49 protein-coding genes (1 of these 49 running past the window's edge) are annotated in these 49,294 nt (G+C 51.6%); 23 read left to right on the top strand and 26 right to left on the bottom strand.

Annotated features, from left to right (window positions below; genetic code table 11):
- Positions 1 to 69: 69 nt before the first annotated feature.
- From TDIS_RS03490 to fbp, 14 genes are all read right to left on the bottom strand, one after another.
- Positions 70 to 3,162: an efflux RND transporter permease subunit gene (locus tag TDIS_RS03490; protein ID WP_068669341.1), complete on the bottom strand. Its 3,093-nt coding sequence runs from the start codon at positions 3,160 to 3,162 to the stop codon at positions 70 to 72.
- Between the two features lie 22 nt (positions 3,163 to 3,184).
- Positions 3,185 to 4,342 (bottom strand): efflux RND transporter periplasmic adaptor subunit, encoded by a 1,158-nt coding sequence (locus TDIS_RS03485; protein WP_068669339.1) that lies wholly within the window; start codon positions 4,340 to 4,342, stop codon positions 3,185 to 3,187.
- A gap of 12 nt (positions 4,343 to 4,354) precedes the next feature.
- Positions 4,355 to 5,608 carry a TolC family protein gene (locus tag TDIS_RS03480; protein ID WP_068669337.1) on the bottom strand — a complete coding sequence of 418 codons (1,254 nt, stop codon included), beginning with the start codon at positions 5,606 to 5,608 and terminating at the stop codon, positions 4,355 to 4,357.
- A 66-nt stretch (positions 5,609 to 5,674) separates the two neighbouring features.
- Positions 5,675 to 6,016, bottom strand: coding sequence for a hypothetical protein (locus tag TDIS_RS03475; RefSeq protein ID WP_068669336.1), 342 nt, complete (start codon positions 6,014 to 6,016; stop codon positions 5,675 to 5,677).
- Positions 6,017 to 6,086: 70 nt separating this feature from the next.
- A complete protein-coding gene (locus tag TDIS_RS11140) occupies positions 6,087 to 6,431 on the bottom strand; it encodes an energy transducer TonB (RefSeq protein WP_161939467.1) in 345 nt (114 codons plus the stop codon).
- A gap of 424 nt (positions 6,432 to 6,855) precedes the next feature.
- Entirely contained in the window at positions 6,856 to 7,269 is a 414-nt protein-coding gene (locus TDIS_RS03465) for an ExbD/TolR family protein (protein ID WP_068669334.1), read from the bottom strand.
- Positions 7,270 to 7,274: 5 nt separating this feature from the next.
- Entirely contained in the window at positions 7,275 to 7,898 is a 624-nt protein-coding gene (locus TDIS_RS03460; RefSeq protein WP_068669333.1) for a Maf family protein, read from the bottom strand.
- Complete coding sequence (locus tag TDIS_RS03455; RefSeq protein WP_068669330.1) at positions 7,850 to 8,605, bottom strand: TatD family hydrolase; 756 nt, start codon at positions 8,603 to 8,605, stop codon at positions 7,850 to 7,852. Before TDIS_RS03455 ends, TDIS_RS03460 begins: the two co-directional genes overlap by 49 nt.
- 32 nt (positions 8,606 to 8,637) lie before the next feature.
- On the bottom strand, positions 8,638 to 9,408 hold the full coding sequence (locus TDIS_RS03450; RefSeq protein WP_084270931.1) for a metal ABC transporter permease: 771 nt from the start codon (positions 9,406 to 9,408) through the stop codon (positions 8,638 to 8,640).
- Positions 9,408 to 10,148: a metal ABC transporter ATP-binding protein gene (locus tag TDIS_RS03445; RefSeq protein ID WP_068669328.1), complete on the bottom strand. Its 741-nt coding sequence runs from the start codon at positions 10,146 to 10,148 to the stop codon at positions 9,408 to 9,410. The genes TDIS_RS03450 and TDIS_RS03445 overlap by 1 nt, the downstream gene beginning before the upstream one ends.
- Entirely contained in the window at positions 10,129 to 10,929 is an 801-nt protein-coding gene (gene mazG / locus TDIS_RS03440; RefSeq protein ID WP_068669326.1) for a nucleoside triphosphate pyrophosphohydrolase, read from the bottom strand. Before mazG ends, TDIS_RS03445 begins: the two co-directional genes overlap by 20 nt.
- 1 nt (position 10,930) lies before the next feature.
- On the bottom strand, positions 10,931 to 11,491 hold the full coding sequence (locus TDIS_RS03435; RefSeq protein WP_153303741.1) for a CvpA family protein: 561 nt from the start codon (positions 11,489 to 11,491) through the stop codon (positions 10,931 to 10,933).
- Positions 11,461 to 12,933, bottom strand: a complete 1,473-nt coding sequence (gene cysS / locus TDIS_RS03430) for a cysteine--tRNA ligase (RefSeq protein ID WP_068669322.1) — start codon at positions 12,931 to 12,933, stop codon at positions 11,461 to 11,463. The genes TDIS_RS03435 and cysS overlap by 31 nt, the downstream gene beginning before the upstream one ends.
- A 113-nt stretch (positions 12,934 to 13,046) precedes the next feature.
- Positions 13,047 to 14,192 (bottom strand): fructose-1,6-bisphosphate aldolase/phosphatase, encoded by a 1,146-nt coding sequence (fbp, locus tag TDIS_RS03425; protein ID WP_068669319.1) that lies wholly within the window; start codon positions 14,190 to 14,192, stop codon positions 13,047 to 13,049.
- A gap of 86 nt (positions 14,193 to 14,278) precedes the next feature.
- On the opposite strand from fbp, the gene TDIS_RS03420 reads away from it, so the two are divergent.
- Complete coding sequence (locus tag TDIS_RS03420; protein ID WP_068669317.1) at positions 14,279 to 14,551, top strand: EscU/YscU/HrcU family type III secretion system export apparatus switch protein; 273 nt, start codon at positions 14,279 to 14,281, stop codon at positions 14,549 to 14,551.
- On the opposite strand, the gene TDIS_RS03415 is transcribed toward TDIS_RS03420, so the two are convergent.
- Positions 14,548 to 15,195, bottom strand: coding sequence for an HD domain-containing protein (locus TDIS_RS03415; protein ID WP_068669315.1), 648 nt, complete (start codon positions 15,193 to 15,195; stop codon positions 14,548 to 14,550). The two genes, TDIS_RS03420 and TDIS_RS03415, sit on opposite strands and share 4 nt — an antisense overlap.
- Positions 15,188 to 16,405, bottom strand: coding sequence for an MFS transporter (locus TDIS_RS03410; RefSeq protein WP_068669313.1), 1,218 nt, complete (start codon positions 16,403 to 16,405; stop codon positions 15,188 to 15,190). Before TDIS_RS03410 ends, TDIS_RS03415 begins: the two co-directional genes overlap by 8 nt.
- A 92-nt stretch (positions 16,406 to 16,497) precedes the next feature.
- Here TDIS_RS03410 and TDIS_RS03405 point away from each other — a divergent pair, with 92 nt between their 5' ends.
- The 7 genes from TDIS_RS03405 to rfaE2 are packed head-to-tail and all read left to right on the top strand — an operon-like array spanning position 16,498 to position 22,529.
- A complete protein-coding gene (locus tag TDIS_RS03405; RefSeq protein ID WP_068669311.1) occupies positions 16,498 to 17,040 on the top strand; it encodes a ferredoxin domain-containing protein in 543 nt (180 codons plus the stop codon).
- Positions 17,041 to 17,045: 5 nt separating this feature from the next.
- Entirely contained in the window at positions 17,046 to 17,474 is a 429-nt protein-coding gene (locus TDIS_RS03400) for an EamA family transporter (RefSeq protein WP_068669309.1), read from the top strand.
- A gap of 3 nt (positions 17,475 to 17,477) precedes the next feature.
- The gene (gene polX, locus TDIS_RS03395; protein ID WP_068669307.1) at positions 17,478 to 19,199 is read left to right on the top strand and encodes a DNA polymerase/3'-5' exonuclease PolX; all 1,722 of its coding nucleotides are present in this window, start codon (positions 17,478 to 17,480) and stop codon (positions 19,197 to 19,199) included.
- A 1-nt stretch (position 19,200) separates the two neighbouring features.
- Positions 19,201 to 19,479, top strand: a complete 279-nt coding sequence (locus TDIS_RS03390; RefSeq protein WP_068669305.1) for an acylphosphatase — start codon at positions 19,201 to 19,203, stop codon at positions 19,477 to 19,479.
- Positions 19,479 to 20,627, top strand: coding sequence for a M20/M25/M40 family metallo-hydrolase (locus tag TDIS_RS03385; protein ID WP_068669303.1), 1,149 nt, complete (start codon positions 19,479 to 19,481; stop codon positions 20,625 to 20,627). Before TDIS_RS03390 ends, TDIS_RS03385 begins: the two co-directional genes overlap by 1 nt.
- On the top strand, positions 20,605 to 21,297 hold the full coding sequence (locus TDIS_RS03380) for a ComF family protein (RefSeq protein WP_068669301.1): 693 nt from the start codon (positions 20,605 to 20,607) through the stop codon (positions 21,295 to 21,297). Before TDIS_RS03385 ends, TDIS_RS03380 begins: the two co-directional genes overlap by 23 nt.
- Positions 21,298 to 21,305: 8 nt before the next feature.
- Positions 21,306 to 22,529 (top strand): D-glycero-beta-D-manno-heptose 1-phosphate adenylyltransferase, encoded by a 1,224-nt coding sequence (gene rfaE2, locus TDIS_RS10785; protein ID WP_161939466.1) that lies wholly within the window; start codon positions 21,306 to 21,308, stop codon positions 22,527 to 22,529.
- Here rfaE2 and TDIS_RS03370 read toward each other — a convergent pair.
- From TDIS_RS03370 to TDIS_RS03360, 3 genes are all read right to left on the bottom strand, one after another.
- Positions 22,516 to 22,782: an amphi-Trp domain-containing protein gene (locus TDIS_RS03370; RefSeq protein ID WP_068669299.1), complete on the bottom strand. Its 267-nt coding sequence runs from the start codon at positions 22,780 to 22,782 to the stop codon at positions 22,516 to 22,518. The two genes, rfaE2 and TDIS_RS03370, sit on opposite strands and share 14 nt — an antisense overlap.
- 23 nt (positions 22,783 to 22,805) lie before the next feature.
- Positions 22,806 to 24,713 (bottom strand): acetate--CoA ligase, encoded by a 1,908-nt coding sequence (gene acs, locus TDIS_RS03365; RefSeq protein WP_068669297.1) that lies wholly within the window; start codon positions 24,711 to 24,713, stop codon positions 22,806 to 22,808.
- Between the two features lie 81 nt (positions 24,714 to 24,794).
- Positions 24,795 to 25,460, bottom strand: coding sequence for a MarC family protein (locus TDIS_RS03360; protein WP_244147471.1), 666 nt, complete (start codon positions 25,458 to 25,460; stop codon positions 24,795 to 24,797).
- Positions 25,461 to 25,559: 99 nt separating this feature from the next.
- Here TDIS_RS03360 and TDIS_RS03355 point away from each other — a divergent pair, with 99 nt between their 5' ends.
- Complete coding sequence (locus TDIS_RS03355; protein WP_068669292.1) at positions 25,560 to 27,017, top strand: acetyl-CoA carboxylase biotin carboxylase subunit; 1,458 nt, start codon at positions 25,560 to 25,562, stop codon at positions 27,015 to 27,017.
- A 12-nt stretch (positions 27,018 to 27,029) separates the two neighbouring features.
- Positions 27,030 to 29,087, top strand: coding sequence for a biotin/lipoyl-containing protein (locus TDIS_RS03350; protein ID WP_068669377.1), 2,058 nt, complete (start codon positions 27,030 to 27,032; stop codon positions 29,085 to 29,087).
- Positions 29,088 to 29,093: 6 nt separating this feature from the next.
- Here TDIS_RS03350 and flgM read toward each other — a convergent pair whose 3' ends face one another.
- Positions 29,094 to 29,405: a flagellar biosynthesis anti-sigma factor FlgM gene (gene flgM / locus TDIS_RS03345; RefSeq protein ID WP_068669290.1), complete on the bottom strand. Its 312-nt coding sequence runs from the start codon at positions 29,403 to 29,405 to the stop codon at positions 29,094 to 29,096.
- 489 nt (positions 29,406 to 29,894) lie between these two features.
- Between flgM and TDIS_RS03330 the strand changes: the two genes are divergently transcribed.
- From TDIS_RS03330 to TDIS_RS03320, 3 genes are read left to right on the top strand one after another with little or no spacing between them, the layout of a single operon-like run.
- The gene (locus TDIS_RS03330; protein WP_068669283.1) at positions 29,895 to 30,677 is read left to right on the top strand and encodes a ParB/RepB/Spo0J family partition protein; all 783 of its coding nucleotides are present in this window, start codon (positions 29,895 to 29,897) and stop codon (positions 30,675 to 30,677) included.
- A complete protein-coding gene (gene amrB, locus TDIS_RS03325) occupies positions 30,674 to 31,867 on the top strand; it encodes an AmmeMemoRadiSam system protein B (RefSeq protein WP_068669282.1) in 1,194 nt (397 codons plus the stop codon). The genes TDIS_RS03330 and amrB overlap by 4 nt, the downstream gene beginning before the upstream one ends.
- A gap of 5 nt (positions 31,868 to 31,872) precedes the next feature.
- Entirely contained in the window at positions 31,873 to 32,586 is a 714-nt protein-coding gene (locus TDIS_RS03320) for a pseudouridine synthase (protein ID WP_068669281.1), read from the top strand.
- A gap of 3 nt (positions 32,587 to 32,589) precedes the next feature.
- On the opposite strand, the gene TDIS_RS03315 is transcribed toward TDIS_RS03320, so the two are convergent.
- The 6 genes from TDIS_RS03315 to TDIS_RS03290 are packed head-to-tail and all read right to left on the bottom strand — an operon-like array spanning position 32,590 to position 36,975.
- Complete coding sequence (locus TDIS_RS03315) at positions 32,590 to 33,579, bottom strand: beta-ketoacyl-ACP synthase III (protein ID WP_068669279.1); 990 nt, start codon at positions 33,577 to 33,579, stop codon at positions 32,590 to 32,592.
- Complete coding sequence (gene plsX, locus TDIS_RS03310) at positions 33,576 to 34,589, bottom strand: phosphate acyltransferase PlsX (protein WP_244147470.1); 1,014 nt, start codon at positions 34,587 to 34,589, stop codon at positions 33,576 to 33,578. The genes TDIS_RS03315 and plsX overlap by 4 nt, the downstream gene beginning before the upstream one ends.
- Before the next feature lie 3 nt (positions 34,590 to 34,592).
- The gene (rpmF, locus tag TDIS_RS03305) at positions 34,593 to 34,775 is read right to left on the bottom strand and encodes a 50S ribosomal protein L32 (protein WP_068669277.1); all 183 of its coding nucleotides are present in this window, start codon (positions 34,773 to 34,775) and stop codon (positions 34,593 to 34,595) included.
- Between the two features lie 18 nt (positions 34,776 to 34,793).
- The gene (locus TDIS_RS03300) at positions 34,794 to 35,330 is read right to left on the bottom strand and encodes a YceD family protein (RefSeq protein WP_068669275.1); all 537 of its coding nucleotides are present in this window, start codon (positions 35,328 to 35,330) and stop codon (positions 34,794 to 34,796) included.
- Positions 35,331 to 35,368: 38 nt separating this feature from the next.
- On the bottom strand, positions 35,369 to 36,004 hold the full coding sequence (locus tag TDIS_RS03295; RefSeq protein WP_068669273.1) for an HAD family hydrolase: 636 nt from the start codon (positions 36,002 to 36,004) through the stop codon (positions 35,369 to 35,371).
- Entirely contained in the window at positions 36,001 to 36,975 is a 975-nt protein-coding gene (locus TDIS_RS03290; protein WP_068669271.1) for a polyprenyl synthetase family protein, read from the bottom strand. Before TDIS_RS03290 ends, TDIS_RS03295 begins: the two co-directional genes overlap by 4 nt.
- A 53-nt stretch (positions 36,976 to 37,028) precedes the next feature.
- On the opposite strand from TDIS_RS03290, the gene TDIS_RS03285 reads away from it, so the two are divergent.
- From TDIS_RS03285 to TDIS_RS03230, 10 genes are all read left to right on the top strand, one after another.
- Positions 37,029 to 38,225: an argininosuccinate synthase gene (locus tag TDIS_RS03285; protein ID WP_068669269.1), complete on the top strand. Its 1,197-nt coding sequence runs from the start codon at positions 37,029 to 37,031 to the stop codon at positions 38,223 to 38,225.
- A complete protein-coding gene (gene fsa, locus TDIS_RS03280; protein WP_068669266.1) occupies positions 38,222 to 38,875 on the top strand; it encodes a fructose-6-phosphate aldolase in 654 nt (217 codons plus the stop codon). The genes TDIS_RS03285 and fsa overlap by 4 nt, the downstream gene beginning before the upstream one ends.
- Positions 38,872 to 39,417, top strand: coding sequence for a phosphatase PAP2 family protein (locus TDIS_RS03275; protein ID WP_068669263.1), 546 nt, complete (start codon positions 38,872 to 38,874; stop codon positions 39,415 to 39,417). Before fsa ends, TDIS_RS03275 begins: the two co-directional genes overlap by 4 nt.
- The gene (locus TDIS_RS03270; protein WP_068669258.1) at positions 39,390 to 40,838 is read left to right on the top strand and encodes an ArnT family glycosyltransferase; all 1,449 of its coding nucleotides are present in this window, start codon (positions 39,390 to 39,392) and stop codon (positions 40,836 to 40,838) included. Before TDIS_RS03275 ends, TDIS_RS03270 begins: the two co-directional genes overlap by 28 nt.
- A 957-nt stretch (positions 40,839 to 41,795) precedes the next feature.
- A complete protein-coding gene (locus TDIS_RS03260) occupies positions 41,796 to 43,091 on the top strand; it encodes a two-component system sensor histidine kinase NtrB (RefSeq protein ID WP_161939465.1) in 1,296 nt (431 codons plus the stop codon).
- Positions 43,084 to 44,490 (top strand): sigma-54-dependent transcriptional regulator, encoded by a 1,407-nt coding sequence (locus tag TDIS_RS03255; RefSeq protein WP_068669252.1) that lies wholly within the window; start codon positions 43,084 to 43,086, stop codon positions 44,488 to 44,490. Before TDIS_RS03260 ends, TDIS_RS03255 begins: the two co-directional genes overlap by 8 nt.
- Positions 44,491 to 44,999: 509 nt before the next feature.
- Positions 45,000 to 45,557 (top strand): hypothetical protein, encoded by a 558-nt coding sequence (locus TDIS_RS03245; protein ID WP_068669247.1) that lies wholly within the window; start codon positions 45,000 to 45,002, stop codon positions 45,555 to 45,557.
- Between the two features lie 192 nt (positions 45,558 to 45,749).
- Positions 45,750 to 48,278: a molybdopterin-containing oxidoreductase family protein gene (locus TDIS_RS03240; protein ID WP_068669245.1), complete on the top strand. Its 2,529-nt coding sequence runs from the start codon at positions 45,750 to 45,752 to the stop codon at positions 48,276 to 48,278.
- Positions 48,279 to 48,280: 2 nt separating this feature from the next.
- Entirely contained in the window at positions 48,281 to 49,063 is a 783-nt protein-coding gene (locus TDIS_RS03235; RefSeq protein WP_068669243.1) for a 4Fe-4S dicluster domain-containing protein, read from the top strand.
- Between the two features lie 15 nt (positions 49,064 to 49,078).
- Positions 49,079 to 49,294 carry the start of a cytochrome b/b6 domain-containing protein gene (locus tag TDIS_RS03230; RefSeq protein WP_068669241.1) on the top strand. It continues 459 nt past the right edge of the window, so only the first 216 of its 675 coding nucleotides appear in the window; its start codon is at positions 49,079 to 49,081; its stop codon lies off the right edge, out of view.

The raw sequence follows: 49,294 nt of genomic DNA, 5'->3' as shown, positions 1-49,294 counted from the left end.
ACGGGGAGTTTGGGAGTATTAAGTTTTACCGATCTAAAAAAGAGGGGAGGGCCTTACGCCCTCCCCCCTTTAGTCCTGGGTACAGCCCTCCTTTGGAGCGATCCAACGGTAAAGGGCCGGAAGGAGAAAAAGGGTATTCAGGGTCGCGGTAAAGAGGCCGCCTATGACTACGGCCGCAAGGGGTTTCTGAATTTCGCTTCCTGTGCCGCTAGCAAAAAGGAGCGGTAGAAGTCCTAGGGCGCTGGTTAAAGCCGTCATGAGAACCGGACGGAGTCGCATGAGGGCTCCGCGGAAGGCGGCTTCCTCTGTAGGAAGTCCCGAGGCCCGCAACTGATTAATACAAGTTACCAGCACCATACCGTTTTCTAACGCTATTCCGAAAAGAGCAATGAATCCTACCGAGGCCGGGACCGAGAGGTATTGACCTGTGAGCCATAAAGCTACTATTCCGCCCACCAGAGCCAGCGGCAAATTGGCCATGATGAGGACGGCCAGTCTCACGGAGTTGAAGCTACTGAAGAGCAGGAAAAACACTAGGGCCAGCGTGATGGGCACTACTACCTTTAGCCTGCGGTTGGCCTCCTCTTTGAGCTCGAACTCGCCACCCCAGGTGATGAGATATCCCGGAGGAAGCGTGATCTCTCGCACTATCTTTTCCCTGGCTTCTTCCACGAAAGATCCGATGTCTCTTCCGGAGACATTGCACTGCACGGTGAGGAAACGTTGAATGTCTTCCCGGGTGATCTGCCGGGGACCGATGATCTCTTTGATTTCAGCCACTTCTCTCAAGGGGATAAAACCTCCTCCGGGGGTTCTTAGAAAAAGATTCCCGATAACCTCGGGATTTGAGCGATATTCTGGTTTCAGTCTGACTAAGATGTCAAACCGTTTGAGACCTTCAAAGATCTCTCCCACCGTTTTACCACCCACTCCGACCTCGATCAGTTCCTGAACATCGGCTAGAGACAGACCATAGCGGGCCAATTTCTCCCGATCGGGTCGTATGAGAAGCTGGGGGGTACCGGAGATCTGATCTACCTGGACATCCACTGCTCCCGGGACCTTGCGAATGAGCTCCGCCACCCGGTCTCCCAGTTCTTTGAGAGCTTCAAGGTCTTCCCCGAAGATTTTTATGGCGATCTCGGCTCGCACTCCCTCCATGAGCTCGTCCACGGTCATCTCTATGGGTTGGGTGAAGTTGGTGAGCACCCCCGGGATTTCTCCAAGTTCCTGCCGAATTAGATCCACCAGTTCTTCTTGGCTCTTGACCCGCCATGTTCCCCTAGGATGTAATAGGATGTACATCTCGGCGCTATTTATAGGATCGGTGTGAGCCCCGACTTCCCCGCGACCTATACGGGAAACCACGCTTCGGATCTCGGGAATCTTCATGAGACGCCGTTCCACCAGCATGGTGAGCCGTTTGCTTTCGTTTAGAGAAACAGAGGGAGCCATGGTAAGCCTCAGTACGATGGTGCCCTCCTGAAGTTTGGGAACAAACTCGGAACCGAGGCGAGAACCTATCATTGTGCCAAGGGCTATCAGCAACAGGGCCACTCCCAGGGCGCTAAACTTGTGCCTTACGAAGAATCGACCAAAGGGACTATAGAGTTTTTCTAGGAGACCTATGATTCGATCGCCAAAGCCGGGGCCGGCCTTTTTCCGTTCTCGCATAAAGTAATAAGAAAGGGCCGGAGAGATGAGGAAGGCGTAGAGGAGGGACCCCAAAAGGGCCAGAATGACGGTGTAGGCCAGGGGCCGGAAGGTTTTGCCCTCCACTCCCTTGAGGGAGACGATAGGTATAAACACTAGGGAGATGATGAGAAGAGCAAAGGCCACCGGGCGGCCTACTTCCTGGCAGGCCTCGGCCACTACCGAGAGCCTGCTCTTGCGGCCCAGGTTCTCCCTTAACTTACGATCTACATTCTCCACGAATACGATGGCCCCATCTACTAACATTCCGATGGCAATGGCTAGCCCTCCGAGGGACATGAGATTGGCCGAAAGACCGAAATACCGCATGCCGAGAAAGGCAAAACAGATGGAAAAGGGGATGGCCAGGGCCACCACCACGCTGGGCCGAAAACCCCCGGTAAAGAGCACTAGAATGGCGACTACCAGGATCATGCCCTGTCCTAGAGACGAGGTCACCGTGGAGATACAGGCCTCAACCAGGCTCTTCTGTTCGTAGTAGGGGACGATGCGGATGCCCTTGGGAAGGATGCGGTTTATCTCCCGGATCTTTTCCTCCACCCTCTTTATGACTGTGGAAGAGTTTTCACCGTAAAGTTTTATGACCTGGCCGGCTACCACTTCGGTTTTTCCGTCTTTGGTCTGAAGGCCTCTTCGGATAGCCCCTCCTATCTTTACCTCTGCCACCTGCTCCAGATAGACCGGGGTGCCGTTTACGCTCTTCACCACCATCCGGCGGAGATCCTCCACCCCTCTGGCTAGCCCCACCGAACGCACGATGAATTCCTCGCCGTGCTTCTCGATGAAGCTTCCGCCCACATTAAAGTTGTTGGCCTTGATGGCCTGTATGACTTCGCCCAGGGTGAGTCCGTAGCGCCGCAAAGCCTCCGGGTCCACCTGGATGTGGTACTGCTTCTCAAAACCACCGATTCCCAAAACTTCTGTTACTCCGGGGACACTCATGAGGTGAGGTTTGATGATCCAGTCCTGGATGGTCCGTAACTCTTCCAGAGAGTATTTGCCAGTGGTGTCTTCAAGATAATAGAAAAGGATCAGTCCCATGGAGGTCGAGATGGGACCAAGCTGGGGATCACCGAAGCCTTCTGGTATGGACTCCCGGGCCTCCTGGAGTCTTTCGCTTACCACTTGGCGAGCGAAGTAAATGTCTGTTCCGTCCTCAAAATATAGATTTACTAGGGAGAGGCCAAAGTTTGAGACCGATCGGATCTTTTTCAGGCCCGGAAGACCATTCATGGCGGTCTCTATGGGGTAGGTGACATACTTTTCTACTTCTTCCGGAGCTAGACCTTGAGTTTCAGTGAAGACCTGCACCAGGACCGGGGTGACATCCGGGAAAGCGTCTATGGGTAGACTCCTGAAACTGAAATAGCCAGAGATTATAACCAGGCCCCCCAGCACTACCATGAGGAGCCGATTGCATAGCGAAAAGTGTATGAGTCTATTCCACATGTTCGTCCCCCTTTTGAGAGATTTAGTGGACGTGTCCGTGGCCTAGAGATTCTTTTTCGAGTTCGGCCTTAAGGGTGAGGGCCCCTTTGGCGACGTAGGTCTCTCCAGGGGCCAGACCGGCGGTAATCTCCACCCACTTTCCATGTTTCCGGCCGATTTTGACCTCGCGGGGCACGAACCCTTCCTCGGTTTTGACGAAAACCGCCGGGTGACCCTTGAGATATTGAATGGCCCCTTCGGGGACGACCAGAGCCTTTTCTTCTCCTCCCACGGCCACCCGCACCTTTACCAGCAGGCCAGGTTTGAGCTCTCTGGAAAGATTTTTCAGGATCACCCGGGCCTTGGCGGAGCGGGTGTCCGGGTCCAATATGGGGTTGAGATAGTCTATTCGGGCTTCGATTTCCGGGAACTTCTCTCCGATAACAAGCCATACCCGCTGACCTTCGCCCACATAAGGTAGCCATTCCCGGTAAACGGAGATCAGGACCCAGACCACCGAGAGGTCTGCAATCTGGAAGGCCAGTCGATCCGGGCCTACCATCTCCCCGCGGACCAGGTGTTTTTCCACCACTAGGCCAGAGATGGGAGAGCGGAGTTCATAGCGGCCAAGGGGCCTGCGTCCGCTTTCAAACTCCTTGATTTCCTCCGGCGAAAAACCCAGAGTGAGTAGTTTCTGCTCCAGAGTCTTGACCTCGATCCTGGCTAACTCCAGGTCCTTCTTGGCTTTAAGAAAGCTCTCTCCCGCAGTGATCTTCTTTTTCCATAGAAGCTCCTCCCGCCGGTAAAGTTCTTCGGCCAGGCGGAGTCGGGCCTTGGCCGCAAGGTAACTGGCTTTAAGATCCGCAAGCTCCGGGCTATCTATGACGGCTAGCACCTCTCCGGCGCAAACTCTATCCCCCCAGCGCTTATAGACCTCTCTTACGAATCCCCGTGCTACGGGAACGACATGTACCTCACGATCTGGATCTGCGGTTATTTCCCCTGGCAGTTCAACTATCCGGGGAAAAACCCTAAGGGTGGCCTTTTCTATGTGAATACCGAATTCCCTAATAATTTTCTCGGAGAGTTTTATGACCTTTTCGTCTTCGTGACTATGATCATCTTTCGGGGTTTTACCTAAAACTGGCAAAACCAAAAATCCCAATAAAAGAAGTACTATTCCCAGGATTTTAGCTATCATTTTTGAACCTCCTTAGAAGAAATTTTTTTCCGGGCGACCTACGAGATAGAGGGCTTCTGCCCGTAAAAGGTGATACCTCTGGTAGGCCTCGAGCAGTCCCAAGTGGAGCTCAAAGAGGGTCCGTTGGGCATCGAGTACCCGTAAAAATTCCATCTTTCCGTAACGATAGCCCTCTAGATTTCGACGGTAGATCTCTTCGGCCCGTGGAAGGAGACTATCTTCCAAGGTTCGAATCTCCTTTAAGACCATGCGAAGGCGCCCCAAAACAGCCTCTAGATCCCTTTCAAGGGAAAGCTTTTGGCTCTTTATCTTCAGACGGATCTCGGTTATCTCCCTGGCCAGGGCTTCTATCTCGCCCTTATTGCGGTTGAAGACCGGAAGAGGTACGGCGATCCCGAAAAGGTAGGCCCTTTCGTCGCTTTCGTTGTACCATCGCACCCCGGCCGATAAGGTTACGTCCGGAAGAGCCTCCGCCTTGGCAAGCTCTAACCTTTTTTCCAGTTGCGAGATTTCGTTTTTTAGCCGGAGGAGGGCAGGGTGCTTCTCTACACCGGTCTTGATCTTCCGGGGAGAGAGATAGATCTTTAGCAATTCTCCCCGAAGCGAAAATTCTACGGGCTTGGTCTCTCCCCAGAGGTTTGCCAGCTGTCTTAAGGCTGTCTGGTATTCCCGCCGGGCATTAGCAAGCCTCATCTCGGTTTCCGAGGCCACGATTTCGGCCCTTATCTTTTCGGTTTCCGGGATCTTTCCGGCCTGTAATTTGGCTTCGGCTACCGCTACCAGCCTTTCGGAAAGGAGAGCCAGTTCTCGGTAAAGTTTCACCTTTTTCTGGGCATAAAGGGCCTCGGTAAAGATCCGGGCCGTTTGTCGAAAGAGTTCCAGTTTGGTTAGTGCTTCATCGCAGGCGATCACCTTTTCCTGAAATAGAACTGTTTCCCGCCTTTTCTTGGTCTTCCCGAAAAGGGGCACCGTTTGGGAGAAAATGAGGGTGGTCTCCGAGGACTTGCTCCCTCCGAAGTCTCCCGAACCGAAGACATCTTCTACCGAGAGATCCAGCTCGGGATTGGGCAGGAGTCCGGCCTGGTAGGCTCTAAAGCGTACGGCCTTTCGTTTTTCCTCAAAGGTTTTTAACAGGGGATGCCGATTTATTACTTTAGAAAAGACTTCCTCAAAAGAAACTTCTTTTTTATTTGTCTGCCCTTGGCTTTCAAAAGCTGTTAAGACAAAAAAAAGTGCAATTATAGATATAAGAATCCTTGATTTCATTTTAAAAAACCTCCTTCTTTAAAGTTGGTAAAAGAAAGGGGGAAATAATAGGAGAAAATTGGTAGGTTAAAAGAGGAGTTTTACGTAAAGTAGTGGGTTAGGTTTTTTAAAGCTTTTGGAGACTTCATAGAAACGGGTGAAAAACAGGTTGCTCCCTTGGGGTTCCTGGCAGGTCTCTAGAGAGACTACTTCAAAAGAAGGCTTCAGATTTCGGCGTGCGACCTCTGAAAGGGATTTGGATTCTTCTACTTTGATACAGGTCGGGGCACACTGGCAACCTGTTAAAAGGTTTTCAATCTCTATCTTTTGACCTGGAGAAAAACAATAGGCCGGCCCTCCGCCTATCCACCAGGTCCAGGCTAGCAAAAACAAAAGTATCCAGACTTTGTTTTTTAAATAGATCTTCATAGTTAAAATTTAATTAAGGGGCTTTTCAAGGGATTGTCAAGTAGTTACTTTTTAAGTTTCCCAAACAACTTTAAAAATTAAGCCCTTCCGGCGTAAAGATGGCTTTGATGGTTATAGGCCTTCCGGGGGGAGGGTAAGGATCGGCAGCGCGCACAGCGGCTTCGACCATGCGATCCAGCAAGAGGTTGCCAGAAGATTTGAGCAGCCGATAAGAAAGGAGCTTGCCGTCTGGTTTGAGTCGGATCTCCACGGTGGCCGCAAGGTTTTTTTGAGACTTAAGGGTCAAGGGGACCTCAAAGAACCTATCGAGATGTGCTTTGACAAGATCTATATAATCCTGGGGGGGAAAACTTTGTGCCTCGGTTCCTTTTACCTCTTTTTCTTTGGAGGCTACTTCTTTCTTAAGATTTTCCAACCTTTTGCGCAATTGAAGCGCGGCTAGCCGTTCTTCAAGTAGACTTTCTTCTTGAGGTGTGACCTCCGGTTGGGGTGGAGACGAGGTTTTCTTGGTTTGAGAGGCTTTTTTAGCTTTTGATAGTTTATTTTTGCCTCGGGAAGGTCTGGGCTTTGAGGAGACCGCTTTACGGTGTTTGGGCTGAGAGCGGCTTTTTTTCTTTTTGGGTTTTGAAGTCCGCCTTTTAGGTAGGCTATGGGTTTTGATTTGCTTTTTTTTAGTTGACCTTGCAGGAGAAGACGAAGAAGTAGAGGTATGGAGACTTGCCCGAGAAACCGAAACTAATCTGACCTTGACCAGGGAAGGTTTTTTTCTTTCTGGAAATTGGAGGCTGAAGAGCCCTAGGAGAAAGACATGAATAATCAAACTTATTAAGAGGGCTCTCTTAAAGCTTTTCATTTCCTGAAACGGGCTTGGTCATCAGACCGATTTCAGTAATACCCGCGGCTTCAAGTTCTCCCAAGACTTTGGCTATCAAACCGTAAGGTACCTGTTTGTCGGCCTGAATCTGGACATCCTTAACAATACCGACCCGTTTGGCTTCGGCCAGCCAACGTGAGAGCCTATCTAAAGAGAGACTCTGTTGACCCACGATGATCTTTCCTTCCTTCGTGATGGTGATCACGAAGGGTTTTTCGCTTTTCTTGAGCTCTCCGGCCCTAGTTTCCGGAAGGTCAACCTGAATGCCGGTGGTAAGAAGGGGAGCGGTAATCATAAAGATAATGAGAAGCACCAGCATGACATCCACCAGAGGGGTGACGTTGATTTCGGCCATAAGGCCTTTTTTACCGGATTTCATTTCTCTCAGTCCTTTACCGGGGTTATCAAGTTCAATTTTAAAAGGACTTCTACGGTTTCGGAAAGGGGGAGTCCTACTACTCCGGTGACAGAGCCCTCAACTTTTTCTACGAAGGCCGAGGCTAGGCCTTGGATAGCGTAAGCTCCGGCCTTGTCCAAAGGTTCCCCGGTGGCGAGATAGGCTTCGATTTCTTCTGGGGAAAGTTCGCGAAATTTGACTTTGGTTTCGGTAAAAAAGATGCTTTCCTTTTTTTTATAAATGATGCAGACCCCAGTAAGGACTTGATGCCAGGCTCTGGAAAGGGAGGTAAGCATCTGTCGAGCTTCTTCCAGATCTTTAGGTTTCCCCAAGAGGTATTTCCCTTTGACCACCAGGGTGTCGGCAGCGATGATTGCGGCTTCAGGAAATCGTCTGGCCACTGTCAGAGCTTTCCTGTGGGCCAGTTCCTTCACGATTTCTTCCGGAGGCTTTCCAGGAGATATGGTCTCTTCAATCTCGGCAGGAAAGACCTCAAATTCGAGCCCAAGGAGGGAGAGCAGTTCCCGCCTTCGGGGACTGGCGGAGGCCAGAACCAGGGGGACTAGATTCCGAAAAAGGCACGGGCGGTCTCGGTGGTCACCCGGGCGCATTCTTCAACCTCTAGGCCTTTTACTTCGGCCACCTTTTCAGCCACAAGCTGCACATAGGCCGGCTCGTTGCGTTTCCCCCGATAAGGTACGGGGGTGAGAAAGGGGCAGTCGGTCTCAAGCATGAGACTTTCAAGGGGGGCGTAGCGGACCACCTCGCGGATATTATCCCCTTTGGGAAAGGTCACAATGCCGGTAACAGAGATATAAAGTCCGAGATCAAGCGCCTGACGAGCTTCCTCGATGCCTCCGGCAAAACAATGAAAAACGGCCTTTAGAGGCAAGTATTTTTTGAGTACCGGGAAGATCTCTCGGTAAGCCTCCCTTACGTGTAGAACGACCGGCAAATCTAATTCTTTGGCTATGGCAAGTTGCCTTTCCAGATGTTCGAATTGTTGTTTCCGGGGAGAGTATTCTTTGGCGAAATCGAGACCGATCTCACCCAAGGCTACGGCCTTTTTTAGTAAGTTCTTCAGCTCCTCGTAGTCCCGATCTTCTAATTTCTTTACTTCATGGGGATGGATGCCGGCGGTGGCGAATATGTAGCCGGGAAAGCGTTCGGAAAGTTCAAGGGCCTCTCTGGAGGTCTTGAGATCTATACCCACCACCACTATTCTTGTCACCCCAGCTTCTTTGGCCCGCAAAATAACCTCTTCGAGGTCGTCGTATCCCGGGAGGTTTAAATGGGCATGGGTGTCCACCAGTTTCATAGGACTTTATTTTAACCGTTTCAGGAAAAGACTCAAAAAGAAAAGTCCCCCAGAGAAGAGGACAATGGCCCCGGAAGGAGGCAGATTGAAGGAGACGGAGACCATAAGCCCCCCGCTACCGAGAGCCCTCCGAAAACGGCCGAAAGGAAAAAACTCTGCTTGAGACTTCTGGCCACCTCTAAAGCCGAGGCCCCGGGGATGACCATAAGGGCCGAGACTAGGAGGAGGCCTACCATCTTCATTCCAAGAACCACCAGCACGGCGGTAAGGGCTGAGAGCAGGAGTTTCAGGCGTTTTACCGGAAGTCCGCTGGTGCGGGCAGACTCCTCATCGAAGGAAATAAAGAACAAGGCCTCTCCGAGTTTAAAAAGCACCACCAGAACAAGAATAAAAATCGCTCCCGAAAGCAGGGCCTCTTTTTCGTTTAAGACCAGAATGTTGCCAAAAAGATAGGTAAGGAGCCTCACGTCGTAACTTTTGGCCAGAGAGGCCAAGACAATGGCCAGTGCCAGTCCCAAACTGGCGAGAATCCCGACTGCAGTATCTTCGTAAACTCCGGATCTTTCCCGTATTTCCATCACTAGGAAGGCAGAAAGGACCGTTACTATCAAGGCCAGTAAAAGAGGAGTTCCTTTAAGAAGAAGGCCTAAGGCTACTCCGGTAAAGGCTACGTGGGTTAGGGCATGGGGTAGGAGACTATCACGCCTTATAATCAGAAAGAGACCGGTGGGGGCGGCTGAAAGACCAAAGGCCACTCCCGCGAGTAAGGCCTTCCAAAAAAAGCCGTAATATAAAATGTCCATCAGTGCAGATGTCCTATAAGGTGGTGAGGGCCTGGTATAAGGCCGCAGACCTCGGGGTTCTTACAAAAGTCTTCATGTTTTCCATGAAAAACAAGCTTGCGGTTTAAACAGGCCACCTGCTTCACGTGGCGATCTACCACCGCAATGTCATGCGTTACGATGAGGATGGTAAGACCTTCACGATTGAGTCTTCCCAAAAGCTCATAGAACCTTTCCTGAGCCGTGAAATCTACGCCGGTGGTGGGCTCATCAAGCAGCAGGATTTGAGGCTGACCCACCAGAGCCCTAGCGAGGAAGACCCGCTGTTGCTGTCCTCCTGAAAGTTCTCTCAAAAGTTTGTCCGCTTTGTCGGCCAACCCAACCCTCTCTAAGGCCGAAAGTATGACTTCCTTTTTGGAAAAACCGTGGCTTTTAGGTTTTCCCTGAAGGCCTAGTCCTACGGTTTCTGCTACCGTCAGGGGAAGAACCGGATCTACCAGAGAGGTCACCTTCTGGGGTACGTATCCTATCCGCCACCACTCGTGGAAATTCTCTATCTCCTTTCCAAAGAGCCGAACTCGCCCCTGCTGGGGTTTGAGAAGTCCCACTATGATCTTCAAAAGGGTGGATTTGCCGGAACCATTGGGGCCGATCAGGGCACAGAAGTCTCCAGCAAACAGTTCGAGGTTAACTTCCTCAAGAACGATCTCTCCGTTGTAGGAAAAGGTTACCTTTTCGACTTCAACTAGAGGTTCTTTCATGGAGTTTGAGTTTTTCCCAGACTTCATCCATTTCGGAAAGGGAAACCGAACGCAGCTCCTTTCCCTGAGACCGAAAAGTTTCCTCCATAGCGATAAAGCGTCTGCGGAATTTTTCGAGACTCCTTTTTAGGGCCTCTTCCGGATTGATTCCTAGTTTTCTTGATAGATTGGCCACGGTAAAAAGGAAGTCGCCGATTTCTTCCTCAAGTTTTTCCGTGGAGCCTGACTCTAGAGCCTTTTCGATTTCTCGCCATTCTTCTTTGAGCTTCGGTAGGACCTCTTCCGCAGAGGACCAGTCGAACCCTACCCGGGAGGCTCGTTCTCCGAGTCGGAAAGCGAGTTGTAGGGCCGGAAGACTTTTAGGGAGATTGCCGAGGACCGAACTTTCAACTTTTTTATCCTTGGCTTCGGCCTCCTTTATGGACTGCCAGCGTGAAAGAACCTCTTCGGCGCTCTGGGCCCTTTCCTCGCCGAAAACGTGCGGATGTCTTCGGATCATCTTTTCCGCACAAAGGGTGAGCATTTCCTTGAGGGTAAAAAGGCCCGTTTCTTGATAAATGTAGGCCACCATAAGGATGAGGAAAAGGAGGTCGCCCAGTTCTTCTCGCACCTCACGATGGTCACCCGAATTGATGGCCTCGTAGGCCTCATAGGCCTCTTCCACTAGGTATTTTTTGAGGCTCTCAGGAGTCTGTTTGCGATCCCACGGACAACCTTCCGGGCCGCGCAAGCGAGCCACTATTTCAATTAGTTTTTGAAAGGCTTCTCCTAACATGTCCATCTCAGACTTCTTTTTTTATAGGACCGAAATAATGTCGCCACTGATAATTGAATTTGTGCTTCCATTCCGAAGGGATGATTTCCATTAGCATCCGGGTGGTTTTGAAGATGAAAGGGGTGACCCTGGAACGGGAGACTATTTCTTTGGTCTGCGGATAAAAGGTTACCAGGAAGAAAAGAAAGACCGAAAGGAGGACGCAGGCCTTGACGAAGCCCAGCAGAGCCCCTAGGAATCGATTAACGAAAGATAGTTGAGCGGCCTCGAAAAGGCGCGTCAAAATTTCAGCTAGAATAAAGACCGAAAGGAAAATCAGGATAAAAGCTAGCAACCAAGAGACCGCGGAAAACCAAGAATAATCCTTAAACCAAGGGGCGAGGATTTTTTCTATGTGCGGCACAAGTCTTCCGGCAAAAACAAAGCCCATAAGGAGTCCGATGAGGGAGGAAAGCCCTCGAAAGAATCCTATCCAGGCCGTACGGATGACGAACCAGGCAATGACCGCCAAAGCGATGAGGTCAAACCAGGGGACCTTCATGCCTCTACCATCCAGAACGTGCCCCACGGAGTATCTCTTAGGGTTAGGCCCTGGGCAGCTAGTTCTTCCCGAATTCTGTCCGCAGTCTTGAAATCTTTTTTCTTACGGGCGGCCTCTCTTTCGGAGAGGCGCCTTTCTATAAGTTCGCGATCGAGTCCTTTGAGTTGAATCTTTCGCTCCCGCTCTTTTTCGATGAAGGATTCGGGGTCTTCGGTTCCTATGCCTAGAAGGTCTCCTGTGAGTTGCCTGAGGCTTTCGATAACTTTTTGAGCCAAGGCGGCTTCTTCTGATGAGGCCTGACGGGCCGTAGGCAGAAAACGGTTGACCTCGGAGATGAGGGTGAAGGTCTCGGCCAGGGCCTCGGCGGTGTTGAGGTCTTCGGCAAGAGCCAGAAGGAACCTCTCACGAAATTCTTCCAGGGCTTTGGCCAATTTTTCCCCGGACTTGCTGAGACCGCCTTCACGTTTAGGGGCTACTTTTTTCAAGAAATAGAGACTTTCATAGAGTCCATAGAGGGCTTTTTCTGCATCTCGTATGCCTTTTTCCGTATAATCCAGGGGACTGCGGTAGTGTTTGGTCAATAAAAAGAGCCTTATGGTCTCGGGATGGTAGCGGGCCAACATATCTTTTACGCTTACATAGTTGCCCAGGCTCTTGGCCATTTTCTCGCCATTTACGGTGATGAGACCGTTATGCACGAAATAACGCACAAAAGTCTTCCCGGTGGCGGCTTCGCTCTGGGCAATCTCGTTTTCGTGGTGCGGAAAGATGAGGTCTAGCCCCCCACCGTGAATGTCCAGGGTTTCTCCACAGTATTTTATACTCATAGCCGAGCATTCTAGGTGCCAGCCCGGTCTGCCTGGCCCCCACGGACTTTCCCAGGCGGGTTCATTCGGCTTAGAGGCCTTCCAGAGGGCGAAATCGAGAGGATTCTTCTTTTTTTCCGAGACCTCTACCCGAGCTCCGGCTACGAGTTCTGAGAGCCTTCGTCCGGAAAGTTTTCCATACCCCGGAAACTTCTCTACGGCAAAATAGACCTCACCCTCGCTCTCGTAGGCCACTCCGGCTTCGATGAGTCTCTCCACCAGAGAGATCATCTCCGGGATGTGTTCGGTGGCCCGGGGCTCGTGGGTAGGAGGAAGGACCTTTAGCGCCGCCATTTCTTCCTGGTATTCCCGGATATAACGTTCGGCAATTTCGTACCAAGGTGTACCCTCTTTTTGTGAACGGTTGATAATCTTATCGTCTATGTCCGTGTAATTCCGCACATAGGTAACCTCATAGCCCAGGAACTTCAGGAATCGGTAGAGGACGTCAAAGACCACGGCCGCTCGAGCATGCCCCAAATGGGCCTCATCGTAGGCCGTAATCCCACAGACGTACATGGTGACCCGAGGAGGATCGAGGGGTTCAAAGACTTCCTTTTTGCGAGATAGAGTATTATATAATTTAAATTCTACTTTCTCCAAGAACCTAGCCCTCCTTTGAAGTTTTGCTCCTCTTCGAGTCTTAGGCCCTGAGGGAAAGCTTGCGTGGTGTATATCCCTCAGGGCCGATCTAAACTAGTGGCGAGGCCTCTTCATTATTCGTGGATCTCGCCTTCTCCGGACCCTGGGGCCTTGGCCTTGGGTTCCCCGATGTCCTTGAAGCGGTCTTTCAGTTTTTCAAGGACCTTGGGCAGCGTGGTGTATTCCATCTCTTCCGGCGGTAGTCGATGGGGTTCAAAGATGCCCTGGCGACGCAGGAAGTTGGCCAGCTGCGTGGCGCGCTCGCGGGCATAATCAAAGGCCGGATCATCAAAGAGATCGTTGGGACCGATGAGTTTGCCCTCACAAATCTGATAACCGGCCGCAATTACCCGAGGAGGCCCATCAAATCGAGTAGGTTTGGCCTCCTTAAAGGAAACCGGCATCAGAGGCCCGGTATGAGACCCTCGCATCCAACCTTCAACCAGCCAAGGACGTCCAAAGGGCTCGAGCACCTCCCCTACGGCCGGGAAACCGCTCTGGGCCCGAACAATGAGAACCGGATCGTCCTTTCCTACATAGCGACCGGCCATAAGGGAAAGCTTCTGCGTGGAGGCCGCGGCCCCAATCTCGCCGTCGGAGTTGCGATAGACCGCCCTTACCACATACCGGCTAGTAGCTCCGATAAAGACCAGGAGATCATAAAGTTCCGCCGGGGTCTTAAGCCGAATGGCCTTTCCGGAATAGACGTCCATAACCTCGAAAGTAAAACCGTCGTGCATGGAAGGATCTATGACTAGGCCAGCGGTGTTCATGGGGTCGGCAAACATCTCATAGAGAGGCAGGTTCCAAGCGCTGGGGGCGGTCTTGTCGGCAAAGAAAACGATTACAGGCTCGCTTTTCCTTTCCTCGAATTCCATCTCCGCCACCCCGGGCCCCATACCCTTGACGTTTCCGGAAAAGGCGTCCGAGAGTATGTCCTGACCGGCCCCGTAAAGTTTGAGCTTTTTAGCCACCTCGGTTCCGGCGATGAAGGCGTCCCAGGCTAGCTTGTGCACGGGCTCGGCATCTATCCCATGGGTGTGGGTCATCACGATAGCGATATCGTCCCCGCAGGTAATGACCGAGGTATCCAAGATGATACCCTTTTCTTTGCCCGCTTCGGCGACCTCTTTGACCTTATTAACTACCTCCGGATGGGTTGTGGAATGTCCTACAAAGCCTCCGATGTCGGCCTTGATCACGGAGAGTGTGATTTTCATCCGCCACCTCCTTTTGAATTGTTATTTTTTAAATAGCTTAAAATTCCGAAAAAGTCTAATATGAAAAATAAATAGGATTGGCGGAGATGCCAGTGTCCGAAAAGAAGGCCGTGGCTTTAAAGTATGAACAGGGAAAGGATCAGGCCCCACGGGTGGTGGCCAAGGGCCAGGGACGACTCGCGGAACTAATCCTTGAAGTGGCCCGCAAGCACGGCATCCCTGTTCGGGAAGACTCGGCCCTGGTGGAGGCCCTGTCTCGGGTGGAGCTTTCTGCTGAGATTCCTCCAGAGCTCTATGAGGCTGTGGCCGTGGTGCTGGCCTGGGCTTATCGTTTGAATCGCAGGGCCCGCAATCCTTAACACTCTCCTCGGACCTCCCGGTTGAGACGATCGAAAAACTCCTCCATGAACCGGTGCCGCTCTTCGGCCAACCGTTTCCCGCTCTCGGTCAGCATGCGATCCTTAACCTTGGAAAGTTTTAGTTTGAACTCTCGCCAGGCAGTGTCTTCAGAGGAATAGGGTTCGGTTTTCTTGAGATCCACCTCTGGATTGTGGAGCCTGGCCCCTACCTCGCCGGCGAAAAGAAAGGCCCGACCGATGCCCACCGCCCCCAGACTGTCTAGCTTGTCGGCGTCAAACAGGACCTTTTCCTCGATGGTCTCCGGGGACTCTTCTCCTCGAAAACGATGTCGTCTTATGGCTCGAACCACTCGCTCAATAAAGTCCGGGGGAAGCCCTTCTTCCTCAAGGATCTTTCGAGCAAGCTCCGCTCCGTAGCGGGCATGACACACCCGCCCCCGGCTGCGAGCCTCTTCACCTCGCCCGATATCGTGTAGCAGGGCCGCTACCTTTACTACTTTGAGATCGGCCCCTTCTTCTCGGGCCAGTCTTTCGGCCAGGGCTACTACCCTCTCCACGTGGTCCATGCGATGTGAGCCTCCATTTTCCTCGTAAAGTTTACGAGCTCGTTCTTTGAGCCGCTGCCAGAGGCGAGAATCAAGCATTTTTAAGACCCCTCAAGCCAAGAATGAGAATAACAAGGCCAGCTAAGATTGTGGAAATCCTCAGAGTAACCGGGGTGCCAAGTCTCTGGGCCAAAAAACCCCAAAAGAGACTTCCTAACGGAAAAAGTCCTAAAAAACACCAGCTAAAGAGTCCTAATACCCTTCCACGCATTTCGTCTTCACATAGGCTCTGGACGTAGGCGTTGGCGTTCATGATTATGTTTACCATAAAAAAGCCCGCGGCCAGAAGCAGTCCGGCCGCGAGATAAAGATTTCGGCTGAAGGAAAGCCCCAGGATTAGAAGCGTAAGGCTTGAAGCCGCAAGATAGATAAGTTTTCGATGGGAAATGTATCTTCCCAAGGTACCGGCAAAAAGCGCTCCGGCAAGAGCTCCCAGACCATTGGCCGACATTAGGAAGGTGAATTCTCGGCCTCCTCCCTGGTAGGCCTCCCTTACCAAGGCCGGAAGTAAAATGGCGTAAGGGAAGAGGCCCACGCTAACTCCCACTATTAGCAAAAGGATTCCTCTTATACGAGTGTGTCTCAAGGCATAGATTAAACCTTCTTTAAGAGAAAGTAGAAGATTTCCCGACTTTTGTTTCTGATTTTCTTTGAGTTCTATAAAGGGGATAATTCCGGCCACCGGAAGGTAACTCAGGGCGTTAAACAAAAAGCAGAAACCAAACCCCAAACTTCCCATGAGCCATCCGGCAAGGGCTGGCCCGAGAAATCTGGAAAGATTGAAGGCCAAAGAGTGAAGAGAAAGTGCTGAAATTAGATCTTGTTTGCCGACTATTTCGTAAATGAAGGCGTTTCTTACTGGGAATTCCAGGGAAACCGCTATACCCAAGCCGAAGGCCAGGGTCAGGATATGCCAGGGACGCACCAGCCCTGCAAAGGTTAGCAGGGCCAGAAGCATTGCCATGAAGGCTCCGATTAGTTGTGCCGAGACTAAAATCTTCTTCTTGGAAAGATGATCTGTAAGGACACCGGCTGGGAGGGAAAAAAGCAAAATAGGAAAGGAACCCAGGGCCCCTAAAAGTCCTAGGTAAGTAGTGGAGCCGGTAAGATCATAAAGAAGCCAACGCTGGGCAGTAGTCTGAACCCACCGGCCAAGGAGAGAAAGACTCTGAGCCAAGAAAAAATACCGAAATTCTTTTTTTTTCAGCGGGAGGATGACGCCCTGCGCCAATTCTAGCCAAAGAGCCATAACAGCCCCTAAATTTATCTGGAGGAGAGGGGTTGTCCAGGCCGATTTTTTTATTATTCTAAGCCTAAATTCTTCTAGCTGGAGGGTGGGCAGTGGAATTCAATCCTGAAAAGAAGATGGCCGAATGGGTAGGAAAACTCATGCTTATTGGGGCCCGTACGGCCCCTAAAGCCCGCGGACAGGACGAACTCGTCCTGGGTCTCATCACGGAAGACGAGGAAATGGAGCGTTTAGCCCGCGAGATGGAAAAGGTGGCCGAACGGGGGAAGGCCTATCAATTTTTTAAACGGGACGCTGAAAATGTTCGCCAGGCCGAGGCGATAGTGCTTATAGGTCTCGATTTCAAACGTCCGGTGGGCGTCAACTGTAAGGCCTGTGGTTTTGATTGCGAGAAGATCCTTAAAGTGGAAAAGAGCCAGGGAGATTACGATGGCCCAGTCTGTGCCCTGAGGCTCATCGATCTGGGTATTGCGGTGGGGTCGGCGGTAAGTCTTGCCCGAGATCACTGTGTGGACAACCGGGTGATGTATACCATCGGGGTAGCAGCTAGACGTCTAGGTTTAATGTCCGCTCAGGTAGTCCTTGGGATTCCTTTGAGTATCAAGGGTAAAAATATTTTCTTCGACCGGAAGTAGTTTTCATGGATGGAAGGGTTGTCCTCCTTTGGGTGCTCACACTTTTTTTCTGGGGATCATCTCCGCTTCTTGAAAAAGTAGCCCTAAAGGCCGTCTCTCCCCTTTTGGCCCTTGCGGTGCGCACCGGGGTGGCGGCCCTGATCCTGGTCCTGGTGGCCCTCCTTACCGGTGAAGTCCGGGAGGTCCAAGAGCTTTCTCTGAGAAACGTTCTGGTTCTAGGAGCCAGCGGATTGCTGGCCGGGGTTTTGGGAATGTTTACTTATTTTTCGCTTCTTAAAACTGGAGCTGCTTCAAAAATTGTGCCCCTTACAGCGGCCTATCCCCTGGTGACGGCCTTTATGGCTCTGGTGTTCCTTAAAGAGGATCTCAGCTGGGAGCGCCTTTTGGGCATCCTCCTCACGGTTACCGGGCTCATAATTCTTCAAAAGAGCTAGGGTATGAAAAACCAGGAAGTGGCCGAGATCTTCCGGAAGGTGGCGTCTCTCCTAGAAATCAAAGGGGACAATCCCTACCGTATAAGGGCTTATCAGAGGGCAGCTCAGAACATAGAGGCCCTGACCCGGGATATTGAAGATCTCGCTCGTAGGAATCAACTCTCTCGGATTCCGGGAATCGGTGCGGATCTCGCCAGCAAGATAAAGGAAATTCTTGAAACCGGAACCCTTCGTCTTTACGAGGAACTCAAGAAGGAGATTCCCCAAGAGCTTCTTAGGTTTCTAGAAATTCCGGGACTCGGTCCCAAGAAGGCCAAAATCATTTACGAGACCCTGGGGATTACCTCTATCGAGGATCTTGAGCGGGCCTGTAAGGAGCACAAGATCGCCCGGCTTCCGGGGATGGGCTACAAGACCGAGGAAAACATCCTTCGGGGGATCAAGCTCCTCAGGGAAAAGATCGGGCGTCGGCCGCTGGGAGAAGTACTTCCGCTGGCAGAGGATCTGGTGGTTTATCTCAAAAGAAAGGCCCCGGTGGAAAAGATTGCGGTGGCCGGAAGTATCCGGCGGCGGCGAGAGACCGTGAAGGACATAGATGTCCTGGTAACTTCTAAAAACCCCTTTTCGGTAATGGAGGCCTTTGTGGCCTATCCTGGTGTCGAGGAGGTCCTAGTCCACGGGGAAACCAAGACCAGTGTGCGGATCAAGCCCGGAATCCAGGTGGACCTTCGGGTGGTTGATCCGGAATGTTGGGGAGCGGCCCTGGCCTACTTTACGGGCTCCAAGGCCCACAACATCCGCCTCCGGGAGCTCGGGGTAGAGCGGGGACTCAAAATCAACGAGTACGGGATTTTTCGAGGAAACGAGAGGATCGGTGGAAGGAAAGAGGAGGAGGTCTTTTCCGCTGTGGATCTTCCTTGGATCCCCCCGGAGTTGCGGGAGGACAGGGGCGAGATCGAGGCTGCCAGGGAGGGCCGCCTCCCGAAACTCGTAGATTACGATGATATTCAGGGCGACGCTCACGTGCACTCCAAGTACAGTGATGGTACTGCCAGCCTTGATGAGATCGCGCAGAGGGCCGAGGCCCTAGGGCTTTCCTGGGTAGCTGTCTGCGACCACTCCCAGGGGTTGAAGGTGGCCGGAGGCCTTTCGGTTTCTGCCCTCATGGAAAAGAAGAAGGCCATTGAGGAATTTAACCGCCGCTCGAAACGCGTAAAGCTCATCTTCGGAGCTGAAGTGGACATCCTTTCCGACGGAAGCCTCGACTATCCTGATGAGGTCCTGGCAGAGATTGATCTGGTGATAGCGGCCATTCACACCGGGTTTCAGCAACCCGAGGCCCAGCTCACGCAGAGGGCGGTAGCGGCCCTGAAACATCCCCTGGTGCACGCCCTAGCTCATCCCACCGGGCGTCTCATCGGGGAAAGGGAACCCTATGCCATTGATATGCAGGCGGTCATCCAGACCGCAGCGGAGAACGGAAAAGCCCTTGAGATCAACGCCTATTACAAACGTTTGGACCTGAACGACATCCAGACTCGGGCGGCCAAAGAGGCCGGGGTTAAGATCCTAATCGGAACTGATGCCCATATCGTGGACCAGATGGACTATCTGCCCCTTGGGGTGGCTGTGGCCAGAAGGGGTTGGTGTGAAAAAGAAGATGTGCTAAATACTTTTTCATACAAGGAGTTTAGGGCCTGGTTAAAAAAGGTGAGGGGACGTTAGAATGGCTCCCAAAAGGGTCCATGTCTACATCTCGGGAAGGGTGCAGGGGGTTTTTTTCCGGGCTTACACGAAGGAGGAGGCCGACCGTCTGGGGATTAAGGGCTGGGTGCGGAATCTTCCCGATGGCCGGGTGGAGGCCGTGTTTGAAGGGGATGAGGAGGCGGTGGAGGCTATGATAAGGTGGTGCTATGTGGGCTCTCCACATGCCAAGGTCACGGGGGTTGAGGTCCAGGAGGAACCCTATAGCGGAGAGTTTACGGAGTTCAGGATCCGATACTGATGATCGATGTCGAAAGACTCAAGCTGGAATTCAAAATTCTAGCGGAGATCAACAGCCCTCCCCGGAAGGAAGGCGAACTTGCCCAACACTTGGTATCGGTGTTTGAGGCCCTCGGGGCCCGCTGTTTCTTTGATCATTCCGGGGCCTATACCAAATCCGCGGTCGGAAATCTGATCGTGAAGGTTCCCGGAGAGGATGATCTTCCGCCTCTTTTTCTGTGCGCCCATATGGATACGGTGGAGGAGACCTCAAACCTGAAGTTGGTTGAGGAGGCTGGCATTATCCGTAACGAGGGAGCGGGCATCCTGGGGGCGGACGACAAGAGCGGGATTGCCATTTTGATAGAGGTCGTGCGTGCTCTCAGGGAGACCGGCACTCCCCACCCCCCGCTTGAGATCGTTTTTACCACCTGTGAGGAAATCGGGCTTTTCGGGGCCCGGTATCTAGACTATGGCCTCATCTCGGCCCGCATGGGTTATGTACTGGATACCGAGGACCCGCGGGAGGTCATCGTTCAAGCTCCGGAGGCCGTGAAGTTCACTTTAAGGGTTCTGGGACGGGCGGCTCATGCCGGCCTTGAGCCTGAAAAAGGTCTCAGCGCCATAATGCTCGCGGCCGAGGCACTTTCTCGTCTTCCAAATGGTCGTATTGATGAGGAGACTACCCTCAACTTCGGCACCATCCAGGGGGGTAAGGCTACCAATATTGTGCCGGAGGAAGTGGTCATCGAGGGCGAGATCCGGAGTCACGACCTGCAAAAACTCGAAGACCTCTGGCGAAAAATTGAAGGGACCTTCTCGGAAGTAATAGAGAGAGAAAAAGGTGTAGATGGACGGCCGGTCCTTGAGACTAGGAAGGAGGAGATGTTCCCCGGGTTCAAGGTTCCGGAAGACCACCCCGTTCTCAAGCTCCTTAATCTTGCGGCCGAAGACCTTGGGATCGAGCTCAGGCGAGCCCGGCGGGAAGGTGGCTCTGATGCCAACATCTTCAACCGTCGTGGGATTACCACCGTGATCCTGGGCACCGGCATGCGCCGGGTGCACTCCCCCGAGGAGTATCTGGTGCTTGAGGATATGGTCCTCTGCGCCCGTCTCCTTCTTACCGCCATCCTCAAGGTCGGCGAGGGTGCGTTTTCCGAAATTTCCTGAGCGGATCCTCAAATTCCTCTTTCCGGCTTACTGCTCTCTTTGTGGCGAACTTCTTCCTTTCTACCGGGATCTTCTCTGTGAGGGATGTGAATCCCGGCTCCCGCGGAACAGCCCGGCCTGTCCAGTGTGTGCTCGGACATATTCAGGGGATTCGCCGTCTCATCCCTGTGGGGCTTGTCTTGTGGAACGTCCCTTCAAGCGGGTGGTAGCGCCCTTCCGGTACGAGCCCCCGGTCTCGGACTGGATCAGGGCCCTCAAATTCGGTGAGAGGTTCGAATTGGCTCGGGGGCTGGCGCGGCTCTTTCGGCGGTTTGCGGGTCCGCTTCCAGAGATGGATCTGGTGGTCCCAGTGCCCCTAGGGAGAAAGCGCTTTCAGGCCCGGGGCTATAATCAGAGCGCACTGCTGGCCCGTTTCATGTTTGGAAAACGGCCTTTGGAGGCCCTTCTTCGGACCCAAGAAACCCCTCCCCAAACCGAGCTTCCGGAAAAGGAGAGGCGAAGGAATGTAAGAGGGGCCTTTGAGGTGAAGTCTGGGGTTGATCTCTCCGGAAAACGGGTCATGCTGGTGGACGACGTCATGACTACCGGGGCCACGGTTGAGGAATGTGCCCGGGTGTTGCTCCGCGCCGGGGCCGCGGAGGTTTCGGTGGCGGTGATCGCCAGGGCGTAGGAGGAGCCATGAAGATCTCCCTTCTTCAATACCGGATAGAGGCCGGAGATTTGGAAGGCAACCTCAAGAGATTTTTGGCACTGGCTGAGGCCGCCGAGGGAGAGCTTTTGATTGCTCCTGAATTGAGTCTGACCGGTTATGCCATTCCAGACTCTGAGACCTCCGAAAGGGTCCTCTCCGAAGTAGCTAGTTTCTCACAAAGGACCGGGAAGAGCCTTATCCTTGGACATCCGATCCTCAAAAAGGGAAAGGTTTTTAACGGAGCCTACCTCATCCGGCCCGGGAGCCTTGAGGTGGTGGCCGAAAAGGAGAAGCTTTTTCCGGGCCTTGATCCAGAGACCGGTTTTAGTGATGGAGAAGGCCGCAGGGTCTTTGAGCTAAAGGATTTCTCTTTCGGGACGATTATCTGTTACGAACTGAGATTCCCGGAGATTTCCCGGAGACTGATAGCCCATGGAGCAGAGGTACTGATCGTTGTCTCACAGTGGCCCGAAGAAAGACTTTCCCATTACCGAACTCTTCTTTCGGCCCGGGCGGTGGAGAATCAAATCTATGTGCTGGCCACCAACGCCGCCGGAACCATCGCCGGGGTAAAACTGGGCGGAGGCTCTCTGGCCCTCTCTCCCACGGGCGAGATCCTGGGTGAGGTACGGGATGAGGAAGGCCTCCTAACGGTAGAGATTGAAAAAAAGGATCTTTCCCTTGCGAGGAATCTCTTTAATACTTCCACCGGAATAGCTCCGGAGCCTCCGGAAAGGAAGGTGCTTTCCCTTTCGGAATTGCTTCCTGAGGTTTCGCGAAGAAGGAGCCTGGGGCACCGGATGGTCTTTACCAACGGCTGTTTTGATCTTCTGCACGCCGGTCACGTAAGTTATCTCTACGAGGCCCGGAAGCTGGGTGATTTTCTGGTGGTGGGCCTTAATTCGGATGAATCCTTAAGAAGGCTTAAAGGGCCGGAAAGACCCATTAATCCCCAGGAGCAAAGGGCCCTGGTGCTAGCTTCGCTGGCCTGCGTGGATTATGTGGTGATCTTTGAGGAGGATACCCCAAAGGCCCTTATCGAGGCCCTGGTTCCCGACATTCTAGTCAAGGGCGCGGACTGGCCGGAGGATAAGATCGTGGGAGCAGCTTTTGTGAAAAGCCGGGGAGGCCGCGTGGTGCGCCTCCCCTTTCGCTATCAGGTCTCCACCTCCGCTATCGTTAAAAAGATCCGCAAATCTATTCCAAAGTGAGTTCGGCTTTTTCGCCTTCATTCCATTCGATTTCGATCTCCAGGCTGCGCTTGTTTTTCCCGGGTTTGGTCTTCTCTTCTACCTTGATTTCTAAGACTACCTGTTCGGGAATTTCGATGGAAACTTCTTCTGCGCCTCGCTTGAAGGTAAATTTCCCTTGTTCCAAACGGTTAACGAGATCCCGCAAAAAGGCCACCACGGAAGCCCTGTCCTTGGGTTCCTCACTTTTGAAAAGCACTTTTTTTTCAGCCATTTTTTCACCTCCTAAACTAGAATTTAATCCTCAAGCGTGGAGGTGTCACCCTCAGGGAGGCCGAGTTCTCGTGCCCGGAGCAGCCGGCGCATGATCTTTCCGCTTCTAGTCTTGGGGAGCTTTTCCACGAAGGCCACCTCCGAAGGGGTAGCAATAGGCCCGAGTTCCTTGCGGACGTGCTGGATGATACTTTTGCGTAGGCCATCGGTGGGTTCTTTTCCGGCTCTAAGGACTACAAAGACCTTTATGCGTTCGCCTTTGATCTCATCTGGAAGTCCGATGGCTGCGGCCTCAGCTACTGCAGGATGACTGACTAGGGCGCTTTCTAGGTCTGCAGTTCCGATTCGGTGTCCGGCCACGTTAAGCACATCGTCTGCCCGGCCGAGGACCGCAAAATAGCCCTCTTCGTCGCAGACTGCGATGTCACCGGTCTTGTAGCAGCCGGGAATCTCGTTCCAATACTGCTCATAACGCTCGGGATTGTTATAGACCGTGCGCATCATGTAGGGCAGCGGCTGCCGGAGGACGAGGTAGCCTCCCTGCTCGGCAGGAAGGGGCTTGCCGTTGGCATCCACTACATCTACCACCACTCCGGGAAGAGGCTTTCCCGCAAAGCCTGGTTTGTAGGGGATAGTAGGTATGGTGCCGAGCACCGGCCCGGCCACTTCGGTCTGCCAGAAGTTGTCGATGCAGTAGCCCTGGTTCTCAAGAATAACCTCTTGGGCGAAGTTCCAGGCCTCGGGATTCAAGGGCTCTCCGGCACAGGCAAGAATCCGGAGAGTGGAGCGGTCATACTTCTTGATGTGTTCTTCTCCGAAGCGCATGAACATCCTCAAGGCCGTAGGGGCGGTGAACATCACCGAAACCCCGTATTTCTGAACCATTTCCCAGACCACGCCAGGATGCGGATAATCCGGTGCGCCCTCGCGGATGAGCACCGTGGCCCCGGCGCAGAGAGGACCATACACGATGAAGGAGTGGCCCACGATCCAGCCGATGTCTGAAGTGGACCAATAAACGTCCTTGTCTTTAATATCAAAGAAGGCCTTCGTGAGGTAGTAGGTACCTACCATGTATCCTCCATGGACATGCACTACTCCCTTGGGTTTACCGGTGGTTCCTGAGGTATAGAGAATGAAGAGCGGATCCTCGGCATCCATGATTTCTGGAGGACAGCGGTGGGAATGGGCCCGCAGAAGTTCCCAGAAGTCTACTTCCCATTCTTCAAGTTCGATAGGAGGGTGTGTCCTTCGGTGGACAATGACTTTTTCTACGAAATCGAGCCCATCAAGGGCCTCATCCACTACGGCCTTGAGGCGCACCACCTTTCCGCGGCGATAGGTTACGTCCGAGCAAATGACCACCTTGGCCTGACAGTCCTCGACGCGAGAGCGAAGCGCCCCGGCCCCCATACCGGCATAAACCACGGAATGGATGGCCCCGATCCGGGCGCAGGCCAGCATAGCTATCATGCCCTCGATGGTAAGCGGCATGTAGATCACCACCCGATCCCCTCGTTTTACACCCAGCGATTTAAGGCCGTTTGCGAACTGGTTGACCCGGTCGCGGAGCTGGCCATAGGTGCCGACCTGCTCCTCGCCTTCCTCGGAAAGCCAGATCACGGCCACTTTGTTGCGGCGCCAGGAGTCGGCGTGTCGATCAAGGGCGTTGATGGTGATGTTCGTTTTACCGCCTATGAACCAACGGTGATAGGGGAGGTCGATCTCGCGGACTTTCTGCCAGGGCTCCACCCAGACGAGCTCGTTTGCGATCTGGCCCCAGAAGCCTTCCGGGTCACGGATGGAATAGGCATATACGGATTCGTAGTCTTTTAAGAAGGCCTCCTCAAGGACACGGTTAGGCGGAAAATATTTTAGGCCGGTTTTGAAGAGGTGTTCGATCTTGGTCTCGTAGCCGTGAGAGTTCCCCATTTAGCCCCTCCTTTGCCCTAATTGCTCGGGCCATGATAGCGAATTTTAGGGTGTTTCGTCAATTCGTGGACGACAGTTGACTTACCGTGCCGCTAGCTGAGAGATCACCTCTGTGAGGCCCTCGATGACCATTTGGACGGCTACTACCGAAAGGATCAGCCCCATGAGACGGGTCATGACGCCTATAAGAGAAGGACGTAAACGCTTCACCAGGGCTTCTCCATAAACGAAGCAGAGATAGGTGAGCAGACACACCAAACCAAAGACTGCAAGCACGATAAAGATGGTAAAGATGTCGCTCTTTCGTCCTACAAGCGACAGAGCAGTGGTGATAGTCCCTGGTCCGGCAAGGATAGGGGTCCCTAGAGGGGTAATGGCCACGTCCTCCAGTTCTTCTTCCTCATAAGTATTCGAGAACCGAGGATGTTCCTCCTCGGTAGGGTGGTGCTGGTGAGAGCGTTTGGCTCGTACCAGGTGATAGGCGATCATAAAAAGTAGGATTCCGCCTGCAATGCGGAAGGCCGGGAGGGTGATGCCAAACATGCGGAAAAGGAGATTGCCGCCCAAAGTAAAAGCTACCACTATAACAAAAGCCGAAAGGACAGCTATCCGGGCCACCCGAAGACGTTCCGCCTCCGGGAGATGATTGACTAAGGAGAGGAAGATAGGGGTATTGCCCACGGGGTTCATGATGGCCATGAAAGAAAGAAAAACCTGCAAAATAAAACCTATCAAAGCGTGATCCATAGTTTCCTCCAGTCTCTAAATGATAAGTCTTCCTTTTCAGAAGTTGAAGACCCTCAAAAATTATGGTATTGAAGCCAAAATTTCTCTCGGGAGTATCCCATGGCTGGGAAGATCAACAAAATTTTGGTAGCCAACCGTGGTGTGCCGGCGGTGCGTATCATGCAGACCTGCCGGGATCTAAAGATCCCTACGGTGGCGGTCTACAGCACCCCGGACCGTTTGAGTCTGCACGTGTTCATGGCCGATGAGGCCGTACATATCGGCGAGGGTCCTCCGCTCAAATCTTATCTCAACATGGATCGCATCATTGAGGCCGCTCTTGCCACGGGGGCGGATGCCGTCCATCCGGGTTGGGGGTTCTTGGCCGAAAACGCCGAGTTCGCCCGCAAGGTGATCGACGCCGGGCTAACTTGGATCGGGCCCAACCCCGAGATCATTGCTCTCATGGGCGACAAAAAAGCGGCCAAGGAGATTGCCAAGCGGGCCAACGTGCCCACCATTCCTGGTATTGAGGATCCGCAGAGTCCGGAAGAGGTCCTGGAATGGATGCGCCGAGAGAAGGTGGATTTTCCGATCATGCTCAAGGCCGCTCTCGGGGGAGGCGGGAAAGGAATGACTAAGGTGGAAAACGAGGACGAGCTGGCCTCAAAGTTTGCCCAAGCCCAATCCGAGGCCTACAAGGCCTTCGGAGATTCGAGCCTCATTGCAGAGCAATATATCGAAAGAGGCCGCCACGTAGAAGTCCAGATCGTGGGCGACAAGCATGGACACGTGGTTCATCTTTTCGAACGGGAGTGCACCATCCAGCGGCGCAACCAGAAGATCATAGAGGAGACTCCGGCGCCGTCCCTCGACGAAGACCTGCGCCAGGAGATCTGTTTCACGGCTATAAGGCTTATGCGGGAGATAGGTTACGATTCTGCGGGTACAGTGGAGTTCCTACTCGATGCCTCTACGCGAAAATTCTATTTTCTCGAGGTCAATACCCGGCTACAGGTGGAACACGGGGTCACGGAGCTGGCCACCGGCCTTGACATCGTGGACCTCATGATCCAGATCGCGGAAGAAAGGCCACTGCCTCTCAAACAGCACGAAATTCGGAGCAACCGCTGGGCCATTGAGTGCCGTCTTACGGCCGAGGATCCTCGAACCTTCGCGCCTTCTTTTGGAACCATTACTCGACTCCAAATTCCGGACGGACCCAATATCAGAATTTCAAGTGGAGTTTACGAGGGGGCCGAGATTCCTCCTTACTACGACTCCATGTTTATGCTCATCATGAGCGCCGGAGCCGACCGGGATCAGGCCATCCGGGTCATGGATCGGGCACTATCGCGGGGACTTCGGGTGGAAGGGGTCAAGACTATTGCGCCTCTTCTCATAAGCATTATCCGGCATCCGCAGTTCAGGGCCGGAGAGTTCTCCACTCGCTTTATCGAGGAACACATGGAAGAGTTGATCTCGGCCTTCAAAGAGACCGATCCCGACGAGGAGGTTCTCAAGATTGCTCGTTATGTAGCCGAGATTTCGGCCTTAGGGCCCCAAAAATGGATGTAAATGGAGGTCACCATGGACCTTATTCGCATAACTCCCGGAATGACACCTGCCGAAATCGTAAAAACACTTAGGGAAAGCGATCGAGTGTTTTTTACTTCCACCTCATTGAGGGACGCTGGGCAGTCGGATTACAAGAATCGCCATCGTTTGATCGATCTCAAGACCCTCTGCCCCATTTATAACGAAATGGGGCTTTTTAGTGCCGAATGCCACGGTGGGGCCCGCTGGCATGTAGGAATCATGAATCGTCGGGAGAGTCCCTTCGAGGAATTGCGGACCTACCGGCGTCTCATGCCGAACGTCATGCTCCAGACCCTTATCCGGGAGACCAATCTCTGGGGTTATCGACCCTATCCCCGGAACGTGATCGAGTACGTGGTCTCGCGGGTGGATATAGACCTCTGGCGGTGCTTTTCCTTTCTGAACGACATTCGGAACATGCGTACGGTGGCCGAAGTGGTAATGAAGCGAGGTAAACTCTTTGAGCCCGCCATCTCCTTTACGGATGCCGACTGGGCCGACAACGATTACTACCTTCGGGTGGTGGACGAGATTGTGGCCCTCTGCGGAGGCACCGAAGAGATTATCCTCTGTATCAAAGACATGGCCGGAGTGGGTAGCCCTGAGCGCATCCGTAGCCTGGTCTCGGCCATCAAGGACAAGTATCCGGAGCTGGTGATCCATTATCACCGTCACACTACAGATGGGCTGGCCCTTCCGGCGTATCTGGCGGCGGTAGAGGCCGGAGTCAAGATCATTGACGTAGAGGAAGACTCCCTCTGTCGGTTCTACGGTCAGCCGCCCATGCTTTCGGCTTACGCCTATCTCACCGAGGCCGGTTTCAAGGTCAACCTCAATCCTCAATTGGCTGAGCTTGCCGTCCAGAAGGTAAGAGAATGGATCAACTATTACGATTGGGCAGAGTCGCCCTTTAAGGGCTTTGACTACATGGTGGTCAAACACCGTATGCCCGGTGGGGCCTTTCCCAGCTCGTTCGAGCAGGCCGAAAAGAACGGTTTCTTACATCTCATGCCCTATATCCTGAGGCTTATGTCCCTTTACAACCGCATTGTAAAGTACTTCGACGTTACTCCCGGCTCTCAGATCACCTGGGTTACCTGTTCCGGTATTATAAACCGCTACGCCAAGGAACACGGTGAGGCCGGAGTGCAGCATATTTTGGATCTGCTTACCAAGTTTGTAGAGGAGAAAAATTGCGACTTTTCGGCTATGAACGAGGAAGAGCAGGCCGAACTCCTTGATCTCTTCAAGTCCGCTCCCGGAGATTTCAAAAATCTTATTCTTGGAAAGTATGGGCGACTGCCTGCGGGCTGGCCGGATGAGTGGGTCTATCGGAGTGCCTTTGGCGAAGAGTGGGAAGAAAAGATCAAGGAACGTACCGAAGCCTCACCCCTTGAGACCGTGCCGGAAGAGGACTTGGATCGTGCCTTTCGGGAACTACAGGATAAACTCGGTCGTGAGCCTACCGAAGAGGAATTCATCATCTATCTCATGCATCCCAAAGATGCCCTGGAATTCTTCGAGTTTTTCGAGAAGTACGGAGAGGCTCCCTATGTGCTCCCCTCTCCCGTCTTTCGATACGGCCTAAAGAAACCCGGCGACAAGGTGGAATTTTATTTTCAGGGTAAACCCTATACCATCGAGCTCGTTTCCATTGGAGCGGAGCATGATGGGGTCATCCACGTGGTGGTGAAGGTCAACAACAAGACCCGGGTCTTTGAGGTCAAGACTCCTAGGGTCAAGAAGAAAGAGGTCCGGATGGCCAAGGGCTCGAACGAGGTAGGCTCGCCCATCAAAGGTAATGTCTGGCGGTTAGGGAACCCCAAGCGGGGCGAACTCAAGGTTGGAGATATCTATCACAAGGGCGAGGAGATTGCCAATCTTGAGGCCATGAAAATGGAGACCCCGGTCTATGCTCCCTTCGACTGTGTGATAGAAGAAATCTGTGTGAAAGTTAACGAAAGTGTAGTTGAGGGTCAGTTGCTCTTTGTGGTGAAGCCCCTTGAGGAGTACACTCCCAAGGAGCCCGGCCGGATTGAGGAAGAATAGAAGGGGCTAGAAGATATCCTTCAGAAGGTCGGAGAGCATGGCCCGGGCTACTTGTTCTGGAGGGACGTTGTAGCTTCCAGACTCTATCTGTCTCTTGAGGGCTTCCACTCGTTCCTCCCTGACCTCAGGCATCTCCCGGACCCGGGCTTTAGCTCTTTCCATTATCTGCGAACTCCTGAGTTCAATCCTGTCTTCGCGGGTGGTTTTAACTTTTTCGGCCTGTCTTTCGCTACCTTGAGCAGGCCGTTCCCCTTTACCGGCCTTTTTTACGTCTGTGGTCGGGGTTTGAAGATAAGGATTGACATCTTTGATTTTCATCTTTTAGCCTCCCAGATTGTCTTCTTTCCTTGAAATCTTTTGGGCCAACTTCCTGGCTTCTTCGGAAATGGTTATTTTATCCCTTGTCTTTTCCGTTTTTTCGGCTGTTAGTAGAGGTCGCTTAGCCCCCTTTCGGTTATATATTTTAATTACCTCTTTTAGATCCGGGAAGTTGATCGTCATTTTCAGCTTGCCTTCGAAATATTTCCATTATTTAATATCGGTAAAAACCTTAAAAAACTTTAACCCTTATGTCCTCCTTTTTGAGGATACTTAATTTGGCCCTCTCCTCAACCCTTTACTTAAATACCAAAATGTTTATCCCTTTGAAAGGGAATTCTGAAAAGGTCCCTACGTTTAATTATGAGGGGATGCCACCGGAATTCAATTTCTATGGCAAGCGAGGTAGTTTCTACTATCGCTATTTCAGTGAACCGGAGAGGTTCTACCGAGGTTTGATAGTCGATATGCGTATTTAGGGGGGAGATCATGAGGGAACTTGCCCGCTTTGAGGATCCGGTAAAGAAGATGCCTCTTAGTCTTGCGGTCTTTGAAGTTGAGGAGGTTGAATTGCCTCCCTTTCAGCGAGATCTCTCAGAAGGCTTGAAAAAGCATCTTGAGCTCGCCATTGAAAAGCTCGGGTTTGTAACTCCCATTGTGGTCTGTGCCCATGAGGGCAAGTATTACGTAGTTGATGGCCGACATAGACTAGAAGCCCTGCGGGACCTTGGGGCGCGGGAGGTGCTGGCTATTGTAGCCCCTGAAGACTTATATCTTCACATCCTAGAGTTCAACACCGAGAAACCGCCGAACGTGAAGGAAAAGTCAAAACAGGCCTATCGGCTTTTCCAGGAATTTCTGCGCACGGATCCGAAAACTATCGAAGCCGATCTCTTTACCTATTTCAAGGAACCTCAGTTCATTACCTTCGGTTTTGTGCTTGAAGAGTTCGAGTCCCGTTTCCCGGCGAGTTTTTATGAAAGCCTCCTTGCCAAGATCGATCGTTTCCTTGAGGAACCCCTCTCCGAGGCCGTGGAGGAGCGTCGTCGCCGGGCCCAAAAACTTCTTGAGCTCAATCAGGAGGTCAACCAAAAGTATGCGGAACTGGGCTGGACCAACGCCCTCATGAAAGGCGAGATCGTGCGCAAGGCCGTACAACGGGCCTACGGTGTCCGAGTACGCACTATCGAGGACGATTTCTACGAGGCCTTGGAAAGGGTAAAAGAAGCCTGCCGAGAACTTGCTCCGGAGGACTTTGGAGGGCTGGCATGACCCCGGATTTCCGGCCGATCCTTAGGCCCATTGAGGTGATCCCCTTGGAATGGCAGGGAAAGCCTTCTCTGGTTCTCCGCGATCCTTTGGGATATACCGAAAATTTTTTGGTTCTTCCGCAGGCCCTGGCACCGATCCTGGCTCTCATGGACGGACGGCACAGTCTGCGTGATCTCCAGGTGGCGGCCACCCGGAGCTTTGGGCGCCTGGTGATGCTTGAAGAGGTGGCCGAACTCGTTAGAAAACTGGATGCTTACGGGTTTCTTGACGGCGAGGCCTTTAAGCGCCTGAAGGAAGAGGTGGAGCGCTCCTGGAAGGCTCTTCTGGTGCGTCCCCCGGCCCATGCCGGAAAGGCTTATCCTCGAGACCCCGAGGCCCTGCGAAATTTTCTTGATAGTATCCTGGACCAAGTTCAATCTCAGAGGAGTTTCTCTCCTAGGATTCTGGTGGCTCCGCATCTGGATATTTCGTCCGGAGCCAAGGGCTATGCCGCGGCCTATCGGAATTTTGATCTTCCAGAAAAGGCTCGGATTGTTCTCATCGGCACCGGTCATCAGCTTGAAAAACCCTTTTCCGTTCTCACCAAGGACTTAGAGACTCCGTTCGGAAGGATATCCGTGGATAGGGATTTCCTGGCCGGACTTTTGGCCAAAGTGCCTGAACTTTATCCCGATGAGTTTGCCCACCGCCACGAACATGCCTTGGAATTTCAGATCATCTTTTTACAGTATCTTTTCCCAGACTTTTCGGTGATCCCCATCCTGTTTGGACCTCTGGACCTTTATCTCCGAGATCACCGGGACCCCTTTGAGGCCGTTCCGGAACTAGAGAAACTGTGTTCGGTCTTGCGGGAGGCCTGGGATGAGCGGACCTACATGGTTGTAAGTATAGATTTCGCTCACCTAGGGGTTCGCTACGGAGATCCCTATCCGGCCGGGGAGAAGGAGGGGGCTATGGCTATCGCCACCGATCGGGCCCTCCTTGAGACCCTTTTTTCTGGAAATTACCAACGATTTCTTGAGGAGGCTTGCCGGGCTTTACCCTATAAGGTTTGCGGCTTGAGCTCCCTACTGTTCGTCGCCAACCTAGTTTCTGGATTTGACCCCCAAGGAGAGATTTATTACCAGGAGGCTGTACCTTTCGGCCCCGGTTCACTGGTCTCCATTGCCGCGGCTGGACTTGCGTTTTGAAAGCCATGATTCGTCTCGACCAGTTTCTGTCACGAGCCGGTTGGGGTTCTCGAAAGGAGGTCAAGCGCCTCATTCGCTCCGGGGTGGTTTCCGTAAACGGAAGGATGGTGAGAGAGGCGGCCTTTAAGGTCGCCCCCGGTGATAGGGTTGAAGTCTCAGGAAAACCGGTATCCTTTCAGGAACACCGGTATTTCCTACTTTATAAACCCAGGGGTTACGTAACCTCCACCAGGGATCGGCTACCCACGGTCATGGAGCTTCTGGTGGGCGTCTCGCGTACGGAAAAGCTCTTTCCGGTGGGAAGACTTGATCGGGACGCCGAAGGGGCCTTGCTCGTCACCGACGACGGCCAGCTTGCCCATCGACTTACCCATCCCAAATGGAAGGTTCCTAAGGTCTATCTGGTGGAGGTCGAAGGCGAATTTTCCGAAGAATTGCTCCCGCAATTTGAAGAAGGCATTGAGCTTTCGGAGGGAAAGACCCGTCCGGCCAGGGCCCGGATCGTTTCCCGAAAAGAGAACGCCACCCTTCTTGAGGTCATCCTCAAAGAGGGACGGTATCATCAGATAAAACGTATGTTCAGGGCCTTGGGCTTCAGGGTGCTTAATCTAAAACGTGTCCGTTTTGGGCCCTTAACCCTTGAAGGGCTTCTGCCTGGCGAGTTTCGAGCCCTGAATGAGGAGGAAATCTCGGCCCTCAGGCAGGCGGTGGGGCTTTAACGGCTACCACCGCATGAGCACCGCAGCCCAGGTAAAACCACCGCCGAAGGAGACCATGAGAACCAGGTCTCCGGGAGAGAGTCTGCCTTCCTCTATGGCCTCGTCGAGGGCAATGGGAATGCTGGCTGCGGAGGTATTTCCATATTTGTGGATATTTACGAAGACCCTCTCCGGAGGCAACTCCAGCCGTTCCCGGAGGTACTCAATGATGCGGATATTGGCTTGGTGAGGGATGAGGAGAGCGATCTCTTGGGGATCAATGCCGCCGGCTTCAATGGCCTCAAGAGTTACGGACTCCATAGCCCGCACGGCCTGTTTGAAGACTTCCCGGCCCTGCATGCGGATGTAGTAATCCTCCTTAGGGATCCTGGGATCGCAGGGAGGATAAAGGGATCCACAGCCTTTAAGGGTGAGTAAATGCCATAAAGAACCGTCCGCGTGAAGATGCGTGGAAATAACCCCTCGTTCACCATCCGGTGACCCGGTGACCACTGCGGCCCCGGCCCCGTCTCCGAAAAGTACGCAAGTAGTGCGGTCCTCCCAATTGGTCTTGTGGGAGAGGACTTCACTTCCGATAACCAGAATTTTTCGCTTGGGATCTTCACGTACGAACTTGTCCGCAATGGAGAGGGCGTAGAGGAACCCCGAACAGGTGGCCGAGAGGTCGAAGGCTCCGGCCCGTTTGGCCCCTAAGGCCTGTTGTACCAGAACGGCCACCGAGGGCATGAGGTAGTCCGGTGTAAGGGTGGCTACGATGATGAGATCGAGTTCTTCAGGCGTAACCTTGGCCTTTTCAAGGGCTTTTTTAGCCGCAGAGATGGCCAATTTGCTGTTTGACTCCCCCTCGGCCACTAGGCGACGTTCCTTGATTCCGGTTCGGACGGTGATCCACTCATCAGAGGTGTCCACCATTTTTTCTAGATCTCGGTTGGTGAGAACGCGCGAGGGTAACGCCCTACCAGTCCCTAAAATGAATGCTCCGGCCTTTCTCATTGTATCGCTTGATTCTCCTTTAGTGATTTTGATTTTTGGTGAAGAGACTTGCCAAGTCTTTCAGTAAGCCCGGTTTCCACAAACTTTTGGGCCACTAAAATGGCGTTTTTGATGGCCCGAGCATCCGAGCGTCCGTGGCCGATGATAACCACTCCATTTACCCCGAGAAGGGGAGCTCCTCCGTGTTCCCGCCAATCGGTACGTTTGCGGAAACGTTTGAGGGCCCTTCGAGCCAGAGAGAACCCTAAAATGGCCAGAGGATCTTTTTTGACCTCGGCTTTGAGCATCTCGGCTACCGCCTCGGCTACCCCTTCCGAGACCTTGAGGCAGATGTTGCCCACAAAACCGTCACAAACGATGACCTCCGCCTCTCCAAGATAGATATGACGGCCTTCAATGTTGCCAATGTAGTTAAGAGGACTTTCGGAGAGGAGGGCATGGGCCCGCTTGACTAGAAAATTGCCTTTTCCGCCTTCTTCCCCTATGGATAGTAGTCCCACCCGTGGATTTTGGATGCCTAGTATCCTTTCGGCAAAAAGAGAGCCCATGAAAGCGAACTGGAGAAGGTGTGCAGGCTTGCAATCGACGTTGGCCCCGGCGTCGATGAGGACGGCAGGGTTTTTAAGGGTAGGCAATACGGTGGCAATCGCCGGCCGCATAACTCCTGAGATCCTGCCTAGGGTAAAGAGGGCACAGGCATAAGTAGCCCCCGAATTTCCGGCACTTACCACCGCTTGGGCCTTTCCCTTTTTAACGAGTTCAAAAGCCCGCCGAATAGAGGAATCGAGCTTCCTCCGTAAGGCCTCACTTGGGGCCTCGTCCATTTTCACCCACTGCGAGGCGACAACCTTGCTGACCCTTTCGTGACCCGGAAATTCCGAAAGGGCCTCCTGCGTGCCTACTAAGTACAAGAAGATGCCCTTCGAGGCCTTTAAGGCCTCTTGGGCTCCCTTAAGAACTTCCTGGGGGGCATAGTCTCCCCCCATTACATCCAGGGCTATACCTACCACCGGTTAGATTTCCTCGGACGGCAGGAACTCCTTACCCCGATAGGTCCCGCAACTGGGACATATCCGATGGGGAAGTTTAGGACTCTTACAACGGGGGCACACCGAGACACAAGGAGCCACGAGATGTTTATGGGCCCGACGTTTCCCACGCCGGGAACGGGAAGTCTTTCTTTTGGGAACGGCCATCTTGACACCTCCTATTGATCAAGGATTGGGCTTCTTGTTTCCCAGAAGTTCCTTAAGAACCGCAAAAGGGCTCGTTTTGCGGTTCTCGCATCCGCAAAGACCCTGGTTCAGATTCTTTCCGCAACGGGGACAGAGCCCCCGACAGTCCTCACGGCAGAGTTTCTTGTGGGGTACCGCCAGGATCACTTGCTCCCGTACCAGTTCGTCCACCGGAATGACGTCGCCTTCATAAAAGACCACGTCCAGGTCCTCCCGCGTAAGCTGGGTTTCCTCTTTTAAAGGCATACTGGCCTGAGGCCGGAACTCTACTTCAAAGTCCTCATTTACTTCAAACAAAAATTCTTCTAAACATCGATCGCAAGTAAGGATAACTGTAGTTTCAATGTGCCCTTTGGCTTTAACATCAATTCCCCTTTTTTTCAAGAAGACCTTGGCTAAAAGCGGTTTGTTCAGGAAAAAACAGTCTCGAAGGAGTTCGCCTCCTTCTTCAAATTCGAGATGCAATCCCTCCGGGGGGATTTCCTCTAAAGGGATTCTCAAACCAGGCTTTTCCATTTTCAAAGACCTCTAACGAAACGTTTGTAATATTAAGATTAATCCTTTTTAGAGGAAGAGGAAAGTAAGGCCTGGAGTTCGGTATAAGAATTTACATGAAAATTTGCCGGAAGGGCTGGATTTTTGTAAGCCACCAGGGGAACGCTCACCGCCCGGCATAGTGTAAGATCCACCTCAGAGTCTCCTATATAAAGGGTTTCTTCTGGGGTGGTGCCAAAATATTCAAGGACGACGGTCAGGGCTTCGGGATGGGGTTTGGGCTTTGGACTTTTTAAGGCCGTCATGACGAGATCGAAATATGGCTCGAGACCGAAGATCTCAAGTAGCCGCCCCATAGTGGTCGTGCGGTTGGTGGAGATAGCGAGTCTAAAGCGCTCCCGGGCCCAGGTGAGAAACTCCTTGAGTCCGGGTTCCATCTTCATGTAGGGCAGGAATTTTTCATAGGGAAGATTTTTCTGATAGGCAAGAGCAGCCTCAAGTTTTTCGGGAAGCTGGCGAAAAAGATATCTTACGGATTCTTCCGCGGTGTGCATGTGGACATAATGCAATTCCTCTTCGGTAAGGGGCCCTCGGCCCATAGCTCGGCATATATCCTCGTAATAGGCTCGGTTGGCTTCCCGAGAATCGAAGAGAACACCGTCGCAATCAAAGACCAAGAGTTTCAAGTTTTTCATTTTCGTCGCACCAGTATGTACCGAGTGAGATTTTCAAGAAGGTCCCGGGTGGGATTCTGAGAGAAGAGGAAAAGATGCGATAGAGCCTTTTCTACCTCGACTTCGGCCCGCTGGCGGGTGTACTCGAAACCTCTGTAATGATTAATGATTTCCACGGCTTCCCGAAAGGTTTCCCGAGAAGGTTCGGTGTCTCTCAGAAGAGAGAGCAAGCGGGTGCGGTCGGACTCAGAGGCCTGGTTCAAGGTGTAGAGCAAGGGGAGGGTGACTTTTCCTTCCTTGAAATCCGTTCCGATGTCCTTGCCGGTCTCCTCGGAGACCCCCAGATAATCCAGGAGGTCGTCGGTAATCTGAAAGGCCAGGCCCAAGTGCCTGCCAAACTCTCGAAGGGCCTCCCGCTCCTTGTCCGAAACTCCGGCCATGATACCCCCGCACTCGCAGGCCGCCGAGATCAGGGCCGCAGTCTTCCGAAAGATCACGTCCTCGTATTCCTTTTCCGTGAGGCCGGTGTTGTCGCAATTTAGAAGTTGGAGAACTTCCCCTTCGCTCATAAGAAGGGTGGTTTGGGTTACGACTTTAAGAATATCGAAGTTGCCCTCCTCAACGGCGATCCTTAAAGCCCGGGCATAAAGGTAATCTCCCACCAGGATGGTGGCCTGGTTGCCCCAGAGGTTGTGCGCGGCTTTGCGACCCCGTCGGAATTCTGCCCCATCCACCACGTCGTCGTGAAGCAGGGTGGCGGCATGAAGATACTCAAAGAGGACGGAAAGTCGATAGATTTGCTCGTCCTCATAACCGCAGAGCCGTGCGCAAAGTACTGTAAGGAGAGGCCGCAGACGCTTGCCACCGGCAAACAGGATGTAATGGCTGACTTCATTTATAAAGGGTACCTGCGAGGCCTGAACCGCACCGAGAGCGGCCTCGATCTTCTTGAGGTCTTCTGCGATAGCGGAAAGTAATCTTTCTTTATCCATGGTCAGGTTTTATAATGCTATAAAATTTTCGATCCGACAATGCGGGGTGAAACATGAAACCGAAAAAGATTGTACTGGCTTATTCCGGAGGACTCGATACCTCGGTGATTTTGAAATGGCTTATAGAGAAATATCAATGTCCAGTGGTGGCCTTCTGTGCGGATGTAGGCCAGGAGGAGGACTGGGAGGAGGTAAGACGAAAAGGGCTCGCCTGCGGGGCCGAAGAGGTTATCATTCGGGATCTTAAAGAGGAATTTGTCGCCGAGTTCATCTTTACGGCCCTTAAGGCCAATGCGGTTTATGAGGGCTGGTACCTCATGGGGACTTCTTTGGCTCGGCCCCTTATTGCCCGAGAACAGGTTAAGGTGGCCCGGGAGGTGGGGGCGGACGCCGTGGCCCATGGGGCCACCGGTAAAGGTAACGACCAGGTGAGGTTTGAGCTTACCTATGCGGCCCTTGCTCCGGATCTCAAGGTCATTGCTCCCTGGCGGGAATGGGCGTTTGAAGGGCGAGAGGACCTGATCCAGTTTGCTGAGGCGCACGGCATTCCGGTGCCAGTAACAAAGGAAAAGCCCTACAGTATTGATGCCAACTTATTTCATATAAGTTACGAGGGCGGTATTTTAGAGGATCCCTGGGCCGAGCCTCCGGAGGACATGTTCCAGATGACGGTCTCCCCGGAGAAGGCCCCTGACGAGCCGGAATATGTGGAGATAGAGTTCGAGAGAGGAGCACCGGTGGCGGTTAACGGGGAAAGGCTCTCCCCTGCGGCCTTGCTCCAGAAACTCAATGAAATGGGAGGCCGGCACGGGGTGGGGCGAGTGGATATGGTGGAAAACCGCTTCGTAGGCCTCAAAAGCCGCGGAATTTATGAGACCCCCGGGGGGACCATTCTCCAGGTGGCCCACCGGGCCCTTGAACATCTCACTCTGGATCGGGAGGTCATGCACTTGCGAGACAGCCTTGTCCCCAAATTTTCGGAACTGATCTATTATGGCTTCTGGTTTTCTCCGGAGATGGAGGCCTTGAGGGCTTTTATCGAAGAGACTCAGAAGAACGTGACCGGCATGGTGCGGGTTAAACTTTACAAAGGAAATGTTATAGTGGCCGGGCGGAAAAGTCCGGTTTCTCTTTATCGCCAGGATCTCGCAAGCTTCGATGAGGCCGGTGGTTATAACCAAAAGGACGCCGAGGGTTTCATAAGATTGCAGGCCCTTAGATTAAAATTGCAGAGGAGGGAAGGGATATGAAGATCTTCATTGACACTGCGGACATAAATGAGATCCGGGAGATCAAGGCCCTAGGTATTCTTGATGGGGTGACCACTAACCCCTCGCTGGTCAAAAAGACCGGCCGACCTTGGAAAGAGGCCGTAAGCGATATCCTCAGGGAATGCGAGGGCCTTCCGGTTTCGGTAGAGGTAGTAGCTACGGATGCCGAGGGCATGATTCGGGAGGCCCGGGAACTGGCTAAACTGGGAGATAACGCCGTCATCAAGATCCCTTGCACCGAGGAGGGTATAAAAGCGGTCAAGACCCTTTCTGCCGAAGACATAAAGACCAATGTCACTTTGGTTTTTTCCCCCCTTCAAGCCCTGCTGGCGGCCAAGGTGGGGGCTACCTATGTTTCGCCCTTCATAGGCCGGATAGACGACATCGGCTACGACGGGCTCAAAGTTATCGAGGAGGTAGTGGCCATTTACGAGATTTATGGACTTGAGACCGAGATCATTGCGGCGAGCATCCGGCATGTGGACCACGTGCGGCGTTGTGCGGAGCTGGGAGTGGATATCGCCACTATCCCTTACAAGGTCATCAAACAGATGTTCCGGCATCCATTAACGGATGTGGGGCTTGAGCGTTTTCTCAAGGATGCCGAGGAGGCGGGCATAAAGATTTGACCCACCTTTTCTTTCTCATAAACTCGGGCTGGGGGCCCTTTTGGGATCGCCTCATGGTCCTTCTGAGCCGTGAAGACGTTATTTATGCCTTTTTTGTGACCATGAGCGCGATTCTTATTAAACGTTTGGGAAATAGGGGCCTTTTGGCCCCTATTTTAGCCTTTGTTTTAGTGATAGGAGCCGATTTTTTGTGCGCCCGGGGGCTTAAACCCCTTATAGCCCGTCCCAGGCCCTATGCTAACACAACGGGAATAAGAGTTTATAAGGGCGGGCGCTTTTTCAGGGTAGAGAAACCCATTCCTGCCAGAAGCTTTGGCTTCCCCTCCTGTCATGCGATAAACACCGCCACGGCAGCTGGTTTTTTCTCGGCGGTGGATCCGGTATTGGCACCGGCGGTTATCGTCTTTTCTTTCATGGTGGGCCTTTCTAGGGTCTATCTTGGTCATCACTGGCCGGAGGATGTTCTTTTCGGTTGGTTTCTGGGAGGTCTTATCGGCTTTGTGGGAGGGCTGATTTGGAGAAGAAGGATAAGGGACCCCTAGATTTGCTTTTTACCATCGAAGGCCTTTTCATTTTGATAATTTTGGCCTTTCGATTGGCGTATATACGAGAAGTCCCCCTTCAACTCTCACCGGACGAAGCCTATTATTGGGACTGGTCTCGAAATCTCGCCTGGGGGTATTACAGCAAACCGCCGATGGTGGCTTGGCTGATTGCGGCCTCTACACGCCTTCTTGGAGTCTCAGAATATGCGGTCAGGCTACCAGCGGTCTTCTGCGGTGTTGGCTTTCTAATTTTTATCTATTTTTTGAGCTACCGTATGTTCGAAAGACTATGCGCTCGCTGGACTCTCTTTGCGGCCGCCCTGGTGCCTATATTTACCGTTTACGGCCTTCTTATGACTATTGATCCGCCACTTCTTTTTTTCTGGGCCGGGGCCCTTTACTTTGGCTGGCTGGCCGCCGAGAAAGATCGTTTTAGAGACTGGTTTCTTCTCGGAATTTTTTGTGGTCTAGGGCTTCTCACCAAACAGACCATGTTAGCCTTTGGCTTCTTCTATGGTCTTTGGCTTCTATGCTACCGGAGATCCCTTCTCCGCACCCCCGGCCCCTGGCTTGCTTTCCTTACGGCCTTCTTGCTCTGGGGCCCTAACCTTTACTGGATTGCTCATCACGATTTCATTACCTTTCGGCACACGGAACATCACTTTGCAGAAGAAACCTTTTCTTTGCTCGGTCCTCTTAATTTCCTCCTTGAGCAGGCCGGAGTCCTGTCGCCCTTCATCTTTGGACTTTTTATCTGGGGCGTAGTTATGCTCTTCAAGAGAAGGAATTGGCGATCGGACCCTCGTCTTACCTATCTTTGGGCCCTTTCAGCCTGGCCTTACCTTGCTGTACTCCCACTTTCTTTTTTCCGCAAAGTAAACGCCAACTGGCCCATGCCCTTCTTTGTCTCTGGTTTGGTTTTGACGACCGTTTTGATATTTTCCTTGAAAGGACGTCCACTGGTCAAAGTTTTACGGGGCCTATTTTTTCTGGGACTGATATTAGCTTTTACCAGTAGCCTTCTCCTCTATGAACTTCCACGCTTTCCTGAGAAGTTCCCTACAGCCATATCCGGACTACTTTTTCGATTTCATGGCTGGCGGGAGATGGCTCACATCGTTCAGAAATATCGCAGACCCGGAGATATAATCCTCACAGATCACCGTTACTTCGCCTCGGAACTGGCCTTTTACCTCCCGGATCATCCCAGAGTATATCAGCTCCCTGAAGGACCTATACCTAAGAGTCAGTACCATTTGTGGGGGATTCCGGGAGATCTCCGGGGCAAGCCCGCACTTTTTGTAATGAAAGGCCGTCATAGTCCTTCTAGTGAAGCCTATCTCATACTTTTCCAAAAAATAAAACTTCCTGGGAACAAGCAGCTTTCTTTTTCGGTTTGGAGAGGTTACTTTAAATGAGAGCTTTGCAAAACCTAAACTTTTGCAAAACTCTTCTTTGCGACCCCACTCCTTGAGGACCTTCGAGTCGCGAGCTTTATCGCCAAAACAGATGTTATGGTTTAGTTCCCTTTTTGGAAAAGGAGGCCTAGGGATCCCCAGCAGAAGCGGGAGGGATAGAGTTTGGCCAGGACATTTTTGGAAGGTTACCAGTTGATGGGGCGGTCAAGTTTAGATAAGATATTTTTAGGGGAGCTTTTGGTGGATTTTGCAAAAAATCTCTAAGGCGTATGAGTTTGCTGTTTTTTTTCTTTTGTGTTTTTTTCGTGTTTTCCTTGCCTTCAGAGGCTTTTAGTATCCAGATTCACCCCAGTCCCGAAGGTTCATATGTTCATCTTATTAGTCATCTTTATTTTTTTTCTTCTCTTGTAGTGATCCTTTATTGGTTTAACCGTTATCTTTCTTTGTCTGGTCCTGCTTGGCGTTATCTTTGTCTTTCTTTTGTCTTTTTCCTTCTTTGGAATGTAGACACAACTTTAGCTCATCTCCTGGAGATTCTATATCCTTTTAAAGATTTTTCTTACTATGCTTCCGTTTTGCCTGATTATTTGCATTGCAAGAAATTATCTTTTTGTTTTTATTATTTTTTGCGGTTTGATCATGTATTTTGTGTTCCCGGGATGTATTTTCTTTGGAAATGTTTGCAAGAATTTTCTAAGGAATTTTATGTTGACTCTTAGATTTTCTTTTTATCCAGTCTTTTTGGCTGATTTTATTGGTGCACTTTTAATGATTTTGTTTGCTTTTTTGTCTTTAGGAACTGCTGTTAGACTTGTGTATATTAATCCTCGCAATATATTGTTCGGTTATCTTTTGGGGGTGTCTTTTTCATTTGCTGCCTTTGCACTCTCTCGAAGTTTTGGGCACATAGTTCATATTTTTCTTTTATGGAGCGGATATGCCAAATATTGGAAACACTTGGCTCCTTTCTCTGGAGCCTTCAATACTGTCTTTATTCTTTTGGCCGCCTTTCTGACCTTGATATTTCCAGTAGTTTATCGCCTCTTTGATATGATGAGTGCCGAGACTCAGGCCCTACAGAAGACCAAGAGGAAACTGGAAGAGGCCAACCGCCAGCTTCAGGAGCTATCTCGGCAATTAGAAGAAAAGGTAAAAGAGAGAACTCAAGAGCTTGCCATTTCCGAAGAGAAGTTCCGCAAGTTATTTGAAGCTTCCGGAGATGCCATCTTTTTCTGTGATGCTGAGGGGCGTTTAAGAGATATCAATCCCAGCGGTCTAAAACTCTTGGGATTTTCTAAAGAGGAAATTGTAGGCCGAAGCCTTGGAGATTTCTTTCTGCGAAAGGAAGATTGGAAACATTACAAGAAACAACTTTGTTCCGTGGGCTGGATCAACAATTACGAGACCGAGCTCGTAATCCGTGGGGGTGAAAAACGATATGTGATCATTACTGCCAACGCCATTGAATATGTAAAAGGATGCCGTTTAGGCTGTCAGGGCATTATAAAGGACATTACTTCTTTCAAGGAGATGATGGATCGGCTAATCCATTCCGAAAAAATGGCGGCTGTGGGTCAGCTGGCCGCAGGCATAGCCCACGAGATCAACACCCCTCTGGGGATCATTTATGGCTACACCCAGCTCCTCAAGGAAAATTGGCCTGAAAGCGAAGTCATAGAGGATCTTGAAATTATAGAAAAACAGGTCCAGAGCTGTCGAAGACTTATTTCCGATCTTCTTCTTTTTGCGCGGTCTTCTAAGTTTTCGGAAAGGCACCGTTTCTCTCTGAATGAACTCCTCGAACAGATAATAGGAATGGTATATTATACCTTTGAGAAAGCAGGAATTCGAATTTCTTTTCATCCCGGGGATATTCCGGAGATAGAAGGGAATGAGGAGCGGCTCCGGGAGGTGGTCATGAATCTTCTCACCAATAGCCGGGATGCCTTGAAAGAGGGAGGTGAAATTCATATCTGGACGGCTCTTTCGCCCGAAGGCAAGGTGGTCCTTGAAGTAGGGGATACCGGCTGCGGTATCCCCTCGGAGATTCGGGACCGGATCTTCGAACCCTTTTTTACCACCAAACCCCCCGGCAAGGGGACGGGTTTGGGACTCTCAGTCTCTTACGCCATCATCAAGGAGCATGGCGGTGAGATAGAGGTCTTCTCGCCTCCCCCTTCTAAGGAACCCTATCTTTCCTTGAATATATGTACCCTTTTTCGAATCACGCTTCCGGAGAGGTCTCATGCCTAAGGCCACAGTGCTTTTGGTAGATGATGAACCTCAGATGGTACGCCTTCTTCAGAAGATATTGAAACCCCTGAGCGAGCTACGTCTGGAAATTGCGCTTTCTGGAGAAGAGGCCTTAGAAAAGGTATACCGGCTGCTCCCGGAAGTGGTGGTCTCAGATATCAAGATGCCCGGGATGGACGGTTTGGAGCTCCTGGAACGAATTCGTGAAAGGGATTCCACCATTTCGGTGATCCTCATCACCGGTTACGGGACCATCGAGATGGCCGTGGAGGCCATTAAAAAGGGAGCCTATGATTTCGTTAACAAACCCTTTGATAAAGACCATTTCCGGCATCTGGTAAAAAGGGCTCTTGAGAGGACTCAGCTCCTGCGGGAGAACCTCCGGTTGCGTTCTGCCGAGGAAAGCTGGTGGGAGTCCTTAGGTATAATCGGTCAATCCCCAGTCTTTCGGGAGCTTATGGCCATGGTCGAGCAGGTGGCCCGCTGCGATATCGCCGTCCTCATCCGGGGAGAATCCGGGACGGGCAAAGAACAGATCGCTCGGGCCATCCACCATTTGAGTGACCGGCGTGAAAAAAAGATGGTCGCGGTGAATTGCGCGGCCATCCCGGAAAATATCCTGGAAAGCGAACTCTTCGGTTATGTCAAGGGAGCCTTTACCGGGGCCGAAAGGGACCACCCCGGGCTTTTCCAAGAGGCCCACGGATCTACTATCTTTCTTGACGAAATTGGGGACATGCCTCTCAATCTCCAAGTAAAGCTCCTCCGTGCCCTTCAGGATGGAGAGGTGCGCCCCCTGGGAGCTACTTGTCCGGTAAAGGTGGAAGTGCGGGTGATCGCTTCCACCAATCAGGATCTTGAAGAAAAAATAGCCGCTGGACAATTTCGAGAGGATCTTTATTACCGCCTGAACGAGGTCACGCTCTGGGTGCCTCCACTTCGCGAAAGAGGGGAGGACATTCTTCTTCTGGCCCGCCATTTTCTCCAGAAATACGCGAAAGAGTATCAGAGGGAGGACCTCGATTTTTCTCCCGAAGCCCTAGAGTTCCTGATGCGACATCCCTGGAAAGGCAACGTGCGGGAGCTCAAGAACGCCGTCAAACGGGCCGTCCTTCTGGCCAAGGGATCGGCGATCACTCCAGAGGACCTGAGAGATTCTCTTCGAGATTTCTACAAGCCCAGGCCTTCGGAAGCCATATTCCATAAGCCTTACCATCAAGCCAAAAAAGAAGTTCTAGAACAATTTGCCAGACGATATCTCGAAGGACTCCTGCGAAGCACCCGAGGAAACGTGACCCAGGCGGCTCGCTTGGCTGGTCTGGAGCGCCAGAGTTTTCAGCGTCTTCTCCGTCAATATGGGATTTCTGCCGAGGACTTCCGAAGTGAAACCTCAATGTAGCATACCTGCAACTTAAACGTTGCACCCCGCAAAAATTTTTCCTTCCCCTCGCCTTTTTTAGAACAATTTTTTGAAAACTTTTGGAGAGTTTTTCCTAAATGTTTTGGGTCCAATTTTTGCATTAAAACTCTGCAAAAAAGTGAAAGTAAGCCTGGGAATGGGATACAAAGTTTCACACTTTCCAATTTTAGAACTGACCCGTTTAGGGGCTTTTTCTCTCTTTGTTCCTATTAAAGGGGTAAGGGCGTCCGAAGAAAATTTCAGCTCCGAAGAGGCTATAAGGTGGAGGGGCCGGTGTCGGACTGTTGGATGCCTAAAATGCTCCGCTGCCCAGGTAGAAAAGCGGGGCGAGGGAAAATTCAAGCGTATAAGCCGGGAGGAGGCTTTAGATCCTACGTAAAGGGTAGTGGAGAAAATAAAAGGGGAAAGGGGGTGAGAGCCATAAGGGGATAAAAAGGATGGGATGGCTTTCTTTTTTTACATCAAAATTTTGATTGAGGAGGTGTAAAATGGCGGATCCCACGATTGGCAAATGGATTGCACCTATCATTTACCTTGGTGCCGCAGTTCTTTTGGCCAACGGGCTTTTGCACCTGGATCCCGAACGCAAGAAGTCCAACGAGAGGGTGGTGGGGGTAATAACCTTAACGGTGGGCTTGATGTGGTGGCCCTTTCTGATTGCCATGATGGTGGTCCAAGGCCTGGGTTCCCTTACCAATTTCGTGACAGGCCTTGCAGGCATGTATGCTTTCGCCTTCACGGCTCTGGGAGTTTGTGAGATCTGGGACATTAAACCTCGCCGACAATTGGGGGCAGTCTTTATTCTTATTGGCTGGCTCACCCTGGCTTACGGGGTTTACTGGCTGGTGTATCCCACGCCCAAGTGGATCTATCATTTTTCGATTGCTTTTGTGTGGTTTGTAGCCATGAATATTGCCGGCTTTTTCATGAATGGAAAGGTAAGCGAAAAGTTGCTGGGATATGTAGTAACTTTTGCAGCTCTTTATACCTTCGCTATTCCAGCTATTTTGTGGTCCATGCCTCCGGGACATCAGGGGCCTTTCTAAAGAGGAATTTTTTTGAACACAACTAAGTCAAAGGAGGTGCATTATGATACCCTGGGGTCTGGTAGCTTTAGCAATAATTGGTTGGATAGTAGCTTTAATAGCCTGGTCTGGAGAATAATTGAAGTAAAAAGGGGCTGTACCGATTTGAAGATAGGGTCAGCCCCTTCGGAAAATAAGTGAGAGGGGGTCGATATGGAGGCCAAGATTTCCAGACGGAAGTTTTTAAAACTGAGCGGTGTGGCGGCTTTTTCTCCTTTTATTCGTTTGGGGGATGTAGTTAGCCCCCGGACTAAAGCGCCCACTCCTACCGATTTTGGAGTGGAAAAGAGGGTTCCTTTGCGCTGTCGGATGTGTGCTCAGCAGTGCCCAGCTATAGGGATAGTAAAGGATGGAAAGCTTATCAAAATGGAGGCCAATCCTCATCTCCCTTACTCGGGTATTTGTGGGCGCAGTCGGTCGACCCCGGCGGCGGTCTACAATCCGGATCGTCTTAAATATCCCCTGTTGCGCGTAGGAAAGAGGGGTGAGGGCAAGTTTAAACGCATCAGTTGGGAGGAAGCGCTGGATCGGATAGCGAAGGTATTGAAAAAGTACAGGAAGGAAGCCCCGGAGAAGGTGGTGTATCTGCCGCGGTTTACCTCGGCCGCGGGGATAGACAAACCTTTCTGGCATCTTTACGGTACTCCAAATATCATCTCTTATGCCGATACCTGCCATTCTGCCGGCCACGATTGGGGTTTAGGGGGTTACTTTGGTCGTCCTATATCTCCAGGTGCAGTTTGGATGGATTATCCTAATGCTAAGTTTGGGGTCTTGGCTATGCGAAATCCGGGAGGCGGCCTTTGCGTTTATCAATTCGGAACCTTTTTTGCGGAAGGGAAACGGAACGGTCTCCGTCTGGTATCGGTAGACGTCAGGTTCCCTAATGAATCTATTGAAGGTGCGGGCCACCGTTGGTTGCCTATTCGGCCGGGGACAGATCCGGCTTTTCATTTAGCCCTAGCGCATGTGATTGTGAAAAAGAAAGGCTATGATGAAGCTTACCTTATAGAAAAGACCAATGCCTGCATGCTTATAGATCCTGAGACCCTTGAGCCATTTAAAGCTGTAATTGAAGAGAAAGAGGAAAAGAAGGGGGATAAAACGGTAAAAAAGAGGACGATGCGATACCTGGTGTGGGATGAGGCCCAAGGGAAGGCCGTCTTTAAGTCTCAGGCCTCCAAACCTGCTCTTTTAGGAGAATTTGAAATAGAAGGCAAGAAAGTTATTACGGCTTTTGAGGCCATTTCCCGAGCTCTTGAGAGATATACTCCCCAATGGGCAGAAAAAATTACTACCGTCCCGGCCAAAGAGATTGAAGCGATAGCCGAAGAACTAATCAAAAATAAACCTCAAGTTTTTGTGGATACCGGTTGGTATTCCGAACGATACGCTAACTCTCTGAGACAATTTCATGCTATTGGTTTGGTAAACACACTCCTCGGATGCTGGGAGAAGAAGGGCGGTATTGGGGGTATTCCCAAGGTTAAGCTCCACGGGGTTCTTCCCAAAGTTAAAAAACCCAAGAGGATTCAGATCACCAAGTATTATCAAAAAAAAGAAGGTTATCCTTTCATTATACCCAAGGCCGGACGGCGTTTCGTCTTTGAGGCCCTTCGGACAGGTAAACCCTATGAACCTAAAGTGATTTTCGCCATGGGGCAGAACTTTATCGGTGGTTCAGCGGGTTCAGTAGAGTTAATAAAGCTTTTAGATAAAGTGGAGCTCATTGTCTGTATGACGCCTTTTATGGATGAAAGTTGTCTCTATGCGGACATTATCCTGCCAGATACCATGTTTCCTGAAAGAAACGAAGCCTTACATGTAAAATTTAAACAGTCTTTCCCTACCGTAGCCATGAACATGAAAGCGGTGGAGCCCCCCTTTGAAGCTCGTCCGGGAGATTGGGTGATGGTGGAACTTGCTAAAAGAGTTCTTTTTTCCGAGGAGTTTGAGAAATATTTTGGAGATTTTGTGCGAGGAGGCTGGGAATACGGATGGCGCAAACAGCTAGAAGGCCTTGATGAAAAATATCCCGGGATTACCCTTGAGAGGCTTAAAAAAGAAGGGGTCTGGTATGGAAAACAGAATTATAAGATCAAAAAGAAGACCCTAACGCATGAAATAGAAATCTTTAGTCTCACCTTTCTTGAGACTTACAAGAAGTTCAAAGAAAAGGGATATCCCTTTGCTGAATATGCCAATCCCCTGCCTTCTTGGGCCCCACCTTTCTGGTGGGAGGAGAAGAAAGGCCAGCTTGCAGAGGATGAATTTATACTTACTACCGGTTTTTCGCCTTTGAACTCCTTTACCGGCGGACAAACCAGGAACAATCCGTTATTACGAGAAATTTGGGATCAGATAGGCCTTGATCGTCTCTGGATCCATCCCGAAAGAGCCCAAAAGCTGGGTATTCAAGATGGAGATGTGGTGGAGGTCTTTCCGGCACATAACCCAGAAATTAGAGCCACAGCTCGGGTGTGGATTACCCCATTAGTGCATCCGGATGCTCTTTTTACTTATTATGGAGTAGGGGCAGGAGTCTTTTCTCAGCTTAAGAAGTTTTTGGTCTTTTTGCCTGAACATGGGGTAAATATGAACCACTTTTCAAAGCTTCATTTCGCTCCCTTGCAGGGGGGACATGCCACTCAGGATGTGATTATCAAAATTAGGAGGGCTTAATCATGACTAGAGTAAGTATGCTTTATGATATGCAGGCTTGTGTGCGGTGTTTTGCTTGTTCGGTGCAATGTGGCATTGAAAACCGGGCCCGTTTAGCACGGGATGGCCGCGGAAATACAGAAAAGGTCCTTGCGGATAGAAGACCGGAGCTGCGTTACATTTTTCCTATTCTCCGTGTAGGGGGGACTTTTCCTACTGCTATGCCGGTTACCGAACTCAGACATTGCATGCATTGTGAAAACGCCCCCTGTGCCAGGCGGTGTCCGGCGGCAGCCATTGAGGTTAAACCCTATGGGGTAGTGGTGCTTCATGAAGAAAAGTGTATCGGATGTCGGGCTTGTCTTGAAGCCTGTCCTTTTGATGTCCCCAATTTTAATGCCAAATTCGGAAAGACTTACAAGTGCTTCATGTGTTACGACCGGATCGAAGCCGGCCTCTCTCCGGCCTGTGTAGAGGCCTGTCTGGCCAAAGCCCTTTATTTCGGGACGCGGGAGGAAGTGTTAGAGGAGGCCTATCGTCGGGCCGAGAACTATGAAAAGCACCTCGGAGAAAAGTTTCAGGTCTACGGAGCGGAAAAAGTAAGCGATGCTACGGGCTATCTTCACTGGGTCACGGTAGGTCCAGCGGCTTATCTTGAAGATTATGCCTTAAGGCCGGGAGCTGAAAGGGGACAAATCGAGGCCCTGGATGCCGTGAGAACCATCGGTTGGGTCCTTTTTGGAGCTAGTGCTGCCGGGATTATAGGCCATTTCCTTTATAGTTTAGGCAAAGAAGAACAAGAATAAATAAAGGAGGCTACCATGCAGGAAATCCAAACTTTTAATAGATTTCAGCGGACTTTTCATATGCATTATCTCCATTTTATGTTCGTTTTTTTCCTTACGGGGCTTCCCCAAGTCGCTCCCCATGCTTTCCGTTGGCTTCTCTACTTTTTCTGGATACCATTTACTTGGTTCTCACCAGAAACTACCTATCTTTCTGGGGGAATGAAGGTAGCGATGGTGTTTCACAGATTG

The organism is Thermosulfurimonas dismutans (genome assembly GCF_001652585.1).
GTDB lineage: Bacteria > Desulfobacterota > Thermodesulfobacteria > Thermodesulfobacteriales > Thermodesulfobacteriaceae > Thermosulfurimonas > Thermosulfurimonas dismutans.
Note: the sequence above shows the minus strand (reverse complement) of the source record. Positions and strands in the feature narration are given on the sequence as shown.

Excerpts from the sequence above, each read along its gene's own strand:
- TDIS_RS03350 (WP_068669377.1), top strand. The coding sequence starts at position 27,030 with ATGGACCTTATTCGCATAACTCCCGGAATGACACCTGCCGAAATCGTA.
- TDIS_RS03255 (WP_068669252.1), top strand. The coding sequence starts at position 43,084 with ATGCCTAAGGCCACAGTGCTTTTGGTAGATGATGAACCTCAGATGGTA.
- TDIS_RS03490 (WP_068669341.1), bottom strand. The coding sequence starts at position 3,162 with ATGTGGAATAGACTCATACACTTTTCGCTATGCAATCGGCTCCTCATG.
- TDIS_RS03300 (WP_068669275.1), bottom strand. The coding sequence starts at position 35,330 with ATGGAAAAGCCTGGTTTGAGAATCCCTTTAGAGGAAATCCCCCCGGAG.
- TDIS_RS03290 (WP_068669271.1), bottom strand. The coding sequence starts at position 36,975 with ATGGATAAAGAAAGATTACTTTCCGCTATCGCAGAAGACCTCAAGAAG.
- TDIS_RS03415 (WP_068669315.1), bottom strand. The coding sequence starts at position 15,195 with ATGCTTGATTCTCGCCTCTGGCAGCGGCTCAAAGAACGAGCTCGTAAA.
- TDIS_RS03385 (WP_068669303.1), top strand. The coding sequence starts at position 19,479 with ATGATCGATGTCGAAAGACTCAAGCTGGAATTCAAAATTCTAGCGGAG.
- TDIS_RS03235 (WP_068669243.1), top strand. The coding sequence starts at position 48,281 with ATGACTAGAGTAAGTATGCTTTATGATATGCAGGCTTGTGTGCGGTGT.
- TDIS_RS03445 (WP_068669328.1), bottom strand. The coding sequence starts at position 10,148 with ATGAAAGAACCTCTAGTTGAAGTCGAAAAGGTAACCTTTTCCTACAAC.
- TDIS_RS03465 (WP_068669334.1), bottom strand. The coding sequence starts at position 7,269 with ATGAAATCCGGTAAAAAAGGCCTTATGGCCGAAATCAACGTCACCCCT.
- TDIS_RS03400 (WP_068669309.1), top strand. The coding sequence starts at position 17,046 with ATGGATGGAAGGGTTGTCCTCCTTTGGGTGCTCACACTTTTTTTCTGG.
- TDIS_RS03295 (WP_068669273.1), bottom strand. The coding sequence starts at position 36,004 with ATGAAAAACTTGAAACTCTTGGTCTTTGATTGCGACGGTGTTCTCTTC.
- TDIS_RS03315 (WP_068669279.1), bottom strand. The coding sequence starts at position 33,579 with ATGAGAAAGGCCGGAGCATTCATTTTAGGGACTGGTAGGGCGTTACCC.
- TDIS_RS03450 (WP_084270931.1), bottom strand. The coding sequence starts at position 9,408 with ATGGACATTTTATATTACGGCTTTTTTTGGAAGGCCTTACTCGCGGGA.
- TDIS_RS03360 (WP_244147471.1), bottom strand. The coding sequence starts at position 25,460 with ATGGATCACGCTTTGATAGGTTTTATTTTGCAGGTTTTTCTTTCTTTC.
- TDIS_RS03410 (WP_068669313.1), bottom strand. The coding sequence starts at position 16,405 with ATGGCTCTTTGGCTAGAATTGGCGCAGGGCGTCATCCTCCCGCTGAAA.
- fsa (WP_068669266.1), top strand. The coding sequence starts at position 38,222 with ATGAAGATCTTCATTGACACTGCGGACATAAATGAGATCCGGGAGATC.
- TDIS_RS03485 (WP_068669339.1), bottom strand. The coding sequence starts at position 4,342 with ATGATAGCTAAAATCCTGGGAATAGTACTTCTTTTATTGGGATTTTTG.
- TDIS_RS03370 (WP_068669299.1), bottom strand. The coding sequence starts at position 22,782 with ATGGCTGAAAAAAAAGTGCTTTTCAAAAGTGAGGAACCCAAGGACAGG.
- TDIS_RS03480 (WP_068669337.1), bottom strand. The coding sequence starts at position 5,608 with ATGAAATCAAGGATTCTTATATCTATAATTGCACTTTTTTTTGTCTTA.
- amrB (WP_068669282.1), top strand. The coding sequence starts at position 30,674 with ATGACCCCGGATTTCCGGCCGATCCTTAGGCCCATTGAGGTGATCCCC.
- TDIS_RS03475 (WP_068669336.1), bottom strand. The coding sequence starts at position 6,016 with ATGAAGATCTATTTAAAAAACAAAGTCTGGATACTTTTGTTTTTGCTA.
- TDIS_RS03285 (WP_068669269.1), top strand. The coding sequence starts at position 37,029 with ATGAAACCGAAAAAGATTGTACTGGCTTATTCCGGAGGACTCGATACC.
- polX (WP_068669307.1), top strand. The coding sequence starts at position 17,478 with ATGAAAAACCAGGAAGTGGCCGAGATCTTCCGGAAGGTGGCGTCTCTC.
- TDIS_RS03245 (WP_068669247.1), top strand. The coding sequence starts at position 45,000 with ATGGCGGATCCCACGATTGGCAAATGGATTGCACCTATCATTTACCTT.
- acs (WP_068669297.1), bottom strand. The coding sequence starts at position 24,713 with ATGGGGAACTCTCACGGCTACGAGACCAAGATCGAACACCTCTTCAAA.
- TDIS_RS03455 (WP_068669330.1), bottom strand. The coding sequence starts at position 8,605 with ATGAAACTGGTGGACACCCATGCCCATTTAAACCTCCCGGGATACGAC.
- fbp (WP_068669319.1), bottom strand. The coding sequence starts at position 14,192 with ATGAAAATCACACTCTCCGTGATCAAGGCCGACATCGGAGGCTTTGTA.
- TDIS_RS03390 (WP_068669305.1), top strand. The coding sequence starts at position 19,201 with ATGGCTCCCAAAAGGGTCCATGTCTACATCTCGGGAAGGGTGCAGGGG.
- mazG (WP_068669326.1), bottom strand. The coding sequence starts at position 10,929 with ATGGACATGTTAGGAGAAGCCTTTCAAAAACTAATTGAAATAGTGGCT.
- TDIS_RS03355 (WP_068669292.1), top strand. The coding sequence starts at position 25,560 with ATGGCTGGGAAGATCAACAAAATTTTGGTAGCCAACCGTGGTGTGCCG.
- TDIS_RS03240 (WP_068669245.1), top strand. The coding sequence starts at position 45,750 with ATGGAGGCCAAGATTTCCAGACGGAAGTTTTTAAAACTGAGCGGTGTG.
- TDIS_RS03460 (WP_068669333.1), bottom strand. The coding sequence starts at position 7,898 with ATGCGCCCGGGTGACCACCGAGACCGCCCGTGCCTTTTTCGGAATCTA.
- TDIS_RS03420 (WP_068669317.1), top strand. The coding sequence starts at position 14,279 with ATGCCAGTGTCCGAAAAGAAGGCCGTGGCTTTAAAGTATGAACAGGGA.
- flgM (WP_068669290.1), bottom strand. The coding sequence starts at position 29,405 with ATGAAAATCAAAGATGTCAATCCTTATCTTCAAACCCCGACCACAGAC.
- rfaE2 (WP_161939466.1), top strand. The coding sequence starts at position 21,306 with ATGAAGATCTCCCTTCTTCAATACCGGATAGAGGCCGGAGATTTGGAA.
- TDIS_RS03320 (WP_068669281.1), top strand. The coding sequence starts at position 31,873 with ATGATTCGTCTCGACCAGTTTCTGTCACGAGCCGGTTGGGGTTCTCGA.
- TDIS_RS03330 (WP_068669283.1), top strand. The coding sequence starts at position 29,895 with ATGAGGGAACTTGCCCGCTTTGAGGATCCGGTAAAGAAGATGCCTCTT.
- rpmF (WP_068669277.1), bottom strand. The coding sequence starts at position 34,775 with ATGGCCGTTCCCAAAAGAAAGACTTCCCGTTCCCGGCGTGGGAAACGT.